We start from the raw sequence: 57,671 nt of genomic DNA, 5'->3' as shown, positions 1-57,671 counted from the left end.
ACAGGGTCGACTTGCCTGCGCCGCTGCGCCCGAGGATGCCGTAGATCGCGCCGTCGGGAATACTCAGTGACACCTGATCCAGTGCCGGTGCCGGCGCTGACGGGTAGGTCTTGCTCAAACGCTCGACGACGATCATGGCTTGGCATCCTCCACCGGAATCACCGAACCCTTGAAGTTATCAGTGATGTATTTCGCCACTTGCGGCGAGGTCAGGTCTTTGGCCAGTTGTGCGATGCGCGGATCGTTTTGCAGTGTCGGCGTAGTCACCAGGATGTTGGCGTACGGATTGTGCTCGGCCTTTTCCAGCCCCAGCGCATCCTGGGCCGGCACCAGTCCGGCTTCCAGTGCGTAATTGCCGTTGATCACCGCGAGGTCGACATCGTCCAGCGCCCGAGGGATTTGCGGCGATTCGATTTCGAGGATCTTCAGCTGTTTCGGGTTCTCGGCGATGTCCTTGGGGGTGGCCTGATCGGCCGCCGGATCCTTGAAGCCGGGCTTGAGTTTGATCAACCCGTTGTCCTGCAACAGGTACAGCGCACGGCTCAGGTTGGTGACGTTGTTGGGCACGGCGACGGTGCCTTTTTCCGGCACCTCGGCGAAGCTTTTGTGCCGGCGCGAATAGATGCCCAACGGCTCGATATGCACCGTGGCGGCCACCGCGAGTTTCTGCCCCAGCGCTTGTTCCTGGGATTTCAGGTACGGCAGATGCTGGAAGTAATTGGCATCGACATCGCCGTGCACCAACAGCTCGTTGGAGTTCACGCCGTTGGGAATCTCGATGACCTTGAGGTTGAGTTGCGGATCGATTGTCTGGATGTACGCGAGAATCTGCGCGTGGGGCACCGGATCAGCGGCCACCCGCAGCGGCTCCAGCGCCTGAGCACCGAACGAAGTCACCAGCGCGCCGAGCACGGCCAGGGTCAAACCTGTTTTTTTCAACATGTGCAGAGTCCTTGAGCGAGTGATGAATCAGGCGTTGGCGGTTTTACGAGCCGGTGCGGCGGGCATCAGCGCGTCGGCATAGAAGCGCCGGGCGACGTCGGGGTGCGAACGCAACCGACCCTTGAGGTAGTTCCAGCCGACATCGCGAAACAACGGATTGAGCGGATCACTCGCCGGGCCACGCGCTTCACGCAGCAGCACGGTGGGCAACGGGTACAGCGGCACCACGGCATCGAGTTGCGCGCCGAGGAAGAAGGCGATGGACAAACGCTCGCTGCCTGCGGGCGGCGACACCACCCGATGCACCGTGGCGCGCAGATAACCGTTGGTGGCCAGCTCCAGCAGTTCGCCGATGTTCACCACCAGCGTGTTGTCGCGGGGTAGCGCATCGATCCAGCGCCCCTCTTCAACCTCCACTTGCAGACCGGCCTGCTGGTCCTGCAGCAGAAAGCTCAGAAACCCCGAATCCTTGTGCGCGCCGACGCCCTGCTGGCTCGCGCTGGCAGCCTGACCTGGGTAGCGCATCAACTTGATGTGTTCGTTGGGCTTGTCGCCGTACAACTGATCGAACGCGTCCGCCCGCAGCGACAGCGCCTGGGCAAAGGCACGCAGCAGACGCAACGCCATGCGCGTCATCGCCTGTTGCCATTCGAGCAGCAGCGGTTTTAGTTCTGGCAGCGCCGCCGGCCATTGGTTGGGCCCCTGCAACCGAGTCCACAACGGACTGTCCGCGTCCAGCGGCAACGCTTCACGCTCGGCGCCGAGATCGAACTGTTCACGCCAGTCGGGTTGACCACGGGTGATCTCGGAAGCGGCACGGTTGTACCCGCGAAAGTGCGGCGAATTGATCATGCCGACGGCGGTTTTTTCGTGCTCGGACAAGGCGAAGAACTGCCGGGCGTGATCCTGCACCTGCTTGAGCAGGTGGCTGTCGATGCCATGGCCGGTGAGATAGAAAAAGCCGACGTCACGCGCGGCGTGACGCAGGTTTTCAAGAAATTCATAACGCTGTTGCGCGGTGCCTTCGAACAACGAAAGGTCGAGCGTCGGCAGCGTGGTGATATCGAGGGTATGCGGCATGATTCACTCCCGTGTGAACCAAACCTGAAGAGCCTTTGATCGATTCAGCGTGTGCCGTCATGGCAATCGGGGGTCTATCGGTTTGATGCGTTTGATTCGTCGTGAGACAAAACTAAACGATCTTAAAAACCACGAACAAATACCCTTTTTGCATTAGCTTAGGCCTGACGCTCAGGTTCGCTGTCATCGCACAACCGCTATCCCGCTTCAACCGATCAGCGTGCCGGGTCATAAAAAGGCTCGACTGCCACGCGGCTGCCGACAAAGAAACTGTCCGCCACCAGCCGCAGTGGCTGCAGATCGACGTCGCTGGCCCGATCGCCAATCAGTTGCCGGAAGTGTCGATACACCGCGGTGTACTCGCCCTCTTCCGACACCACTTGGCGCACGCCGTCGATGCTCAGCAGCGCCCCGCCGTTGTCCAGGCGCAGCACCCCTTCGGCGCAGCGAATCTCGATGCTCCAGAGTTCGTCGTGACCGTGGTCGAAATCGAACTCGGCCCGCACGTCGAGTCTGCTGGCATCGGACATCTTGATCGACGCGGCAATCGGCGACTGGCAGTTGTCCGGTACCCGCAGTTCGGCGGACTCGACAAACAGTGGCTGCGCGAGCAAACGGGTGACAATCGACAAGGCATTGATGCCCGGATCGAAAACGCCCAGACCACCGGGTTGCCAGATCCACGTCTGACCGGGATGCCATTTGCGCACGTCTTCCTTCCAGTCGATCCGCACGCTTTGCAGCGTGCGACTGGCGAGCCAGTCACGGGCAGCTTCAATACCGGGGGCGTAGCGCGAATGCCAGGCGAACAACGCACTGACGTCTTGCTGCCGGGCTTGATTGACCAAAGCCATCGCCTCGCCCAGCGTGGCGCACGGCGGTTTTTCCACCAACACATGTTTGCCGGCGGCCAGCGCCTGCTGCACCAGGGCGAATCGACCTTGCGGCGGCGTACAAAACGCAATCGCATCCACCTCCGGACCGTGTTCCAGCAACTCGCTCAACGAGTGAAAGTTCTCCACCCCGGCACAGGGTTTACCTTGCGTGGCGACCGCCACCAGACGAAATCCGGGATCGGCGTTGATCGCCGGTACATGTTGATCCTGGGCAATCTTGCCGTAGCCCACCAGACCGAGACGGATCGGTTGCATCAGTGACTCCTGTTGTTGTCTTGTTGTCGTCAGCGAGTGCGCAGATTAGCCGTAAACGACTGGGAATACCCGGTGGTGGTGATCAAAAAACTGCTGGTGTGCGCGTTCGGTCAGCGCAACGGGTAGCAACGCTGATGCAGCGGCGCAAACAAAGAAAGCCTGCTTTTCAGGGCAGGCTTTCATATTCACAACGCTGCAGTCACTTCTGCTGCGCGGTCAACGCCGAGTAACTGTTCATCAGGTTCCGGTAGTTCGGAATCCGCTGCGACAGCAGATTGCCCAGCCCTTCGATGTCGTTGCGCCAGTCGCGGTGCAGCTCACAGGCGACCGAGAACCAGTTCATCATTTGTGCGCCGGCCTGGGTCATGCGGCTCCACGCGGCTTGCTGGACGGTGGTGTTGAAGGTGCCGGAGGCGTCGGTGACGACGAATACGTCGAAGCCTTCGGCCAGTGCCGACAGGGTCGGGAATGCGACGCAGACGTCGGTCACGACACCGGCAATGATGATCTGCTTGCGGCCGGTGGCCTTGATCGCCTTGACGAAGTCTTCGTTGTCCCAGGCGTTGATCTGGCCTGGGCGGGCGATGTACGGCGCGTCCGGGAACATTTCTTTCAGCTCCGGAACCAGCGGGCCGTTGGGGCCTTGTTCGAAACTGGTGGTGAGGATGGTCGGCAGGTTGAAGAATTTCGCCAGGTCGGCCAGCGCCAGCACGTTGTTCTTGAACTCGTTCGGCGAGAAATCCTGAACCAGAGAAATCAGACCGGTCTGGTGGTCGACCAGCAGGACTACGGCGTCGTCTTTGTTCAGGCGGTTGTAGGTTGCAGTGCTCATGTTTGATTCCCTTTTCTTGGTTGTGGTGGTTGGCGTTGCGTTGAACATGGGCACAGATTACTGACACCACCGAAACCGATAAATCGGTTGAAAAGCGTTTCACTGTCAACTCATAACGGACAATCCTGTGGTCAGGACCGGCCTCGCATGCTTCCGTCTCAATTCACCTCGGGTAGGGGCTTGGCGATCATCAAACTGCACGGCGCCCGGTTGAGGACACTCTCGACCGTCGCGCCGATGAAGCCGTCGAGGCCCTGCTGGTAAGCGGTACCGAGCACCAGCAGGTCAAACGCGTTCTGGCGAGCGAACTGTTCGATCACTTTGTGCGGGATCCCGCTCATCTGGTGCCGGCGTCGTGCTGCGATTGCGTAACGCTCGGCCAGCGCATCAAACGCCTCTTGCTGGGTGTCGTTGATCGCCTCGCACAGGCTGTGATCCAGACTCAGCGTCGGCACGCTCATCGCCGCATCGCCCAGCACCGACCAGTTGCTGACATTGAGCAGGTGCAACTCGGCGCCGCAAGCGCTTGCCAGCGTGGCGGCCAGATTGAGGATGCGGTCGTTGAGGCCTTGGGTCAGAGCCTCCAGATGCGACAGATCGACGGCGGCGAGCATTTTCAGCGGCAGAGGATGACGGGCTTCGGTGACCAGATGCACCGGGGCCGGACAGTCGCGCAGCAACAGCCAGTCCAGCGGTCGATGGAATGCCCGATTCAGCGCCGGGACATGATGGGTATCCTTGATCACCAGATCGGCCCGATAGTCATTGATGTACTCCAGCAGATGCGCCGGCGTGGCCCTGGCCCAGACCACTTCGCTGCTGACCTGCACGCCGCTGCCGGTGTGGAACCGGGCCTGTTGCTCCAGCCAGTGCCGGTGCACTTGCAAATAACCCTCGCGCGCCTGGGCCATCGCATCGTGGTCAAACAGACCGGCCACCGCCAGCGCCTGCACATAATCGAACGCCACGATGTGCAGCGCCGCACCGGTTGCCTGGGCCAGAGCCATCGCGCGATCGAAGGCCGGGGTGCGGACCATTTCGGCAGGCGCGATCAACAGCATTCGCTTGAATCTGAGCATACGAACCTCATCCTGGCAGTGCGGTACTGGCCTGAGGGCCAGCCTGACATCCCTGTCGATCGAGTAGTGACCACTTGCCCGGCCAGTATCCGACGGTACCTTGCGAGGGTTCTGATTTTTATCAAGCAATGGCGCAGCTGCGTTCCCCGCACTGCGCTTTCGTCCGTTCGTCAGCTGGCGCAGGCGGTTGTTAAATGAAATCGGTGTCCGTATGCGGGGCACCTATGCTTAACCCACCCCCAACCGCGTGAACCCTCCCATGTCCGAAAAACTTGCTCTGCCTGTGCACCACCTCAAAACCGCGTGCTCCAACTGCAGTGTGCTGGAGTTGTGTCTGCCGATCGGCATGAGCGGTGCAGAAGTCGAGCGCCTGGACACGCTCATCGTGCAACGGGTCAAGGTCAAAAAGGGGGCCGCGCTGTACCGCACGGGCGATCCGCTGCGCTCGTTGTATGCCGTGCGAATCGGCTCGTTCAAGACCAGCATGCTGTCGGTGGACGGCCGTGAGCAGGTCACCGGTTTTCACATCCCCGGCGAGATGCTCGGGCTGGATGCCATCAGCGCCGACGAGCATGCCTGCAATGCCTTTGCCCTGGAGGACAGCGAGGTCTGCCCGATCCACTTTGCGCAGCTGGAAAAACTGGCGCAGAACCTGCCGTCGCTGCAGCACAACCTCAATCGGTTGCTGAGCCGTGAAATCGTGCGCGACCACAGCATGTTGATGCTCATGGGCAACATGAACTCGGATGAGCGGCTAGCGGCGTTTCTGCTCAACCTGTCGCAACGCTTGAGCCTGCGCGGTTACTCGGCAAAGGATTTCGTGCTGAAAATGCGCCGCGAGGAAATCGGTTCCTTTCTCGGGCTGCGTCTGGAAACCATCTGCCGGGGCATCGCTCACCTGCGGGATCAGGGACTGGTGGAAATCAGCGGCCGCGACGTGCGAATCCAGAACATGGACGGCCTCAAGCAATTGGTTGCCGGCTGCCACCGCTCGCCACGCTGAGGCCGGCCCCGGCCGGTCAATCGCTGGGGCCCCGTTGCCTGACCGCCAGAATGCTGCCCGGCACCGAGTACAGTGCCCGCTCGGTGTTGCTGCCGATCAACCGGTCAACCCCGACCCGATGCACCGTACCCATCACCACCACGTCAGCCAGGTACTGCTCGACAAACTCGCTGATCACCGGCACCGGCAAGCCCATGGCGAAATGCCGACGTTCCGGGGGTACGCCATGACGATCGGCCAAGGTCACAAAAGCCTGATGCAGCGATTCACGCAGTTCTTCGACAAAGTTGCCGTTCCAGCCACCGGTCACCAGCGGTGCGTCACCGTTGAATGCCGCCGACAAGTCATAGGCGTACAACAAGTGCAACGGCGCGTCACATTGCAAGGCCAGGGCGTTGGCCGTCTGGATGATGGTGTCGTTCAAGCCGTTGATCTGCGTGGCCGGATCGAACGGATCCACCGCCGCGACCACTCGATGCGGTAATGCGTAGCGAATCTGATTGACCAGGTGCACCGGCACCGGGCATTCACGCAGCAAGTGACAATCGAGTGGCGTGATGAACACCCGTTTCAGCACTGGCTCCAGCGCCACATCCTTGATCAGCAGATCGGGCTTGAGCGCCTGCACGGTCCTGAGAATCTCCAGCAACGGGTGCGTGGTGAACACCACATCGACGGTGACCTTCAGGCCATGGCCGTTGAGTCGTTCGACCTCATCGGCGATCCAGCGGCGGTAGCGCCGCAAATAGCGCTGAGCGTCGACTTCGTCGATTCTTTCTTCCCACAGATGCGCAACCGGCACCGGTTCGACAAAGGCCCGTACGTCCAGCGCCGCGCCGCTCGCCTTGGCCAGCGCCATGGCGCGCAGCATGGCGGGTGACTGATGCAGGGTCTGGTCGGCGACCAGCAGCAAACGTTGATATTGCCCCATCACACACCTCCGCTCGGCACCGGCGTTGCACGACCGGCAAGGTTCCAGCCTGCGCTCGCGGCCCACTGCCCGACGTTGATTTACATCAACCAACAGCCATTGAGTGACGCGTTTGCGTGTGTCTGATCCAGATCAGATGCGGGCCTCGGCGACGGCGTAAAACCATCAAAAACAACCGTTGCTCAACCCGTGTCAGCCTTTTCAAACCGGATGGAGGATTACCCCATGCTTACAGTCAAAGACCACAACGATCGAGCCGTGGCGGCCTACGCCGCAGTCTCCGGGCAACACTGGATCGAGGCCGTCAAGGATGGGCGTCATGTGTTGATCCGTCCGTTGGCGGAAAAGGATCGCGAGCGTGAATACGCCTTCATCAAGCGCCTGTCGCCCGAGTCCCGGCACATGCGTTTTCTGGCGCAGATCAGCGAACCCGGCCCGGCAATGCTCGACCAACTGATGGACACCGATAACCGGCAGCGCACGGCGTTCATCGCGCTGGTGCATGAAAACGGCCAACTGATCGAAATCGGCATCAGCCGGTATGCCGCCACCGGCGAGCATGAATGCGAATGTGCCGTCACCGTTGCCGATGAATGGCAACACCTGGGCCTGGGGACACTGTTGATGGAGCATCTGATCAAGGCTGCACGCCAGAACGGCTTCCGCCAGATGTATTCGGTCGACGTTGCCAGCAACGAACCGATGCGCGAACTGGCCCGGGCGCTGAAGTTCGAAACCCACCACGATCCTGAAGACAGCCGTCAGGTCATACACCGTCTTCACCTGTAAAAAATCGCCCGGTGCCAAGTCTGCAAAACGACTCGGCACCGGGCGATTCTTCACGATTGCAAGGTATGTCCCGGTTTGATCGCCAGCACACTGCACGGCGCACGATGCAGGATCTGTTCGGCGGTGGTGCCCAACAACTTGTTCAAACCGTGGTGCTGCACCGTGCCCAACACGATCACCTCAATGTGATGTTCGGCGGCAAACTCGCAAATGCTCGGCACCGGTGGACCCTCGACAAAATGTCGGCAGGTCGGCGGCACACCGTGGCGTTCGGCCAGGGCGGCAAATGCCTCATGTTGCGCACTGCCCAGTGACTCATAGATGCCGGTGGCCAGCGGCAAGGCGCCGTAGCCCATGTCCGTGGCATACACCGCCGCCCAGTCGTAGACATGCAGCAACTCAAGCCTGGCATCACACTGCTCGGCCAGGCGCACCGCGGCGTCGACAATCTGATCATTGAACAGCAGGTCCTGATCTTCACTGCGCAGTACGTCAATGATCGCCAGCACACTGCGTGGCCTTGGATGCACGTCATCGGTGACCAGATGCACCGGCACCGGGCAGTCGCGCAGCAGCTGCCAATCCAGCGGGGTATAAAACACCCGCTTCAACGCCGACTCCTGCTGCGCATCCTTGATAATCAGCGCCAACGGCATTTCGTTGACGAACTGCAGGACTTCTTCGTAAGGATGTTGCACCCAGACCACCTCACTGGTGACCTGGATGCCATGCCGTTCGAGCAATTTGCCCTGCTCGGCAAGCCACTGGCGATGCGTGCGCAAGTAACCGTCCCGGGCCAGACGGATTTGCTCAGGAGCGAACAGGCCCGCCACCGCCAGCGCCTGCAGGTAATCGAAGGCGACGATGTGCAACGGCAACTGCATGGCGACCGCCAACGCGGCGGCACGCTCGAACGCCGGGGTGTGGCTCATGGTAGGGGGAGCAATCAACAACAAGCGTTGGGTCTGCGACATGGGGCACCTCGGCACGGCGGCCAACGGAATCAAGTGAACAGATCTCCAGATTGCCCGCTCCTGCTGCCGACGAGTTGATCTTGATCAGCTCTGCCTCAAACCCGCGCCGCCGCGTTTCAGTGCCACAAGGTGCCGGCCCACATCGCCAGTGTCAGCAGCACCTGCCCGGGGATGACAATCGCCGCGAAACGCCTGCCGCCGCTGACCCAGGCCACCACGCATTTGCTCAACGAGTTGCTGCTGATCGCGATCAGCGCCGGAGCGACAATCGCCTCCACCGGTAACAGACCGGCCTTGGCCAACCCGGCGATCGAGGCGCTTGACGCGTGCGCATCGGCGAACCCGCTGAAGGTGGCGGTGAGCATCACGCCCACCTGGCCGAATTGACTGAGCATGGCCGACGAGACCAGGGTGATCGCGGTCATGGTCAACGCAACGATCAAGGCCAGTTTCAGATTGAATGCACCGCCTGCCGGCAGCGTCTCTTCAGCTCCTCTGGCGGGTCGGGGCAACATCAGACAAGCACTGTAGATCAGCGCCGCCACGCTGCCGCAGACTAACGGCAGCCACATGTTGCGCAACAAGGCTGGATCGACGGTGGCGAGAATCAGCCCGGTCTGAACCATGGTCGCCAGATTGGACAGCAGCGCTGCCGCGCTGAGGATCCGCAGATTCGCCGGCTCCCGGGTGAGCCGATGGCCCATCGTCGCAATGGTCACGGTGCTGGAAGCGAAGCCGGAGGCGATGGCACTGATGACATAGCCGTAACGAATGCCCAGCGTACGAACGGCAATGTGCCCGCCGGCGCCCACCAGCATCAGCAATACCGTCAAGGTGCAAATGGTGCGCAGATTGAGCGCGGCGTACGGCCCGATGTAGCGATCCGGTGTCAACGGCAACACCACCAGCGCGGTTATCAGCAAGACCAGGCCATCGCGCATTTCGGTTTCGCTCAACTGCGTGATCGCGAAGTCATGCAGCTTTTCCCGATACGTCAGCAAACCCGCCACCACCACGCCAATCGCCACCGCCAGTTCGGGTGAGCGTGTGCACAACGCGCCCAATATGAGCACGATGATCAGTGCCACTTCGCTGGTCACGCCGGGATCGTCATCGCGCCCGCGCCAATAGGCGACGGTGATCAGCAAGGTCAAACCGATTGCGACAATCCCCACCAACAACGCCGCCCCGACCACCATCGCGGCGTAGCCCAGCAACGCGCTGATCGCGAAGGTGCGCAAACCTGCGCTGCCTCGACGCTCACCCGTGCCCTTGTGCCGTTCGCGCTCAAGACCGATGAGCATGCCGATGCCCAAGGCAGCCGCCGCCCCCGTCATGCCCAGGGATTCATTCATCGTCGATTTGCCCTGCCTTACCCCTGCACGGATCGAATTCAGCCCGCAACAGCCTTCACGGTTCTGACCGGCGCGGATGGAGTAAATATTTGACGCTCAGTAGCGTGTGGCCAGGGATGCGGCGCGTCGATACGGGTCTGGAGCCGGCTGACAAAAGCCTGCGCCTCCTGCAACTGATTGAAGTACACGCGACAATCATCCAGCGACACCACCCAGCCATGCGGCGCCGCCGTTGCACTGATATCAATGTTCATCGAAAAGCCTCCGTCGAATCGGAAAAGGCCCTTGTTCAAGGGGTAATCGCCACCTTCATGACCCCGTCGCGCTGATGCGCAAACAGCTCATACGCCGCCTCGATGTCATCGAGTTTGAAGCGATGGGTCACCAGCGGCGACAGGTCCACCGCGCCGCTTTGCACCACCGCCATCAAGCGGCGCATGCGCTCCTTGCCACCGGGGCACAGGGTCGAAACGATGCTGTAATCACCCAGCCCGGCGGCAAAGGCATTGAGCGGAATGTGCAGGTCGCTGGAGTACACTCCCAGGCTCGACAAGCGTCCACCGGGACGCAGCACCCGCAAGGCCGCTTCGAACGTACCTTGGGTGCCCAGCGCTTCGATGGACACGTCGACGCCACGGCCATCGGTCAACGCCATGATCTGCTCGACCACGTCGCCATCCTTGAAGTTGACCACATGGGTCGCGCCCAGTCGGCGGGCGACGCTCATGCGTTCGGGCACGGCATCGACGCCGATGATCGTGGTGGCGCCCTTGAGGCGCGCCCCCGCTACCGCACACAGGCCGATCGGCCCGAGGGCAAAGACCGCGACGCTGTCGCCGATGTTGATCTCCCCGCGCTCCGCCCCGGAAAAACCGGTGGACATGATGTCCGGGCACATCAGCACCTGTTCGTCGCTCAAGCCGTCGGGGATCGGGCACAGATTGGCCAGGGCGTCCGGCACCAGCACGTATTCGGCCTGGCAGCCGTCAATGGTGTTGCCGAACTTCCAGCCGCCAATCGCCTTGAAGCCGTGGCGGGTGTCCGGGCCGTCCTGCGAGCCGCAACCGCACAGGCAGGCGTAACTTTGGCCGCTGGGCGTGATAGCCCCGGCGATCACCCGTTGACCTTCGACGAAACCGCGCACCTGCGAACCCAGTCGCTCGATGACGCCCACCGGCTCATGACCGATGGTCAGCCCTTTGGCCACCGGGTATTCGCCGCGCAGGATATGCACGTCGGTGCCGCAAATAGTCGTGGTGGTGACGCGCACCAGCGCATCCAGTGGCCCAACTTGCGGAATCGGCTTGTCTTCAAGCACGATGCGGTTCTTTTCGACGAAGATCGCCGCTTTCATCATGGCCATGATCAAATCCTCTGAGCGAGTCGCAGCTTGAGATGTCCTCAAGACTGCGCCGTCGTCACAGCACCAACGTTGATAATGGTCAAACAAACTGCGGATCAGCCCACCGCTTTCGCCGAGCACGTCCGCTCCCACCCGGGACCTCGGACAGCCTCCCCCTACCGCACGTCCGATGGACGGTGTAGGTGAATCGCCCCGTTGACAAATATCAATCCCGCCCGCCACGCCCAGGCCACGATGGACTCAAGGCTCACGGCCCGAACACAACGCCGCCCTTTCGCGTCGTGTGTGCGATCAACCACGGGAGATTTGTCATGTCTGAGCAATCGCGTTTCATGCTGGTGGTTTCGCCCCTGATGAAAAACAGCCCGGCTTTCGAGCGCGCCGCCGCGCTGGCCAAGGCCTCCGACGCGGCGTTGCACATCGTTGCGTTCGATTATCTGGAAGGCCTGGCAACCGCCGGACTGGTCAACGAACAGGCGCTGGAACAGATGCGCCTGGGCTACATCGAACGCCATCATCAATGGCTTGAGGACCAGGCCCGGCCATTGCGCAAACTCGGGGTGCACGTCACCACCGAGGTGGTCTGGGTCGAAAGGCCGCTGCAGGAAATCCTCATTCACCTGCGCGAACAACCGATGGCGGCGCTGATCAAGGCACTGGAACACGAATCACTGCTGTCGCGCCTGATGTTCACCCCGCTGGATGTGCACCTGCTGCGCGAATGCCCGGTGCCGCTGCATTTCGTCAGCCATGTGCAACACGCCCTGCCACGGCGGATTGTCGCGGCGGTCGACCCGTTCCATCGCGATGGTCAGTACCAAGGTCTGAACGACCGGATCCTGTACGAGGCCGATAAACTGGCGACGCTGTGTAACGCGCAGCTCGACGTGATTTACGCCCATGACCTGACCTCGCTCAGCGCCGCCGAATTCGGTTTCGATCACGCCTCCGCGTTCTTTTCTTCCAGTGCCGCCAAGGCGCTGTTCGATGCCCAGGGCGAAACGTTCCGTGAGCTGGCCGAACGCAACGATATTCCGGCAGAAAACCAGCACATGATTTTGGGTGACCCGGCCAAGGTACTGGCCAGCTACGCCGATGCTTATGACATCGACATGATCGTCATGGGCCGCATTGCCCACCGGGGCGTGGGCCGTCTGATCGGCAGCACCGTCGAACACCTGCTGTACAAGATGCCGTGCAGCGTGTGGGTGGTGGCGCCGGAAAAAATCGAGTGAAGTTATAAGCTGATAACGCCTTCATTAAACCGTCTTTCAAACGTTGTACTAGGATAGGATCCACATCCTGACATTGCGTCGACCAGGGAACATGCTCGACGCAGGTCAGGAATGGGACTGTTTCACCTGCAACTCATGGATGATGTTTATGAACTCACACCTGTTTCCCCATATCGGCAAAGTCATTGCGAGCACCGGTAGCCGGCACTTTCCGCGAATGCTGCATGACCTGATCCAGACGCAACTGGCGGTGGACGCCACGCACATTCGGCAAATGCGCGTTGAGCCGGTCGGCCGCCCCGCCCATCGCAATCCGCCGGAAACCGGCAAAGACTCGGCCCAGCAGGCTGAAACGGTATTCTGCGAACACATTGCCGCACGCTCGAGTGCGCCAATAGACGCGCCCGCCTCCGCCAGCGCCGACGCCTCACAATTGCACCTGACCCGACGCAAGGACGGCTACCGCTACGTGATTTCGGTGTATCGCAACGACCAGTCGCAACGGTTCTCGGCCCAGGAGCAGAGTTTGTTGCAGGACATCTCTCCGGTGCTGTTGCCGATGCTGGAAAAACACATTCACGCCCTGCAACCCTTGCAAACCGGCACTGAAGAGCCGTCGCCCGGCACTGACGGCGTGCAACCGGGCCTGGACAACCTGCGACTGCGCTTCAACGAACGTTTGCAGCAACTGGGCCTGAGCCTGTCCAATCGCGAAACCGAAGTGTGCATTGGCCTGCTCGCCGGGCGTACCGCGCCGGAGCTGGCCGAGCAATTGCAGTTGAAGGTCAACACGGTGGAAAGCTATCTCAAGCGCGCCGCGATCAAACTGGGGATCAGCGGCCGGCATTCGTTGATGCGCTGGATGTACTCGCCGGAGGACACGTCCACCGCCACCAGCGCGGCCTGAGTCCGCCACTGAAGAAAAAAACCGCCGCCCTCCCCGGGTGGCGGTTTTTTACATTGGAGGCTTAATCCTTCGGCACGACTCTATCCAGCGCCTGATTCACTGCCAACTCCCCCAGCATCACCACCTGCGCAATGCCCAGCGCGGTATTGCGGCTCGGCCCTTCCAGCGTGCCGGCGAAATCACCGAGCATCACCGTGGCCGAGGCCAGGGATTCGCAGGCGTTGGCCAGCAGGGATTCGGTGTCGGTTTGCGGGTTGACCAGGAACATGCTACTGGGGCTGTACGGCGTTGCCATGATTTGCGCGGGCGCGAGGTAATGGTCGAGGGCGCGTTCGGCGGCTTCGTGGAGTTTTCTGGAGTTGAGGGATTCGTAGGGTGACACCGGGTCTGTGATCGGCGGATTGGGTGGGGTTTCGGACATCAGCTGGAACTCCGATCGAGGCACTTTGGAAGATTGATGACCTGTAGGAGCTGCCGCAGGCTGCGATCTTTTGATCTTGATCTTGAAAAACAAAATCAAAAGATCGCAGCCTTCGGCAGCTCCTACAGGGGACCGGGTGANGACATCAGCTGGAACTCCGATCGAGGCACTTTGGAAGATTGATGACCTGTAGGAGCTGCCGCAGGCTGCGATCTTTTGATCTTGATCTTGAAAAACAAAATCAAAAGATCGCAGCCTTCGGCAGCTCCTACAGGGGACCGGGTGATTAGTTCGGCACGCGGCGGCCGTCCAGTACTCGGTTGACCATCAGTTCACTGAGCATGATCACCTGATGCAGCATCAGCATGGCCCGGCGCTGTGGGTGGTCGATGACGTCGCCAATATCACGGGCCATATCGCTGGCGGCGGCTAACGATTCGCAGGCTTCGACGAGCAAGGTTTCCTCGTCCACGGTGGGGTCGATGAGGAAGATTCTGTTGGATTTGCTTGAGGGTGTTGAAGGGATCGAGATCTTCAGGGCGCCGGGGTTGAGGTAGAAGTTGATGGCGCGGTCGGTGGCCGCTTTTATCTTCTGCGGGTCGAGGGCTGGGTCGTACGGGATTGAGGTGTCTGGGGGGTTGGGTGTGGCTTTGAACATGGATGAAGCTCCTGCTTAGCAAAAGTAAGGAGCCATCACTCTCGCTACCAAACGAGGGTGGCGGCCATACGCGGGTTGGTAGACCGGTCTAAGCAGGAAAACCCGGCGCTCACGAATGAGCCCCACGCATGGCCACCATAAAATCGAGTCCCTGAAAAGGTACTGAATATGGCGTCGCCATCACACTTAGAAACGGGCTACCAAACCCGATCACTGATTTTCAGTGACAGGGAAACGATATAGCCCGCCCCATAGCCGTGTAAGCCGGCGGATTCTGGCGTACGCGTAGGTAACGGCGCAAGGCGTTGTAGCCGGTATGGCGTAACGGTTCGTGTATTTTAAACGTGGTTGCGGGGTTATGTTTATGTGCGGGGTTTGCTCTGTTGTTTTGATGTTGTCTGGCAAGCCGCTTTCGCGAGCAAGCTCGCTCCCACAGTTGGAATGAGTGCATTCAGTGGGAGGTTGGTCGGCTTGTAGGCCGTCATCGCTGGCAAGCCAGCTCCCACCATTTGACCGAGTGCATTCAGGTGGGAGGTTGGTCGGCTGGTAGGCCGTCATCGCTGGCAAGCCAGCTCCCACAGTTGGATTGAGGGCGAAAAACAGGGACGGGGTCATGACCCGTCCCTTTCGATTTGTGCGCTTAAGGCACGAGCCCGGCCAATCAGCTCCGGCAATCAGTCCCGCGCCAGCGCCTCGATCGGGTCCAGGCGCGAAGCATTACGCGCAGGGACGAAGCCGAAGACGATGCCGATCAGCGTCGAGCAGATCACCGCCGTCAACACCGAGGCCATGGAGAACACCATTTCCCATTCCTTGATGAACAGCGAAAACAGGTGGCCGATGGCGTACGACAGGGAAATGCCGATGGCCCCGCCGAGCAGGCAGACCATCACCGCCTCCACCAGAAACTGCTGACGAATGTCCGACTGCCGTGCGCCGACCGCCATGCGAATGCCAATCTCGCGGGTACGCTCGGTGACCGACACCAGCATGATGTTCATCACCCCGATGCCGCCGACCACCAGCGAAATCACCGCGATCAGCGACAGCAGCAAGGCCAGCGAGCGGCTGGTTTTCTGCACGGTCTGCATCACGCTGTCGAGGTTGTTGGTGTAGAAGTCCTTGATGCCGTGGCGTTGCAGCAGCAATTGGGTGACATGATTTTCCACGACTTTGCTCGACTGGCCGTCCTTGATCCGTACGCTGATGCTGTCGAGAAAACGTTGGCCCAGGATACGCCCGGCGGCGGTTTCGTAGGGCACCCAGACGTTGAGGGTTTTGCCTGAGGCAAACAGGTTTTTGTTCTCGGCCGCCACGCCGATCACCGTGCACGGCAGGTTGCCGATCAGGATCACCTGCCCCAGCGGATCGACGCCCTCGGCGAACAGCCGATGCCGAGTGTTGTAATCGATCACCACCACCTGCGCCTGGCGCCGCGCATCGCTTTCGCTGAAGGTAATGCCCGCCTCCAGTTTGATCCCACGCACCTGAAAGTACTGGTCGCTGACGCCGTTGATCTGCGCGTCGAGGTCGATGTTGCGGTAACGCAGAAGCATGCTGCGACCGACCACCGGGGTGGCGCTGTCGACGTAATACAGCTGATTCAGCGCGGTGACGTCGGCCGGCACCAGTGTCTCGATCGAGGCGGCGCGCTTGTCGCCGAAACTGCTGCCGGAATAGATATCGATGGTGTTGCTGCCGATTGCCGAAATGTCCTTGAGCACGTAATTTTTCGCGCCCTCACCGATCGCCGAAATCGACACCACCGAGGTGATACCGATGACGATGCCAAGCATGGTCAGCAAGGTGCGCATGCGGTGCGAAATCAGCGCCACCCAGGCCATGTTGAAGGCCTCCTTGAACAGCCCGAGGCTGGCCACCAGGCGGCGGGTCGCCGGTGGTTTGGCCGGCACCTGCTCTTCGTCCGACAGTTGCCCGGTGTCGCGCTGGTTGCGCCGGTCGCTGAGAATTTCGCCGTCGCTGACTTCGATGATGCGCTCGGCGTTGGCCGCGACTTTCGGGTCGTGGGTCACCAGAATCACCGTGTGCCCGGCTGCGTGCAGCTCCAGCAGAATGCGCATCACCTCCTTGCCGCTGGCGGTGTCGAGGGCGCCGGTGGGTTCGTCGGCGAGAATCACTTCACCGCCATTCATCAAGGCCCGGGCGATACTCACCCGTTGCTGCTGACCACCGGAGAGCTGGCTCGGCCGGTGGGTCAGGTGCCCGTCGAGACCCAGTCGCGCCAACAACTCGCGGGCGCGGGCGTGGCGTTGCGGCGCGGGAATGCCAGCGTAGATGGCCGGCATCTCGACGTTGTGCATCGCGCTCAGGTGCGGCAGCAAGTGATAGCGCTGGAAGATGAAGCCGAAGTAATCGCGGCGCAGTTCGGCCAGCGCCTGATCGTCGAGGTCGCGGGTCTCCTGACCGTTGATCCTGTAGCTGCCGGCGGTGGCGTAATCGAGGCAGCCGAGGATGTTCATCAGGGTTGATTTGCCGGAGCCGGAGGCGCCGATGATCGCCACCATTTCTCCGGCATTGATCGTCAGGTTGATGTCCTTCAGCGCGAGAAACTCGCGGTCGCCGGCAGTGAAACTGCGGGTGATGCCGGTCAGTTGCAGTAACGGCTGCGTCATGCTCAAGCCCCCGCCACGGCGGGCAGCGGATCGCCGATCACCACCCGCTCGCCTTCATTCAGGCCCTGATTGATCTGCACTTTGACGTTGTTGTTGATCCCGGTCTGCACGTTGCGCGACTGCGCCTGGCCCTTGGCGTCCAGCACCCGCACCGGAAAGCTGCCATCGGCATTGCGTGGCCCGAGCGCGGCCACCGGCACGGTCAGCACCGATTGCGCGGTATCAAGGACGATACGCACCTGCGCGGTCATCGAGATACGCAAGCGATGGTCGGGATTGGGCACCTCGAACAGCGCGTTGTAGAACACTGCGGTGTTTTGTTTCGGGGTGCCGGCCGGCGGCGTTTCGAGGAAGTTCTGCGGCGCTGGTTCAGTACCGCGCAGCTTGCCGTAATAGCGTTTGTCCTCGCCGAGAATGGTGAAGTACACCTGCTGTCCCGGCGCGATATGGATCACGTCCGCTTCCGAGACCTGCGCCTTGATGGTCATGGTGTCCAGATCCGCCAGTTTCAGCAGGATCGGCGCCAACTGGTTAGCGATCACGGTCTGGCCTTCCTGGGTGACGATGCCGACCACGTCGCCATCGATGGGTGCGACGATCCGCGTATACGCGAGGTTGACCTTGGCGGTGTCGATCTGGATGTGCGCACTCTTGATCTGCGCGTCCAGCGACAACAGATTGGCCTGCTGCACCTCGTAGTTCGATTGCGCGGTTTCAAAATCCTGACGCGAGATCGACGCGTCTTCCTGCAGGTTCTGATAGCGCTGGTAAATCGCTTTGGTCTGCTTGAGCTGCGCCTGCGTCGCGCGCTTCTGCGCCTGCAGGTTCTCCTCATCGACCTGCGCCTGCCGCAGGGTGTTCTGCAGCACCAGCGGATCGATTTCCGCCAACCACTGGCCCTTCTTCACCTTGTCGCCAACCTTGACCTTGAGCGACTTCAACTGCCCCGACACCTGGGCGCCGACATCCACTTGCTTGACGCCTTCCAGCAAACCGGTGGCGAGCACGGTGTTTTCGATGTCCGTGCGTTCGACCGGCGCCGTCTGGTATTTCGGCGCTTCGGCCGGGGCCTGCACCGTGTACAGCACCAACCCGGCCACCGCCGCCAACGCCAACCCCATACCGACTTTGCGCAACTTCGACTTTTCCATAAATAACCACAAGTCCGTTCAGGGATGGACCCGGCCAGCGGCCGGGTCTTGATAGAAAAACCACACTCAGGACAGCGCTTCGCCGACCGCCAGCGCCAGGCCGTCATGCCACCACGCGGCGAAACTGAAGACGTTGGGCGCCTTGAGAATCGTGAAGTGGTTGCCCGGCCCGTACCACACCGCCAGATCACTGACCTGCCGCTGCCAGCCTTCGAGCATCGCCGCCTGTTCGCGCTGATTGCCCCACTCGTCCAGCGTCGGGTCATCGACCAGCACCAGCCGCACCGGCCCGCTGTAGGCCAGACACGGCTGATAGACAGTGCGCAAGGCGCTGGCGAACGTGCGGACCGGGCCGTGCATCGCGTCCGGTGCCGCGCGCTCCGACAACACCCCGGCGCGCACCATGCCGGCGTGCAGCAGGCGCAGTTGTGTGCTGTCATCGGCGTTGGCGAAGGTCGCCGGATCGATGCCCAGCGATTTGCCACAGGACAATTGCAGGGTGTCGATCAGCCGTTGCAGCGCGGCAGTGGCCGTATACGGCTTGCCCGCCGTGCCGTCACCGCCCGGTGCTTCGCTGTCGATCAAGGTCAACGACGCCACCTCGCGCCCGGCCGCCTGCAATTGCGCGGCCATGGCATGCGCGACCCAGCCGCCGAACGAATGCCCGATCAGGTGCAGCGGCCCTTGCGGGTGGATCTGCTCGATGGCCTGCAGGTAGAACGCGGCAGCGGCTTCGACCGCGCTGTGGGGCACACTGACGCCGTCCAGCCCGCGCGGTTGTAGACCGATGATCGGCCATTCCGGGCCGATGGCCTCGGTCAGGTGAATGAACCCGGTGACACTGTCACCCGCCCCCGGCACGCAGAAAATCGGCGCATGCCCCGGCTGCCCGGTCTGAATCGTCAGCAGCGGTTGATACAGTGTCGGCTGCGGCGTCACCAGGGTTTCCAGCGCCCCGGTAATGGCCTGACCGAGTGCCTGAATGTGCGGATGCTTCATCATGGTCCGGTGATCGCCGGGGATGTCGATGCAACGCAGCAAGCCGATATCGAAGCGCTCTTCCCAGCCGCGAGTCGGGCTCGGCAATGACTGGCCGTCCATCAGTTCCTGGGCACGGAACAAGTGGATCGGCTGGCTCGCCGGGCTGACCCGGTAATGCGCCAGCGCCAGACGATGCGCCGCTTCGCGATCAAAGTAATGCCAGGCGTCCGCCGCGCTGACCGTGGCCAGTTCCGGGTCGGTCAGTTGTTGCGCCTGACAGCGCTGGAACAGCTCGGGGAAGTCCAGTTGTTCGACTTGCGCTTCCAGCGTTTGCACCGCCGCCAGCGCTGCCTCGCTTTCAGCACCGAGCATCAGCGAACGGCCACGGCAATGGCCGAGTAACTGGCGCTTGTCGAGGCCCTCGCCGCTCCACATGGCCTTGTCCTGAGCCAGCGGGTTCGGTGCGTAGCTGTCGAGCATGCCGATAAACTCCACCGGTTCATCGAGGCCAAGCAATTGCTGCGCGACCTCATGCGTCAGCACCCCGCCGAACGACCAGCCCGCCAGCCGATACGGGCCGTGTGGCTGTACCGCGCGGATGATCCCGACCATGCGCTGCGCCATGCACTCAAGCGTGCGTAATTGCGCTTGCCCCAACGGCACGCCGGGCAGGCCGTAAATCGGGAACTCGCCACCGATGTGCTGGGCCAGAGTCGGGAAGTACACGTCCCTGCCGCTGAATTCATGCAGCAGGAACAGCGGCGTACCGTGCGCCCCGCCGCGCACTACGACCAGCCCGTCAGGCTGACTGAGTGCCTCGTCCTGACTGAGCAGCGCGGCGGCAGACTCAATGCTCGGGTGCTGGAACAGCTCGGCCAGCGACAGTTGCAGCCCGGCCCGTTGCAGCAGATTGACCAGTTTCACCGCCAGCAACGAATGCCCGCCGAGTTCGAAGAAATTGTCGTGCCGTCCGACCTGCTCGACGCCAAGCACCTCGCCCCAGATCTGCGCCAGCGCGGTTTCGACTTCACCCTCGGGCGCCACGTAAGGCCGGTTGATGACGGCATCGGCCCCCGGTTCCGGCAGGGCCTTGCGGTCGATCTTGTCGTTCGGTGTCAGTGGCAAAGCGTCGAGCAGCACAAACGCGCCGGGCACCATGTACTCGGGCAAACGCTCCAGCACATGCCCGCGCAAGGTTTCCAACGATGGCGCGTCGATGCCGGCGCGCACGGTGTACCAGGCCACCAGACGCTCATCACGCACCATCACCACCGCTTGCCGAATCGCTGGATGCTCGATCAACCGTGCCTCGATTTCTCCCGGCTCCAGACGCAAGCCACGCAGCTTGATCTGGAAGTCGTTGCGACCGAGGAATTCCAGCTCGCCAGCGTGGTTGTAGCGCGCGAGATCCCCGGTGCGGTACAGCCGATCCCCCGGCACAAACGGGCTGTCGATGAAGCGCTCGGCCTGCATCTCCGGCAAACCGTGATAACCGCGCGCCACGCCGACGCCACCGATGTGTAACTCACCGCTGACGCCTTGCGGTACCGGTTGACCGTAGGCATCGAGCACATACAGACGGGTGTTGCTCAATGCCTTACCGATGGGCACCACGTTGTCCGGCACCGGCATGTCCGGCTCCAGCGTCCAGCCGGTGCTGTCCACGGTGGTTTCGGTCGGGCCGTAAACGTTGTGCAAACGCACCCACGGCAGGCGATCGCGCACTTGGCGGGCCAGCGCTGCACTGAGTTCGCCACCACCGTTGAGCACATCGGTCAGGCTGGTGCATTGCTCGACACCGTCCTGCTCGATGAACTGCTGCAACAGCGCCGGAACGAATTTGACTACGGTGACCTGCTGCTCACGAATGGTCTGCACCACATACGCCGAATCGCGGTTGCCATCCGGTCGCGCCAGTACCAGGCGCATCCCGGAACACAGCGGCCAGAAGATCTCCCACACCGAACTGTCGAAACTGAACGGCGCCTTTTGCAGCAGCGCGCCGTGCTCGGTTGGCGGACTGAGCTGCGAGCCCCAATGCACCATGTTGCAGGCGCTGCGATGCTCGATCATCACGCCTTTCGGCAATCCGGTAGAGCCCGAGGTGTAGATCATGTACGCAAGGTTCGAGGCGCTGAGACGCGGCACTGGCGAATCATGATCCGGCAGGTGCTGCCAGGTACTGCGGTCAAGGTCGATTACCGTGGCGGTCGCTTCATTGAACAACTCGCGAGTAGCGGTCTGCACCAGCACCGCGGTCGGCGCGCTGTCCTTGAGCATGTACGCCAGACGCTCCACCGGATACCCCGGATCCAGCGGCACATAGGCGCCACCCGCCTTGAGAATCCCCAGCAGACCGATCACCAGATCCAGCCCGCGCTCGACACAGATCGCCACCCGCGCATCCGGTTGCACACCGAGTTCACGCAAATGCCGGGCCAAGCGGTTGGCGCGCTGATTGAGCTCGCGGTAGGTCAGGTTGCCTTGCGCGGATTGCAGCGCGACAGCGTCCGGTTTGCGCCGCACTTGCGCTTCGAACAAGCCGTGCAACGGCTGCTCCAGCGGGCAATCAACCTCGGTGGCGTTGAAATCCACCAGCAAGCGCTGACGCTCATCCGTCGCCAGCAACGGCACCTGCGTCAACAGCACCTGATCATCATTGACCAACGCCGCCAGCAGTTGCTGGAAGTAGCCGACGAAGCGGCGAATGGTCGCCTCGTCGAACAACGCCGTGGCGTAGCGCAACGAACCGCGAATCCCGTCGGGCGAATCGCCAAGACTCAGTGACAGGTCGAATTTCACAAAATGGCTCTCGCCGGCCACGCCTTCCAGGGTCAGGTCGCCGAGGGTCAGGCTCGGATCGTCGTTGTTGTCCCAACTGAGCATGGTCTGGAACAACGCGCTGTGCGACAGACTGCGGACTGGCTTGCTGATGTCCACCACTTGCTCGAACGGCAGATCCTGATGCGCCTGAGCGTCCAGAGTCTGCGCCTTGACCCGCGCCAGCAGCGCCTCGCCGCTCGGCTCGCCCGAGGTGTCGATGCGCAGCGCCAGGGTGTTGACGAACATGCCGATCAGCCCTTCGATCTCCGCGCGGGTGCGGTTGGCCACCGGCGAGCCGATCACCACGTCGTCCTGCCCGGACAAACGACTGAGCAACATCGCCCAGGCGCTCATGATCACCATGTAGGGCGTCACCGCACGACGCTGACACAAGGCTTTCAAACCGGTGCTCAAGTGTTGATCGAGCAGTATGTCGACGCGGCTGCCGGAATAGTCCTGCTGCGGCGGACGCGGACGGTCGGTGGGCAGGGTCAGTAAGGCCGGCGCGCCGGTCAGCGTCTGCTGCCAGTAATCGCTCTGGCGCTGCAGCACCTCGCCACTGAGCCAGCGCCGTTGCCACACCGCGTAGTCGGTGTATTGCAGGGCCAGCGGCGGCAGCGGATCGTCCTCGCCACGGCTGAACGCCTGATACAACGCCGCCAGCTCACGGGTCAGCACGCCCATCGACCAGCCATCGGCGATGATGTGGTGCAGCGTCAGCAACAGCACATGATGGTCGTCGGCCATACGCACCAGACGTCCGCGCAGCAGCGCATCGTGCTGCAGATTGAAGGAGGCGCAGGCCTGTTCCTCGATCAGGCCACGCAAGGCATTCTCAGCCTGTGGGTGCTGACGCAGGTCTTCTACCGCCAGCAGCAAACTGCTCTCGGCCGGCAGAATCAGCACCTGCGGCTGATCGTCGATCTGGCTGAAGCGGCTGCGCAGGGTTTCGTGACGCGCAACGATGCGTGCCAGTGCCCGTTGCAGCGCGTCTTCATCCAGCCGACCACGCAGGCGCAGACCGACCGGGATGTTGTAGGCGCTGTGGCCGCCATCCATCTGCGCCAGGAACCACAGACGTTGCTGGGCGAAGGACAGTGGCAATAGCTGATCACGCGGTGCCGGCAAAATCTCCGGCAAGGTGCTGCGCCCCGCCCGGCTCAACACCTCGGCGACAGCGGCCAGCTCGGGGTTGGCGAACAACTCGGCCAGTGTCAGCTCGACGCCCAACTGCTGGCGCACCTGCGACAGCATGCGCATCGCCAGCAACGAATGCCCGCCCAGTTCGAAGAAGCTGTCGTGACGACCGACCTGTTCGAGCTGCAGCAAGCCAGCCCAGATCCGCGCCAAATGGTGTTCCAGCGCCGAGATCGGCGCGACATACACCCGGCTGAGCATCGCTGCCTGTGTCGGCGCCGGCAGCGCCTTGCGGTCGACCTTGCCGTTGTTGTTCAACGGCAGTACATCCAGTTGTACCCACGCGCTCGGCACCATGTATTCCGGCAGTCGCGCCAGCAACTGCGCGTGCAGGTCGGCGCTGTCCAGGCGCCCGGCGTGCGCGGTGTAGTAGGCCACCAGACGCGTGATGTCCTGACCATCGCGGCGCGCCAGCACCACCGCTTCCTTAATCCCCTGGCAGTTGAGCAGGCGGTTTTCGATTTCGCCCAGTTCGATACGGAAACCGCGAATCTTCACCTGATCGTCATTGCGCCCGATGCAATCGAGCTGCCCCGGTGCCAGCCAGCGTGCGAGGTCGCCGGTGCGATACAGCAGCGCGCCCGGCTGCTCGCTGAACGGATCACACAGAAACTTCTCGGCGGTCAGATCGGCGCGGTTCAGGTAACCCAACGCCACGCCCTGCCCGCCGATGTACAACTCGCCGGTCACGCCCATCGGCACCGGTTGCTGATGCGCGTCGAGCACGTACACCTGAGTGTTGGAGATCGGCGCGCCAATCGGCACGCTCTCGGCGTTTTCCGCCACTTCACGCACTTCAAACGTCGTGGCGTAAGTGGTGGTTTCGGTCGGGCCGTAGCAATGCACGATGCGCAGCGCCGGCGCCTCAGCCAGCAGTCGACGGAACGCCGCCGGGTCACCGCGCTCACCGCCACACAGCAGAATGCGCAAGCCTTTCAGCGCCTGCGGAATCAGCTGCACGTATTGGTTGAACAGCGCCGTGGTGACGAACAGCACGGTCGCCCCGGTTGCGCTCAACTCGCGGCCAAAGGCGTTCGGATCAAGCAAGGTCTGGTGATCGATCACCAGCACGCGCCCGCCATTGAGCAGCGGCCCCCAGATGTCCATGGTGCTGGCGTCGAACGCCGGATTGGAGGCGAACACCACGCGGTCCTGCGGGTTGAAATCGGCATAACCGTTGTTCAGCACCAGGCGGCCGATGGCGCGGTGCGGCACCATCACGCCTTTCGGGGTGCCGGTGGAGCCGGAGGTGTACATGATGTACGCCAGCGATTCCGAGGACTGCGCCAGGTTCGGGTTGTGCGTGGGTTGGCCGCTGAGGGTCAAGCGGTCAAGGTCGATGCGCGGCGCAGCGTAGTCGATGACTTCACGGCTGAGGGTCAGCAACGCCGCTGCCTGACAGTCCTCGACCATGAACGCCTGCCGCTCGCTCGGGGCATTGATGTCCAGCGGCACATAGGCCGCCGCGCACTTGGCAATCGCCAGTTGCGCCACCAGCAGTTCCAGCGAACGCGGCAGCAGGATCGCCACGTGATCGCCCGGCTGTACGCCTTGGCTGATCAAATGATGCGCCAGACGGTTGGCCTGGGCGTTCAGCTCAAAGTAGCTCAGCGAATGCTCGCCATGCACCGCCGCCACCGCCTTCGGATGCGCCGCTGCCTGCTGCTGGAAAATCCCGTGCACGGTCAGCGCTTGCGGGTATTCGCGCGCCGTGGCGTTGAAGTCGTGGAGCAAACACTGACGCTCAGACTCGGTGAGTAACGGCACATGCTCCAGCACTGTCTGCTCATTGTTGACCATCGCCGCCAGCAGGCGCTGCAAGTAGCCGACATAGCGCTCGACGGTCGCTTGATCGAACAACGCCGTGGCGTATTCCAGCGAACCGCGAATCACCCCGTTGACCTCACCCAGGGTCAGGGTCAGGTCGAACTTGGCCACCTGGCCCAGCGCGGCGATTCCTTCAAGGCGCAGATCGCCCAGCGCCAGGTTCGGCCCCACGTTGCTGTCCCAGCTCAGCGTGGTCTGGAACAACGGGCTGTGCGCCAGACTGCGCGCCGGCCGGGCGATTTCCACCACTTGCTCGAACGGCAGGTCCTGATGCGCCTGCGCCTCCAGCGTGCGCGCCTTGACCCGTGCCAGCAGCGTGGCCACGTTCGGTTCACCCGAGGTGTCGATACGCAGCGCCAGGGTGTTGACGAACATGCCGATCAGGCCTTCGATCTCGGCCCGGGTGCGGTTGGCCACCGGCGAACCGATCACCACGTCGGACTGCCCGGACAGACGACTCAGCAACAGCGACCAGGCACTCATCAGGGTCATGAACAGGGTCACGCCGTGCCGCTGACTCAGGGCTATTAGCCCGGCGCTCAGGCGCTCGTCCAGGCGTACTACGACGCTGCTGCCGGCAAAGTCCTGCTGTGGCGGACGCGGACGGTCGGTGGGCAGGGTCAGCAGCGCCGGCGCGCCGTCGAGGGTCTGCTGCCAGTAATCGCTTTGCCGCTGCAGCACGTCACCGCTGAGCCAGCGCCGCTGCCACACGGCGTAGTCGCCATATTGCAGCGCCAGTGGTGGCAATGGATCCGGCTGACCGTGACTGAAGGCCTGATACAGCGCCATCAGCTCACGGGTCAGCACGCCCATCGACCAACCGTCAGCGACGATGTGATGCACGGTCAGCAACAGCACATGCTGCTCGTCGGCCAGACGCAGCAGGCGTCCGCGAATCAGTGGATCGTGCTGCAGATCGAAGGCAGTCGCGGCTTCCTGCGCGAGCAGTGCCTGCACCGTGGCTTCGGCCTGTGGATCCTGGCGCAGGTCCTCCACCTGCAACAGCAGACCGCTGTCGACCGGTGCAATCATCACCTGCGCCTGATCGTCGACGCTGACGAAACGGCTGCGCAGGGTGTCGTGGCGCGCAACGATCTGCGTCAGCGCGCGCTGCAAGGCTTCGCCATCGAGTTGCCCGCGCAGGCGCAAGCCAAGCGGAATGTTGTACGCCGAGTTGCCGCCGTCCATTTGCGCGAGAAACCACAGGCGCTGCTGGGCGAAGGACAGCGTGCCGTCACACGGCACCGCTACGATCTGCGGTTGGCTACTGACCTGCGCTACGCACAGGCACTCGGCGACCGCCGCCAGTTCAGGGTTGGCGAACAGATCGGCCAGCACCAGCTCCAGCCCCAGTTGCTGACGCACCTGCGCGACCATGCGCATGGCCAGCAGCGAATGGCCGCCGAGTTCGAAGAAGTGATCATGCCGACCGACCCGCTCGACCTGCAGCACCTCGGCCCAGATCTGCGCCAGCGCGGTTTCCAGCGCGTCTTGCGGTTCGACGTATGCGCGGCTGAACAGCGCAGTCAGCTGCGGCTTCGGCAGCGCCTTGCGGTCGACCTTGCCGTTGGCGGTCAGCGGTAATGCGTCGAGCCTGACGAATGCCGCCGGCACCATGTATTCCGGCAGTTGCGCCAACAGCCGGGCGCGCAGATCGCCAATGCTCAGCGCGTCGCCCTGTTCGGTGAAATACGCCACCAGACGTGGCTGGCCGGGTTCATCCTCTCGGGCCAGCAGCACCGCGTCTTGAACGCCGTCGAGCTGATTGAGCCGGGTTTCGATCTCGCCCAACTCGATACGCACGCCACGGATTTTCACCTGATCGTCGTTGCGCCCGAGGTATTCGAGGGTGCCGTCCTCGCGCCAGCGCGCCAGGTCGCCGGTGCGGTACAGGCGTGCATTCGGCACGCTGCTGAACGGATCGCGCAGAAAGCGTTCGGCGGTCATCTGCGGATGGTTCAGGTACCCACGGGCCACGCCGGCACCGCCGACATACAACTCGCCCATCACGCCCAGCGGCACCGGGCGTTGCTGCGCGTCGAGCAGATACACCGTGGCATTGCTCACCGGTTTACCGATGTGCAAGACGTCGCCCGCCTCGATCAGGCCGGAGGTCGCCACCACCGTGGCTTCGGTCGGGCCATAGTTATTGATCACCCGGAACGGCTGGTTGCGGTTGAACTGGCGCAGACGATCGCCGCCGATCAACAGGGTTTTCAGGGTCGGATGCGCCGGCTCCTGACTGAAGGCGTACTCGGCCACCGGGGTCGGCAGGAAGCTCACGTCCAGCGGCTGCGCACGCCACCAGGTCAGCAGCGCGTCGATGTCTTCGTTGCCGTCATGGTTTGGCGCCAGATGCACGGTCGCGCCAACGCACAAGGCCGGCCAGACTTCCCAGGCCATGGCGTCGAAACCGAACCCGGCCAGGCTTGAAGTATGGCTGCCAGCGTGCAGATCGAAGGCCGCGCAGTGCCAGTCCACGAGGTTGCTCAGGGTCTGATGCTCGACCATCACGCCCTTCGGCAGGCCAGTGGAGCCGGAGGTGTAGATCACGTAGGCCAGGTGTTGCGGGGTCAGGGCCGGCAGCGACGGGTTGTCGATTGGCTCGTTTGGCCACTGGCGCAGATCAAGGTCGATCAGCGGCACCGACAATGCCGGCAGGCGTTCACGCAGAGCGCTTTGGCTCAGCACCGCGACAGGCGCACTGTCTTGCAGCAGATAGCTCAGGCGCTCCGCCGGGTGCGCCGGATCCACCGGCACATAACCGGCGCCCGCCTTGAGAATCGCCACCAGCCCGACCAGCGTATCGAGACCGCGCCGGGCGACGATGGCCACGCGGTCGTCAGGCTGTACACCCGATGCAATCAAATGATGCGCCAGCATGTTGGCCTGGCGGTTCAACTCGGCATAGCTCAGCGAGGCACCGGCAAACACCGCTGCCAGCGCCTGCGGCCGTTCAATGGCTTGCTGCTCGAAACGCTGGGCAATCGTCAACCCCTGCGGGTAATCGGCGCGGGTCGTGTTGAAGCTGTGCAACACCTGCTCGCGCTCCGCGCCCGGCAGGATCGACAGCGGTTCAAAGCCTTGATGCGGCGAGTGCTCCAGCGCCTCCACCAGCGCGTGCAAGGCGCATTGCAGATAGTCGCAAATGCGCCGCGCATCGATACCGGCACCGGCCAGTGCGGTCAGGCTGAAGCCTTCGCCGAGGTCGTCGACGCTAAGGGTCAGGCGGTAGTTGCTGTGCTCCTCGGCCTCGAGCAATTGCATGCCCTGCCAGGCCGCCCGGGCCTCGGCAGAACCGCCACCCGCCGAGGCACCATGACGGTAATTGAACAACGTGCTGAACAGCGGCGTGCTCGGCGCCATGGCGCTGCAATGCTGAATGCGCGCCAGTTGTGCGTGTTCGTGCTGGAGCAACTGGCTGAGTAATTGATGCGTCGCCAGTGCTGCGCCCTTGACGCTGTGCGCGCGCAGATCGATACGCAGCGGCAAGGTATTGATGAACACCCCGAGCGCCCGTTCGGCGCCCTCGCCGCCCTGCAAGCGACCGAGCAATACCGTACCGAACACCACGTCGTCACGACCGGACAATGGCCCCAGTACCTGCGCCCATGCCAGGTGCATCAGACTTGCAGCGCTGACACCCAGGCGCCGCGCCTGACTGCGCAGGTTGCGGCTCAGCATGGCGTCGAGGCTCAACCGAGCCTGCGTGGCCAGCCCTTCCTGCGCCGGGTTCTGCCCGTAAGGCAAGGTGGGTTCGTCGACGTCACCGAGCATCTCGCGGAAGAACGCTTCGTGCTGCTGGTCGCTCATCCCCGACAGGGTGTGCGCCACGTAATTGCGATACGGCACCGGCTCGGCCAGACGTTGCGGCTGACCGATCAGGAACGCCTGCATCTCGTGTTGCAGCACCTCCAGCGCCACGTGGTCCATGATCAGGTGATGGAACAGCAACAACGCCACCACCCGCTGATTGGCTGAATCCCAGGCGTGTACCACGCGCATCAGCGGCGCCTGATTGACGGCCAGGCGGTACTGCGTGGCGTCGAAGCGACGGCGCAATTGCTCGAGTACATCGCCGTTCGCGCCATCCAGTTCCAGCGCTTCGCACGCCAGCGGTGCCTCACGCCAGACCACTTGCACCGGGTCTTGCAGGCCGTCCCAGAACAGCGAAGTGCGCAGGATGTCGTGGCGCTGGATTACGTTCTGCAGGGCTTGGGTGAAGGTGTTCAGGCGCTGCTCGTCGGCAAATGCAAACTGCGCCTGCAACACATACGGATCGCCCTGTGCGGCGGACAAGTGATGAAAGAGGATGCCAGTCTGCAACGGCGCCAGCGGATAGATGTCCTGCACATTGGCCACGCCGCCGGGGATGCTGGCGACGATGCGGTCAATGCTCGGCTGGTCGAGCGCTACCAGTGGCAGCAGCTCGGGAGTGATGCGTGTGCAGTCCGTGGTGATGAAGTTGGCCGCGACTTCGGCCTCCGGTTCACCGCCCACCGCAGCGGCCAGTGCGGCGAGGGTCGGCTGGTTGAACAGCACGCGGATGTCGGCCGTCAGACCGGCGCGACGCATGCGCGCCACCAGATTTACTGCCAACAGCGAGTGGCCACCCAGTTCGAAGAAATGGTCGTGGCGCCCTACCCGCTCAACCTTGAGCAGGTCAGCCCAGAGCTGCGCGAGGGCGATTTCCACTTCGCCGACCGGCGCTTCATATTCACGGGCGGTCAGCGCCGCCAGATCCGGCGCCGGCAACGCCTTGCGGTCGAGTTTGCCGTTGGGGCTCAGCGGCAGTGCATCGAGATGCACGAATACGGCAGGCACCATGTAGTCCGGCAGGTTTTCCAGCAGATGGCTGCGCAGCACGTCGGTTTCCAGCCGTGCGCCGGTGTAGTACGCCACCAGACGCTTGTCCCCCGGCACGTCCTCGCGGGCCAATACGGCGGCTTCCTGAATGCCGTCAATCTGGGTCAAACGCGCCTGGATTTCACCGAGTTCAATACGCAAACCACGGATCTTCACCTGATCGTCGTTGCGACCGAGGTACTCGATATTGCCGTCCGCCAGATGGCGGGCGACGTCGCCGGTGCGGTACATCCGCCCATTGGCCTGGAACGGATCGTCGAGGAAGCGTTCGGCGTTCAGTTCCGGGCGATTCAGATAACCGCGCGCCACCTGCACGCCACCGATGTACAGCTCGCCGACCACGCCGTGCGGCACCGGTTGTTGCTGGGCATCGAGGATGTACATGCGGGTGTTGGCGATTGGTTTGCCGATTGGCGTGTTGTCCGGGGTGCTTTCGAGCGGCCCTGCGCAGTTCCACGCGGTCACGTCCACTGCCGCTTCGGTCGGGCCGTAGAGGTTGTGCAGTTCGCTGCCCGGCAGTTGCTGTTTGAAGCGCCGTACCACGCTGCCCGGCAACGCTTCGCCGCTGCACATGACTTGCCGCAGGCTGCTGCAACGTGCGCTGTCACCGTGAGCGAGAAACACATCGAGCATCGACGGTACGAAGTGCAACGTGGTGATGTGTTCACGTTCGATGATTTCGCTGAGGTATTGCGGATCCTTGTGCCCCTCGGGCCGCGCCATGACCAGTCGTGCGCCAGTCATCAACGGCCAGAAGAACTCCCAGACCGAGACGTCGAAGCTGAACGGGGTTTTCTGCAACACCGTGTCGCTGGCGGTCAGTTGATAGGCGTCCTGCATCCACAGCAGGCGGTTGACCACCCCGCGATGTTCGTTGATCACGCCTTTCGGTTGGCCAGTGGAACCGGAGGTGTAGATCACGTACGCGGTGTGCTGCGGGGTCAAGTCAGCGAACGACAAATTGTCCGATGGCAGCGACTGCCAGTGCGGCTGATCCAGATCGATCAGCGGCACCGCTACATCGCCGAGCAACGAACGCGTCGAACCCTGCACCAGCACCGCCAGCGGCGCGCTGTCCTCCAGCATGTAGGCCAGACGCTCCAGCGGATACGCCGGGTCCAGCGGTACGTAACCGCCGCCAGCCTTGAGGATCGCCAGCAGCCCGACCACCATGTCCAGACCACGTTCGACGCAGATCGCCACCCGTGAGTCCGGCCCTACGCCCAATTCACGCAGATGCCGCGCCAGTTGATTGGACCGGGCATTGAGTTCGGTAAAGCTCAGACGCTGCTCGTCACTTTGCAGCGCAATAGCCTGCGGCGTGCGCGCCACTTGCGCTTCGAACAGACCATGAATGGTCTGCTCAAGGTCGTAATCGACCTCGGTGGCATTGAACTCGACCAACAAACGCTGCTGTTCCTCCTCCGCCAGCAACGGCGCCTGTTCCAGCAGCGCCTGATCATTGCCGACCATCGCCTGCAACAGGCGCTGGAAGTAACCGACGAAGCGCTCGACCGTGCTCTGGTCAAACAACGCCGTGGCGTATTCCAGCGATCCGCGAATGATGCCGTTGGACTCACTCAGGCTCAGCGACAGGTCGAACTTGGCGAAGTGGCTCGGCTCGGCCACGCCTTCCAGCATCAGTTCGCCGAGGGCCAGCGCCGGGCTTTCGAGACCATCCCAACTGAGCAAGGTCTGGAACAACGGGCTGTGCGCCAGGCTGCGCACCGGCCGGGTGATTTCCACCACTTGCTCGAACGGCAGATCCTGATGCGCCTGCGCTTGCAGAGTTTGCGCCTTGACCCGCGCCAGCAGCGCTTCGACGCTCAGCTCGCCCGAGGTGTCGATGCGCAGCGCCAGGGTGTTGACGAACATGCCGATCAGGCCTTCGATCTCGGCGCGGGTGCGGTTGGCCACTGGCGAACCGATCACCACGTCCGCCTGCCCGGACAAGCGACTGAGCAGCATCGCCCAGGCACTCATCAGCGTCATGTACAGGGTCACGCCGTGGCGCTGGCCCAAGGCTTTGAGCCCGGCGCTCAAGCGTTCGTCGAGCACGACGGCGACGCTGCTGCCGGCATAATCCTGCTGCGCCGGGCGCGGCCGATCGGTCGGCAGCATCAACAGCGCCGGGGCGCCGGCGAGGGTCTGTTGCCAGTACTCGCTCTGGCGTTGCAGCACCTCGCCGCTGAGCCAGCGCCGCTGCCACACCGCGTAGTCGGTGTATTGCAGCGCCAGAGGCGGCAGTGGATCCGGCTGGCCGTGACTGAACGCCTGATACAGCGCCATCAGTTCACGGGTCAAAACCCCCATCGACCAACCGTCAGAGATGATGTGGTGCAGGGTCAGCAACAACACATGGTGATCGTCGGCCAGGCGTACCAGTCGCCCGCGAATCAACGGATCGTCCTGCAAGTCGAACGGCCCGGAGGCTTCGCCCTGAATCAGCGCCTGCAGGGTTTCCTCGGGTTGCGGGTGCTGACGCAGGTCTTCGACCCGCAGCAGAAGACCGGTATCCACCGGGGCAATCAGCACCTGCGCCTCGTCGTTGAATTGGGCGAAGCGGCTGCGCAGGGTTTCGTGGCGGGCGACGATCCGCGCCAGTGCGCGTTGCAGCGCCGCGTCGTCGAGACGACCACGCAGACGCAGGGCCACGGGAATGTTGTAGGCGGTGTTGGCGCCTTCCATTTGCGCGAGGAACCACAGGCGTTGTTGGGCGAACGACAGCGGCAACGCGCCGTCACGCGGTACCGGCACGATCTGCGGTTGCGCACAGCGTCCGGCCTCGCTGAGCACTGACGCGACCGCCGCCAGTTCGGCGTTGGCGAACAGATCGCTCAGCGCCAGCTCGACACCCAGACGCTGGCGCACTTGCGAGACCATGCGCATCGCCAGCAACGAATGCCCGCCGAGTTCGAAAAAGTGATCCTGCCGCCCGACCCGCTCGACCTGCAGCACGTCGGCCCAGATCTGCGCCAGCGCGGTTTCCACCTCGCCTTCGGGCGCTGCGTACTCGCGGGTGAACAGCGCTGCCAGATCCGGCGCCGGCAAGGCTTTTCGGTCGACCTTGCCGTTGGCGGTCAGCGGCAGCGCGGCGAGTTTGACGAACGCGGTCGGCACCATGTATTCGGGCAAACGGCTGAGCAATTGCGCGCGCAACTCGCCCACCGGCAGCGCTTCGACCTGCGCCTGCTCGGTGAAGTACGCCACCAGTCGCGGCTGGCCGGGTTGATCTTCACGGGCGAGCAGCACCGCTTCCTGAATCCCCGGCAACTGGTTGAGGCAGGTTTCGATCTCGCCCAATTCGATGCGCACGCCACGGATTTTCACCTGATCGTCGTTGCGCCCCAGGTACTCGATGTTGCCGTCCTCGCGCCAGCGTGCAAGGTCGCCGGTGCGGTACATCCGCGCGTTCGGCGCGCGGCTGAACGGGTCACGCAGAAAGCGTTCGGCAGTCATGTCCAGGCGATTCAGGTAGCCACGGGCGACCCCGGCACCGCCAACGTACAGCTCACCGGCAACGCCAAGCGGCACCGGGCGCTGCTGTTCGTCGAGCAGGTACACCGTGGCATTGCTCAGCGGTTTACCGATGTGCAGCGCGTCGCCGCATGCTACCCGCCCTGAGGTCGCGACCACTGTGGCCTCGGTCGGGCCGTAGTTGTTGATCACGTCGAAATGCTGGTTGCGATTGAACTGACGCAAGCGGTCGCCGCCGATCAGCAGCGTGCGCAGGGTCGGGTGTTCGAGGTTCTGGCTGAAGGCGTATTCGGCCACCGGGGTCGGCAGGAAGCTCACGTCCAGCGGCTGCGCGCACCACCACGCGAGCAAGGCATCGATGTCTTCGCCGCCCTCGTGAGTCGGCGCCAGATGCAGGGTCGCGCCTGCGCACAACGCCGGCCAGACTTCCCAGGCCATCGCATCGAAACCGAAACCGGCGAGGCTTGAGGTGTGGCGACCGGCACAGAGGTCGAACGCGGTGCAGTGCCAGTCGACCAGGTTGCTCAAGGTGTGATGCTCGACCATCACGCCTTTGGGCAGACCGGTGGAGCCGGAGGTGTAGATCACGTAGGCCAGGTTTTCGGTACTCAGGCCGGGAACGCGCGGATTATGGGTCACGTCCTGCGGCCAGTTGCAGCGGTCGAGTTCGAGTACCGGCACGGTCAGCGTCGGTAAGCGCTCGCGCAGATCGTTTTGGGTCAGCACCGCCACTGGCGCGCTGTCGTCGAGCAGGTAGTTCAAGCGCTCCGCCGGGTGCGCCGGATCAATCGGCACGTAACCGGCGCCCGCCTTGAGGATCGCCACCAGCCCGACCAGGGTGTCCAGCCCACGGCGGGCAACGATCGCCACGCGATCATCCGGCTTCACGCCCAAGCCGATCAGGTGCTGCGCCAAGGCGTTGGCTTGCTGATTGAGTTCGGCGTAGGTCAGTTGCACGTCGGCAAACACTGCTGCCAACGCGTCCGGCCGCTCGGCCACCTGCGCCTCGAAACGTTGCTGGAGGGTCTGTGGTGCAGGGAAATCCACTTGAGTGGCATTGAAGCCGCGCAACACCTGTTCAAACTCTGCCGCCGGCAGGATCGGCAATTGATTGACCGGTGTCTGCGGCGCCTGTTCCAGGGCAAGCAGCAGGTTCTGCAGTGCGCAGAGCAGGTAATCGCAGATGCGCTGCGGATCGGTCTCGGTGCTGGCCAGCAGCGTCAGGCTGAAGGCGTCACCGAGGTCATCGACACTCATCGTCAGCGGATAGTTGCTGCGCTCTTCGGAGTGCAACGTGGAGATACCGTCCCACGCCGCGAGGGTTTCGGCGCTGGCGGTGGCGACGTTGTGGCTGTGACGATAATTGAGCAGCGTGCTGAACAGCGGCGTCGGCGCCACCACGTGGCTGCAGCGCTGAGCCAGGGCCAGCGGTGCGTGTTCGTGACGCATCAGCGTGGTCAACCGGGCGTGGGTGGCGTTGACCGCCGCGCGCACATCCTGCCCGTCGATGTTCACCCGCAACGGCAAGGTGTTGATGAAAATCCCCAGCGCCCGGTCAATCGCTTCGGCGCCCTGCATGCGGCCCATCAGCACGGTACCGAATACCACTTGCTGCTTGCCGGTCAGCGCGGCCAGCACCTGCGCCCAGCCGAGGTGGAACAGGCTCGCGACACTCACGCCAAGGATCCGCGCCTGCGCCCGCAGACGCTGGCCCAATAACGTTGGCACCGGCACGCTGAGTTCGACGATTTCACTGCCGTCACCCTGCACATCCTGAAGGCCGTAAGGCAGCGTCGGTTCGTCGATGTCGCCGAGCATCTCGCGGAAAAACGCCTCGTGCTCGGCCTCACTGACGCCCAGACGCGCCTGCGCCACGTAGTTGCGAAACGGCACCGGGCGCCCGAGCCGTTCACGCTGCCCGGTGAGGCAGGCGCGCATTTCGTGGCGCACCACGTCGAGTGCCGAGTGGTCGAGCGCCATGTGATGGAACAACAACGTGGCGATCACCCGCTGCCCCGCTTCATCCCACGCGTGGGCCAGACGCATCAGCGGCGCCTGGGTCACGTCGAGGCGGAAGTGCCGGGCGTCGAAACGCTCATGCAGATACGCCAGAACGTCGTTGGCGGCATCTGGCAGCGTCACGTCTTCCACCGGCAGTTCGGCCCGGCGCCAGACCACCTGCACCGGCGCGTCCAGCCCTGCCCAATGCACAGCGGTGCGCAGAATGTCATGGCGATCGATCACCGCTTGCAGCGCTTGAGCGAACGCTTGAAAACGCTCGCGGCTGGCAAAGGCGAAATGCGATTGCATGACATACGGATCACCGTCACCGCCACTGACGTGGTGATACAGGATGCCTTCCTGCAGCGGCGCCAGCGGGTAGATGTCCTGCACGTTGGCTGCGCCGCCGGGGACTTGTGCGACGAGGTGGTCGATGGTCGGCTGGTCGAGCTCGACCAGCGTCAGCATCGCCGGGGTGATGCGCGTGGTGCCGGCAACGATGCCGTTGGCCGGCACCTCGACCTGGCCGTGCTTGCTGGCCGAGTACTGCCCGGCCTTGATCAGCTCGATCAGCGCCGGTTTGTGCTCGCGCAACAGCGCCAGCAACGCCGGGTCGTTCAAGGCCTGCTTGTTGCCGTTGACCCGCAATTGGTCGTCCGCGACCGCCAGCTGAATATCCTTGGCCTTCAATGTGGCCAACAGTTCGATCACGTTCACAGGACGATCTCCATTCGTTCGGTAATTGCGGCGTAGCCGGCCAGGGTCGGATGTTCGAACAGCGACCTGACATCGGCTTCCATGCCTTCCTGACGCAAGCGGCCGATCAGACTGACCGCCAGCAGCGAGTGACCACCCAGTTCAAAGAAATGGTCGTGGCGCCCTACCCGCTCGACGTTGAGCAACTCGGCCCAGAGCCGTGCGAGGGTGATTTCCACTTCGCCGACCGGCGCTTCGTATTCGCGCACCGGCAATGCGGCCAGATCCGGCGCCGGCAGCGCCTTGCGGTCGAGTTTGCCGTTGGGGCTCAGCGGCAGTGCATCGAGATGCACGAACAGCGCGGGCACCATGTAGTCCGGCAGGTGCTCCAGCAGATGACTGCGCAGCACGTCGGTTTCCAGGCGTACGCCGGTGTAGTACGCCACCAGACGCTTGTCCCCCGGCACGTCCTCGCGGGCCAATACGGCGGCTTCCTGAATGCCGTCAATCTGGGTCAAACGCGCCTGGATTTCACCGAGTTCAATACGCAAACCACGAATCTTCACCTGATCGTCGTTGCGGCCCAGGTACTCAATGTTGCCGTCCGGCAGGTAACGCGCGATGTCGCCGGTGCGGTACATGCGCCCATTGCTCTGGAATGGATCGTTGAGGAAGCGTTCGGCGTTCAGTTCCGGGCGATTCAGATAACCGCGCGCCACTTGCACGCCGCCGATGTACAGCTCACCCACCACGCCGTGCGGAACCGGTTGTTGCTGGGCATCGAGGATGTACATGCGGGTGTTGGCGATCGGTTTGCCGATCGGTGTGTTGTCCGGGGTTTGCTCCAGCGGCCCGGCGCAATTCCACGCGGTCACGTCGACAGCTGCTTCGGTCGGGCCGTAAAGGTTATGCAGTTCGCTGCCCGGCAGTTGCTGTTTGAAGCGCCGCACCACGCTGCCCGGCAACGCTTCGCCGCTGCACATGACCTGACGCAGACTGCTGCAACGTGCGGTGTCAGCGTGAGCGAGAAAGACGTCGAGCATCGACGGGACAAAGTGCAGCGTGGTGATGTGTTCGCGTTCGATGATTTCGCTGAGGTACTGCGGATCCTTGTGCCCCTCGGGCCGGGCCATGACCAATCGAGCGCCAGTCATCAGCGGCCAGAAGAACTCCCAGACCGAGACGTCGAAGCTGAACGGGGTCTTTTGCAGAACCGTGTCAATGGAACTCAGTTGGTAAGCGTCCTGCATCCACAGCAGGCGGTTGACTACCCCGCTGTGTTCGTTGATCACGCCTTTCGGTTGGCCAGTGGAACCGGAGGTGTAGATCACGTACGCGGTGTGCTGCGGGGCCAGTTCGGCTATCTCAAGATTGTCTGTCGGCAGCGCTTGCCAATGCGGCTGATCCAGGTCGATCACCGGCACGCCAACGTCACCGAGCAACGAGCGCGTCGTTCCCTGCACCAGCACCGCCAGCGGCGCGCTGTCCTCCAGCATGTAGGTCAGACGCTCCAGCGGATACGCCGGGTCCAGCGGCAAATAACCGCCGCCAGCCTCGAGGATCGCCAGCAGCCCGACCACCATGTCTAGACCACGCTCGACGCAGATCGCCACCCGCGCATCCGGCCCTACGCCCAATTCACGCAGATGCCGCGCCAGTTGATTGGCCCGGGCGTTAAGTTCGGCGTAGCTCAGTGGCTGCTCACCCGCGACCACGGCGGGTGCCTGCGGCGTACGCGCCACTTGCGCTTCGAACAGCCCGTGAATGGTCTGCTTAAGGTCGTAATCGACGTCCGTGGCATTGAGGCCGAACAGCAACTGCTGGCGCTCGGCATCCGCCAGCACCGGCAGGCGATTCAGGGCCTGCTGCGGTGTCTGCTCCAGCGCTTCGACCAGCCCCGCCAACGCCTGCTGCATGTAGCCACACACCCGCGCCGCGCCGATCTGTGAAGGGGTCATTGCCGTAAGGTCAAAGCCCTGGCCCAGGTCATCGACGTTGAAGCTCAGCGGATAGTTGGTGCGCTCCTCGCTGGACAGGTTTTCGATGCCTTGCCAGGCCAGACGATTGGCCTGCAACTGTTCCTCGCTGACGCTGTGCCGGTAGTTGAGCATGGCGCTGAACAGCGGCGACGGCGCCGCCACCCCGCTGCAACGCTGGGCCAATGCCAGTGACGCATGTTCATGGCCGAGCAATGCGGTCAGTTGTGCATGGGCGGCGCGCACCCCGGCACGCACCGAAACATCACCCAGATCCACCCGCAGCGGCAGCGTATTGATGAACATCCCCAGACCGCGATCAGCGCCGGTACCGCCCTGCATCCGCCCCAGCAGCACGGTGCCAAACACCACGCGCTCATGTCCGGAAGTCGCCGCCAATACCTGAGCAAACGCCAGATGGAACAGGCTCGCGACGCTCACGCCCAGCTGCCGCGCCTGGCTGCGCAGGCGCCGCGCCAAGGCTTCGGGCACGCGCTGACGGACTTCTTCGATGTCATGGCCGTCACCGTGCACGTCCAGCAGACCGAACGGCAGCGTCGGCTCATCGATCTCGCCGAGCATCGCGCGGAAGAACGCTTCGTGTTCCTGCTCGCTGACACCCAGCCGGGTCTGCGCCACGTAATTGCGATACGGCACGGCGGGTATCAGGGCTTCGCCGTGACCGAAGAGCAGCGCCTGCAGTTCCTGCTGCACCACTTCCAGCGCCGTGTGATCCATGGCGATGTGATGGAACAGCAGCATGGCGACCACTCGATCATTGGCCGGGTCTTGTGCATAGACCAGGCGAATCAACGGCGCCTGACTGAGGTCGATGCGGTAATGCCGCGCGTCGAAACGCTCATACAACTGCGCCAGAACATCACCGGCGGCCGGGTCGAGTGCGACTTCCTGCACCGGCAGTTGAGCCTCGCGCCAGACCACTTGCACCGGCGTCGCCAGCCCTTCCCAGACCACCCCGGTGCGCAGGATGTCATGGCGAGTCATGACCTGACGCAGCGCGGCGGCAAAGGCCTGCAGGCGTTCAAGGCTGTCGAATGCCAGGCGTGATTGCAGCAGGTACGGATCGCCCTGCGCGGCGCTCAAGTGGTGATAAAGAATGCCTTCCTGCAACGGCGCCAGCGGATAAATATCCTGCACATTGGCGGCACCGCCCGGCACCGTGGCCACGATACGCTCGATGCTGGCCTGATCCAGTTGCAGCAGGGTCAGCATGTCTGGAGTGATATGTGTGCAACCAAACGGAATCAGGTTGTCCGGCACCGCGACTTCGCGACCGCTGCCGACGGCGGCCGCCAGCGCGGCGAGGGTTGGCTGGCTGAACAGCACGCGCACGTCAGTGCTCAGGCCGAGCTGACGCATGCGCTCGATCAGGGTCACCGCCAGCAACGAATGGCCGCCCAGTTCGAAGAAGTTGTCGTGACGTCCGACCTGTTCGACCTGCAGCACCTCGGCCCAGACCTGCGCCAGCGCGGTTTCCACCGGCCCTTGCGGCACTGCGTATTCGCGGCTGAGCCAGGCGTCCTGATCCGGTTCGGGCAAGGCCTTGCGGTCGAGTTTGCCGTTGGCGGTCAGTGGCAGCGCCTCCAGCCGCACGTAAGCTGCCGGCACCAGTGCCTGTGGCAGACGCGCTTGCAGATGCGCACGCAGCTCTTCGATATCGACCGCTGCGCGGGCAGTGAACCAGGCGATCAACCGCGCCTCACGCACCAGCACCACCGCGTCCTGCACCGCCGCATGGCTGGACAGCGCGGCTTCGATTTCACCCAGTTCCACCCGCACGCCGCGCAGTTTGACCTGATCGTCGTTACGCCCCAGGTACTCGATATTGCCGTCGGCCAGCCAGCGCGCGAGGTCACCGGTGCGGTACATGCGCGCCTGCGGTTCATCACTGAACGGGTCTTCGAGGAAGCGTTCGGCGGTCAGCTCGGGACGGTTCAGATAACCACGGGCGACACCCGCGCCACCGACGTACAGTTCACCGGCAACACCCACCGGCACCGGTCGCTGCTGTTCATCGAGCAAGTAAACCCTGGCGTTGCTGATTGGCCGGCCGATGTGCAGCAGCGTGCCGGCGGCAACCGGCCCGGAGGTCGCGACCACCGTAGCCTCGGTCGGGCCGTAGTTGTTGATGACGTCGAACGTCTGCCCACGCGAGAACTGCCGCAACTTGTCGCCCCCGATCAACAGCGTACGCAAAGTCGGATGCCCCAGCTCACGACTGAAGGCGTATTCGGCAATCGGCGTCGGCAGGAAGCTCACTTGCAACGGCTGCGCGCGCCACCAGTCGAGCAGGTCATCGAGGTGTTCGTTGCTGATCGACGGCGGCGGCAGGTGCAGGGTCGCGCCGACACACAGCGCCGGCCAGACCTCCCAGGCCATCGCGTCGAAACCGCAACCGGCGACGCTGGCGGTGTGGCTGCCGGCGCGCAGGTCGAACGCCTCACAGTGCCAGTGCACAAGGTTTTCCAGGGTTGCGTGTTCGACCATCACGCCTTTCGGCTGACCGGTCGAACCCGAGGTGTAGATCACGTAGGCCAGATGCGCCGGGGTCAGCGTCGGCAGTTGCGGATTGGTAGCCGGCAGGTGTTGCCAGAGGGCGTTGTCCAGATCGATCATCGGCACTCGACCCAGCAGCTCGCGGGTCGAGCCCTGCGCCAGCACCGCCACCGGATCGCTGTCCTGTAACAGGTAGGCGATGCGCTCCGCCGGGTACGCAGGGTCGACCGGCACATAACCGGCGCCAGCCTTGAGAATCGCCAGCAGCGCCACCAGCATCTGCGTGCTGCGTGGCAGGCACACGGCAATCCGGTCGTCCGGCTGCACGCCGAGGCCGAGCAAGTGATGGGCCAGGCGATTGGCCTGCTGATTGAGCTGCGCGTAGGTCAGTTGCTGCGTGCCCTGCACCACCGCCAGCGCCTGTGGCTGCAGCTCGGCCTGCGCTTGCACCAGCGCCTGAATCGTTGCACCGCGCGGGTAGGCTGCCGCAGTCGGGTTGAAACCGACCAGCAAGCGCTCGTATTCCTCGACCGAGAGAATCGGCAAACGGTTGAGCGGACGCTGTGGCGCCTGCTCCAGTGCGTGCAGCAGATGCTCCAGCGCGGTGTGCATGTAGCTGCAGATGCGTTGCGCGCCGATGTGCGCCAGTGCCAGTACGGACAGGGAAAAGTCTTCGCCGAGATCGTCGACGCTGAGGGTCAGCGGATAGTTGCTGCGCTCTTCGCCGCCAAGCAATTGCACGCCTTCCCAGATGCCCTGACCGTCACGCGGCTGCGCTTCGGCAGCGGTATGCCGGTAGTTGAGCAGTGCGCTGAACAGCGGCGCCCCGGACACCGCGCTGCAACGCTGGGCCAGCGCCAGTGGCGCGTGTTCATGGGCCAGCAACGCGGTCAGCCGTGCGTGGGTAGTCTTGACCGCAGCGCGCACGCCTTCGCTGACATCCACCCGCAGCGGCAAGGTGTTGATGAACACGCCCAGGGTGCGATCCGCGCCCTCGCCGCCCTGCAAACGACCCAACAGCACCGTGCCGAACACCACGTCGCGGCGGTTGGCAAGCACGCCCAGCACCTGCGCCCAGGCCAGATGCATCAGGCTCGCCGGGCTGACACCCAACTGCCGCGCCTGTTCCCGCAGGCGCAGAGTCAACCCGGCATCGACGGCTTGCTGCGCCTCCTCGATGTCGCCTCCATCGCCTTGCACGTCGTGCAGACCAAACGGCAGGGTCGGTTCGTCGATATCGCCGAGCATGTCGCGGAAGAACGTTTCGTGTTCCTGGTCGCTGGCACCCAGACGCGCCTGCGCCACGTAGTTGCGGTACGGCATCGGCGTGCCGAGGCGGTCGGCCTGATCGAACATGAAAGCACGCATTTCCTGGCCGACCACCTCCATGGCGGTGTGGTCGAGAATCAGGTGCTGGAACAATATGATCGCCACCACCCGTTGCTGCGCCGGGTCTTCGGCGTAGACGATGCGCATCAGCGGCGCCTGGCTCAGGTCGAGGCGGTTGTGGCGGGCATCGAAGCGCGCGTGCAACTGTTCGAGGACGTCGCCCTGAGCCGGATCCAGCGGCACCGCTTGCACCACCAGCGGCGCCTCGCGCCACACCACCTGATGCGGACTCGGCAAGCCTTCCCAGACCACGCTGGTGCGCAGAATGTCGTGACGGGCGACGACCTGCTGCAAGGCTTGGCTGAAGGTGCGCAGGCGCTCGACGCTGTCGAAGATCAGCCGCGATTGCAGCAGGTACGGATCACCCTGTTCGGCGCTCAGGTGGTGATAAAGGATGCCTTCCTGCAACGGCGCCAGCGGATAGATGTCCTGCACATTGGCCGCGCCACCGGGCACGGTGGCGACGATGCGCTCGATGCTCGCCTGATCGAGCTCGGTCAGGCTGAGCAGGTCCGGGGTGATGTGCGTGCAACCCGGCGGAATGCGGTTGGCTGGCACCTCGATTTCGCGACCGCTGCCGACCGCGGCGGCCAATGCGGCCAGGGTCGGCTGATTGAACAACACGCGAACGTCGGCCGCGAGGTCGATCTGACGCATGCGTTCGATCAGGCTCACTGCCAACAGCGAATGCCCGCCCAGTTCGAAGAAGTTGTCGTGACGCCCGACCCGCTCGACGTTCAGCACGTCGATCCAGATCTGCGCCAGCGCGGTTTCCACCGCACCTTGTGGCGCTTCATATTCGCGGCTGAGCCACGCGCCCTGCTCCGGTTGCGGCAAGGCCTTGCGGTCGATCTTGCCGTTGGCGGTCAGCGGCAATGTGTCCAATCGCACGTAAGCGGCCGGCAGCAGCGCATCCGGCAAGCGCGCCTGTAAATGCGTGTGCAACAGTTGAATATCGACCGCCGTGCGCTCGGTGAACCACGCAATCAGCCGTCCATCGCGAACCAGCACCACCGCTTCCTGCAGCGCAGCGTGGCTGCCGAGCGCGGCTTCGATTTCACCGAGTTCGATACGCACGCCACGCAATTTGACCTGATCGTCGTTGCGCCCCAGATACTCAATGTTGCCGTCGGCCAGCCAGCGCGCCTGATCGCCGGTGCGGTACATGCGCGCCTGCGGCTCATCGCTGAATGGGTCGAAGAGGAACTGCGCAGCGCTCAGCTCGGGGCGATTCAGATAACCGCGCGCCACGCCCGCGCCGCCGACATACAACTCGCCCGCCACACCCACCGGCACCGGGCGCTGCTCGGCGTCCAGCACATAGATTTTGGCATTGGCAATCGGCCGGCCGATATGCAGCGGCTGATCCAGCTCGACCCGACCCGAGGTGGCGACCACCGTGGCTTCGGTCGGGCCATAGTTGTTGATCACTTCAAAGGTTTGCTGGCGATTGAACTGACGCAGCCGGTCGCCGCCGATCAGCAGCGTGCGCAAGGTCGGGTGCTGCAATTGCCGGCTGAACGCGTATTCGGCCACCGGCGTCGGCAGGAAGCTGACCTGCAACGGCTGCGCGCACCACCAGTCGAGCAACTCGTCCAGATGTTCATTGCGGATCGACGGCGGCGGCAGGTGCAAGGTCGCGCCGACACACAGTGCCGGCCAGACTTCCCAGGCCATCGCATCGAAACCGAAGCCGGCGACGCTCGCGGTCTGGCTGCCGGCCTGCAAGTCGAAGGCTTCAGCGTGCCAGTGCACGAGGTTTTCCAGGGTCGCGTGCTCGACCATCACCCCTTTCGGCTGGCCGGTGGAGCCGGAGGTGTAGATCACGTACGCCAGATGCTTCGGCGTCAATGCTGGCAGCTGCGGATTGGCATCCGACAGGTGCTGCCAGAGGTCGCGGTCCAGATCGATGACCGGCACGCCACCGAGCAGATCGCGAGTCGATGCCTGCGCCACGACCGCCACCGGGGCGCAGTCCTGCAACAGGTAGGCGATGCGTTCCGGCGGATACGCCGGATCGACCGGCACATAACCGGCGCCGGCCTTGAGGATCGCCAGCAGCGCGACCAGCATGTCCGGGCTGCGCCGGGCACACAGGGCGACCCGGTCATCGGGCTGCACGCCAAGGCCGATCAGGTGATGCGCCAGACGATTGGCCCGCTGATTGAGTTCGCCATAGCTCACCTGCTGCGCACCTTGCACCGTCGCCAATGCCTCGGGGTGCGCGGCCGCCTGGGCCTCGACCAAATGCTGCACGGATTGCGCCGGCGGGTATTGGCGACCGGTGATGTTAAACCCGACCACGACCCGCTGGCGTTCACTCGGCGACAGCACCGAGATCTGCCGCAGCGGCGTGGCCGGATTGTGCTCCAGCGCCGTCAGCAGATTGTGCAACGCGGTCTGCAGGTAATCGCAGACCCGCGCGCCATCCACTTGCGGCACCGCTTGGACACTTAGACGGAAACCTGCGCCTAGGTCATCGACGCTGACCACCAGCGGATAGTTGCTGCGCTCGCGCGAGCTGAGAATCTCGATCCCGTCCCAAGTCACGCCTGCCGGTTCGGCCGCGCTGTGGCGATAGTTGAGCAAGCTGCTGAACAGCGGCAGCGACGCCGCCACACCGCTGCAACGCTGGGCCAGCGACAGCGAGGCCTGCTCATGCGCCAGCAGTTGCGCCAGACGTTCATGGGTAGCGCGCACGCCTTGCTGCACGTCGGTCGCGCCAACACTGACCCGCAACGGCAGGGTGTTGATGAACATGCCGAGTGCGCGATCGGCGCCCTCGCCACCCTGCATGCGCCCGAGCAGCACGGTGCCGAACACCACCTCTTCGCGCCCCGAAACCTGCGCCAGCACCTGGCCCCAGGCCTGGTGCACCAGACTGGCGGCGCTGATGCCGAGGCGGCGCGCCTGCTCGCGCAAGCGCTCGGCCACGCCGGCATCCAGCGCCTGCTCGCTGTCGACGATGCTGCTGCCATCGCCATGCACGTCCTGCACACCGAAGGCCACGGTCGGCTCGTCGATGTCGCCGAGCATGTCGCGGAAAAACGCTTCGTGCGCTTGGGTATCGGCCTGCTGTTGCGCCTGCGCCACGTAGTTGCGGTACTGCACCGGCATCGGCAAATCGGCGCCGCTCGGGTACAGGCTGTCGTTCATTTCCGCGAGCAGCACTTCCAGTGCGGTGTGGTCGAGGACGATGTGGTGCAGCAACAGGATGCCGACCCAGCGCTGTTGTTCACGGTCTTCGGTGTAGGCCAGACGCATCAGCGGCGCGCGGCGCAGGTCGAGGCGGTAGTGCCGTGGATCGAACCGCGCCTGCATCTGCTCCAGCACATCGCCTTCCAGCAGGTCGGCATCGACCCGTTCCAGCGCCAGCGGCGCTTCACGCCAGACCACTTGCACCGGCTCTTCAAGCCCTTCCCAGACCACGCTGGTGCGCAGAATGTCGTGGCGCTCGATCACCGCATTCAACGCACGGACGAAGGCCTTGATCTGCGCCAGACCGGCGAAGGCGAATTGCGCCTGCAACACGTAGGGGTCACCGGCGCTGGTCGCCAGATGGTGGTAGAGAATCCCCGCCTGCAACGGTGCCAGGCCGTAAATGTCCTGCACATTGCCGACGCCGCCAGGCACGCTGGCGACCACGCGGTCGATGGCGGCCTGATCCAGCGTGGCCAGCGGCAACATGTCCGGGGTGATCCGCGTGCAATCGGCAGCAATCAGATTGTCCGGCACCTGCCAGGCGTGACGGTGGCTCAAGGTCGCCGCCAGCGCCGCAACGCTCGGCTGGCCGAACAGCACGCGCACGTCGCACTGCAAGTCGTGCTGGCGCATGCGCTCGATCAGTTTCACCGCCAGCAGCGAATGGCCGCCGAGCTCGAAGAAATTGTCGTGTCGCCCGACCAGTTCAATCCCGAGCAAGGTCTGCCAGATGCCGGCGATCAGGGTTTCAACTTCCCCCACTGGGGCTTCGAAACCCCGACGGGCGAAGGCATCGCTGTCCGGTTGTGGCAAGGCTTTGCGATCAAGCTTGCCATTGGTGGTCAGTGGTATGGCGTCGAGGCGCACAAACGCGCTTGGCACCATGTAGTCGGCCAGCGATTGCAGCAACGCGTCGCGCAATTGCGCGGCGCTCGGTTCAGTGCCTGCGGCGGCCAGCCAGTAGGCGACCAGACGCTTGTCACCGGGGCTGTCTTCGCGAGCGATCACCAGCGCTTCGCGCACACCGGCGCAGGCTGCCAGGCGAGCTTCGATTTCACCGAGTTCGATGCGGAAACCACGGATCTTCACTTGATCGTCGTTGCGCCCGAGGTATTCGAGGCTGCCATCCGCTGACCAGCGCGCCAGGTCACCGGTCTTGTACAGTCGCGCCTCGGCACGGCCGCTGAACGGGTCGGCGATAAAGCGTTCAGCAGTCAGCGCGTCACGATTGAGATAACCCCGGGCAACCCCGGCGCCGCCGACGTACAACTCGCCGATCACGCCGGCCGGCACCGGCTCGCGCTGCGCGTCGAGCACGTACAGTTGCAGGTCGGGAATGCCCACACCGATCGGGCTGCGCCCGACCAGCAGCGCGTCCGCTGCCTCCAGTGGCCGATAGGTCACGTGCACCGTGGTTTCGGTGATGCCGTACATGTTCACCAGCCGCGTACCGGCATTGCCGACCCGCGCGTACCACGGTTTGAGCAGGCCCGGTTCCAGCGCTTCGCCGCCGAAGATCACTTCGCGCAACGAGTGCTGCAGCGGGCTGCGGCCCTGCGCGGTGATCAACTGGCGGAAGGCGCTCGGCGTTTGATTGAGCACGGTGACGCCAGTGCGGCACAGCAGCGCGTAGCAGTCGTCCGGTGAGCGGCTGACGGCCTGCGGCACCAGCAGCAACTGGCCGCCGAACGCCAGCGCGCCCCAGATTTCCCACACCGAGAAATCGAAGGCGAAGGAATGGAACAGCGCCCACACATCTTGCGGGTTGAAGTTGAACCAGTCGTGGGTCGCGGAAAACAGGCGCGTGACGTTGCGGTGTTCGACCATCACGCCTTTGGGCAGCCCAGTGGAGCCCGAGGTGTAGATCACGTAGGCGAGATGACTCGGACTCAGCTCGGGAATCTGCGGATTGCTGCTGAGTTCAGCCTGCAACTGCACGCTGTCCAGATCGATGCTCGGCACGTTGAGCGCGCCAACCCGGTCCAGCGTATCGGCCTGGGTCAGCACCGCCACCGGGGCGCTGTCCTGCAGGGTGTAGGCGATGCGCTCCAGCGGATACGCCGGGTCGATTGGCACATAACCGGCGCCCGCCTTGAGGATACCGAGCAGGCCGATGAGCATTTGCGGGCCGCGCTCGACACAGATCGCCACGCGCTGATCCGGGCGAATCCCCAGCGCCAGCAGGTGGTGCGCAAGCTGGTTGGCGCGGCGGTTGAGCTCGCCGTAGCTCAGCGTCTGCTCCTCGAACAGCAGCGCTGTGGCCTCCGGGCGTGCCGCCGCATGCGCTTCGAACTGCTGATGGATCAACGGCGTTTCCGGGAATTGCGGCAACGGCGAGTTGACCCCGTGCACCAAGAATTCGCGCTCGGCGGCCGGCAGGATATTCAGCTGATGCAGCGGCGCATCCGGGGTCGCTTGCAAGGCCTGCAGCAGACTGTGCAACGCGGTGTGCAGGTAAGCGGCAATGCGTTGCGCGCCCAGCGCCGTATCCGCCAGCGCAGTGATGCGCAAGTCTTCGCCGAGGTCGTCGATGTTGATCGTCAGCGGGTAGTTCGTGCGTTCGCGCGCGCCCAGCACTTGCACGCCGGGGGCCAGTTCGCTGACCTCGGCGATCTCTTCACTGCTGCTGTGGCGATAGTTGAGGATCGCGCTGAACAACGGCGTCGGCACCGCCACCGCACTGCAACGCTGGGCCAGGGCCAGCGAGGTCTGTTCATGGCCGAGCAACGCGGTCAGGCGTCGATGGGTGGCCAGCACCCCGGCACGCACGCCGTCCGCCCCGACATCCACCCGCAGCGGCAAGGTGTTGATGAACATCCCCAGCGCCTGTTCGCCGCCCTCGCCCGCCTCCATCCGCCCCAGCAACACGGTGCCGAACACCACGGCGGTGCGGCCCGACAACTGGCCGAGCACCCGCGCCAGCGCCAGGTGCATCAGGCTCGCCACACTGACGCCGAGCTGACGCGCCTGGCCGCGCAGTTGCCGGCTGAAATCGGTGTCGAGCATCAGCAAGGCTTCTTCGATGCCTTGGCCATCGCCCTGCACATCCTGCAGACCACAGGGCAAGGTCGGCTCGTCGATGTCGGCGAGCATCTCGCGGAAAAACGCTTCGTGAACCTGCTCGTCCAGACGCAGACGGGCTTTGGCCAGATGATCACGGTACGGCACCGGCGGCCCGACCCGCGCGGTCTGGCCGAGCAGGTGCGCGCGGGTTTCGCGGCGCACCACATCGAGCGCGACGTGATCCATGATCAGGTGATGGAACAACAACAGCGCGACCACGCGCCCATTGGCCGGATCCATGGCGTACACCAGACGCAGCAGCGGCGCCTGCCGGATGTCGAGGCGGAAGAACCGCGGGTCGTGGCGCTCCAGCAGTTGCGCCAGTACATCCGCGCCCGGGTCGAGGGCGATTTCCTCGCAGTGCAGACGAGCCTGCCGCTGCACCACTTGCAACGGTTCGTCCAGACGCTCCCAGACGAAGGAAGTGCGCAGAATGTCGTGGCGTTCGATCATCCACTGCAACGCTTCAGCGAAGGCCTCCAGCCGTTCGCGGCTGTCGAAGGCGAACCGTGCTTGTGACACGTAAGGATCGCCGGCGGGTGCCGACAGGTGCAGGTAGAGCATGCCTTCCTGCAGCGGCGCCAGCGGGTAAATGTCCTGCAGGTTGGCGGCACCGCCGGGCACATTGGCCACCAGCCGGTCGATGGTCGGCTGATCCAGCGTCACCAGCGGCAGCATGTCCGGGGTGATGCGAAACGCCGGGCTCAACCAGTCGCCACCGTGCTGCGCGACCAGTTCCAGCAGTTGCGCCTTGTGTTCGCTGAGGCTGTCCCACAACGCATCGTCCAGGGCGTCGTCGCTGCCCAGAATGACCAGGTCTTCATCTTCCTGTTGAAGGCGGATCGCATGGGTGGAAAGAACAGCCATCAGTTCGCTGAAATGCATGGGATAACCTGCTGTAAATACGAGAAAAAGGAGCGCGCAGCCGCGAGTCCGTGCCTGCTGCGCGCAGCCTGGAAAAACTAAAACATCGGGGCTTGCGGGGCTGACATGGGAAGCGGGGACAAGCCGGCCTCCCTGCGGCTGAGCAACCGCATACCTGTGGCGAGGGAGCTTGCTCCCGCTGGACTGCGTAGCAGGCCCCGATGGTTTGCATCAGGAGCCGGGGGACGCGTTGCGCCCCAGCGGGAGCAAGCTCCCTCGCCACAGGTTCGGTGTCAGACGCAGAGTTCAGAGCCGCCGTTTGCGGGTGAGGCTCGGGATGGTGGTTTGCGGGATCACCACTTGCTGCGCCTCGGGTGTGGTGCTCAGCGCCAGCGCCGCCAGGGTCGGCTGGCTGAACAGCGCCCGGGCGTCGGTGTGCAAACCGCTCTGGCGCATGCGCGCCACCAGACTCACCGCCAGCAACGAATGCCCACCGAGTTCAAAGAAGTTGTCGTGCCGTCCGACCTGTTCGACGCCAAGCACCTCGCCCCAGATCTGCGCCAGCGCGGTTTCGACTTCACCCTGTGGCGCCACGTATGGGCGATTGATGACTGCATCTGCCCCCGGCTCCGGCAGGGCTTTGCGGTCGATCTTGTCGTTCGGCGTCAGCGGCAAAGCGTCGAGCACTACGAACGCACCGGGCACCATGTACTCGGGCAAACGCTCCAGCACATGGCCGCGCAAGGTTTCCAACGATGGCGCGTCGATGCCGGCGCGCACGGTGTACCAGGCCACCAGACGCTCATCACGGACCATCACCACCGCCTCGCGAATTGCCGGATGCTCGATCAACCGCGCCTCGATTTCCCCCGGCTCCAGACGCAAGCCACGCAGCTTGATCTGGAAGTCGTTGCGACCAAGGAATTCCAGCTCGCCAGCGTGGTTGTAGCGCGCCAGATCCCCGGTGCGGTACAGCCGATCCCCCGGCACAAACGGGCTGTCGATGAAGCGCTCGGCCTGCATCTCCGGCAGCCCGTGATAACCGCGCGCCACACCGACGCCTCCGATATGCAACTCACCGCTGACGCCTTGCGGCACGGGTTGACCGTACCCATCGAGCACGTACAGCCGGGTATTGCTCAGTGCTGTGCCGATCGGCACCACGTTGTCCGGCACCGGCATGTCAGGTTCCAGCGTCCAGCCCGTGCTGTCCACGGTGGTTTCAGTCGGGCCATAAACGTTATGCAACCGCACCCACGGCAGGCGATCGCGCACCTGACGCGCCAGCGCGGCACTGAGTTCGCCGCCACCGTTAAGCACATCGGTCAGGCTGGTGCATTGCTCGACACCGTCCTGTTCAATGAACTGCTGCAACAGCGCCGGGACGAACTTGACCACCGTCACCTGCTGCTCACGAATGGTCTGCACCACATACGCCGAATCGCGGTTGCCGTCCGGTCGCGCCAATACCAGGCGCATGCCGGAACACAGCGGCCAGAAGATCTCCCACACCGAACTGTCGAAGCTGAACGGCGCTTTTTGCAGCAGCGCGCCGTGCTCGGTCGGCGGCGAAATCTGCGAACCCCAATGCACCATGTTGCAGGCACTGCGGTGCTCGATCATCACGCCCTTCGGCAGCCCGGTAGAACCCGAGGTGTAGATCATGTAAGCGAGGTTCGAAGCATTCAGACCCGGCAGTTGAGGGTTGTCTGACGGCTGCTGCTCCCAACTGCCGTGATCCAGATTGATCATCGTCACACCCGGCTCACCCAGCAATTGCCGTGTGGGGCCATGCACCAACAGTGCGACAGGCGCGCTGTCCTGCAACATGTAGTTCAGGCGCTCCAGCGGATAGTCCGGATCCAGCGGCACATAAGCGCCGCCGGCCTTGAGAATCCCCAGCAGACCGACCACCAGATCCAGCCCGCGCTCGACACAGATTGCCACCCGCGCATCCGGTTGCACACCGAGTTCGCGCAGGTGATGGGCCAGACGATTGGCGCGCTGATTGAGCTCGAGGTAAGTCAGGGTTCCCTGCGCGGATTGCAGCGCGATGGCGTCTGGCTTACGCCGCACCTTTGCTTCGAACAACACGTGCAACGGCTGATCCAGCGGACAATCGACCTCAGTGGCATTGAACGTGATCAGCACGCGTTGCAGCTCTTCGGCTTGCAGGATCGGCAAGCGGTTCAACGGCTGCTGCGGTGTCTGTTCCAGGGCCTGCAGCAAACCGTGCAACGCGGTTTGCATGTAGCCGCAAATCCGTTGCGCGCCAATCTGCGCCACGGCCCTGCCGGTGAGGCGCAAGCCGTTGCCGTAATCATCCACGCTCATGGTCAGCGGATAGTTGGTGCGCTCTTCGTTGGCCAGGGTTTCAATGCCTTGCCAGGCTTGCCGCGACGGCTCCAGCAGTTCGGTTTCGTCACTGTGCCGGTAGTTGAGCAGCGCGCTGAACAACGGCGACGGCGAAGCGACGCCACTGCAGCGCTGGGCCAGTGCCAGCGACGCGTGCTCATGCCCGAGCAGCGCGGTCAGTCGCGCGTGGGTGGCGCGCACGGCGTCCAGCACCCCGGCATCGACATCGATGCGCAACGGCAAACTGTTGATGAACACGCCCAAAGCGCGGTCAGCGCCCTCGCCGCCTTGCATGCGCCCCATCAGTACCGTGCCGAACACCACACGCTGCTGGCCGGACGTCGCCGCCAGCACCCGCGCCCACGCCAGATGGACCAGGCTCGCCACGCTGACCCCCGCCTGGCGCGCCTGGGTGCGCAAGCGTTGATAGACGTCAGCCGGCAGGGTCTGCTGCGCTTCGTCAATGCCGCGTCCGTCGCCCTGCACTTCCATCAGCCCGAATGGCAGGGTCGGCTCGTCTATGTCCGCCAGTTGCGCTCGGAAAAACGCCTCGTGTTCCTGCTCGCTGACGCCCAGCCGCGCCTGCGCCACGTAATTGCGATACGGCACTGGCGGCGCCAGCGCCACAGTGTGTCCGCACAGGCTGGCCTGCAGCTCGCCGCGCATCACTTCAAGGGCGATGTGGTCCATGGCCAGATGATGGAACAGCAGAATCCCCACCACTCGCTCCATAGCCGGATCACGGGCATACACCAGACGCAGCAACGGCGCCTGACTGACGTCGAGGCGATAACGCCGGGCGTTGAAACGCGCGTGCAACTGTTCAAGGACCGGCCCGTCACGCGGATCAAGCTCGACCTCCTGCAACGGCACAATCGCTTCACGCCACACCACTTGCACCGGGGTGGTCAGGCCTTCCCAGAGCACCGAAGTACGCAGAATGTCGTGGCGCGCCATGACCTCGCGCAGCGCCGCAGCAAAGGCCTCGACGCGCTCAAGACTGTCGAACGCCAGTTGCGACTGCAGCAGGTACGGATCGCCCTGCTCAGCGGTGATGTGGTGGTAGAGAATCCCCTCCTGCAACGGTGCCAGCGGGTAGATGTCCTGCACATTGGCGGCGCCCCCCGGAACGCTGGCGACGATCCGCTCGATGTCCATCTGCTGCAGTTGTACCAGCGGCAACATCGCCGGCGTGATGTGCGTGCAATCGGCGGCGATGCGGTTGGCCGGCACTTCGATTTCCCGACCGCTGCCGACCGAAGCGGCCAGTGCAGCGAGCGTCGGCTGGCTGAACAGCACGCGCACGTCGCTGCTCAGATCGAGCTGACGCATGCGTTCGATCAGCATCACCGCCAGCAACGAGTGCCCGCCCAGTTCGAAGAAGTGATCGTGACGCCCGACCCGCTCCACTTGCAGGACTTCGGCCCAGATCTGCGCCAGGGCGATTTCGACCTCGCCTTGCGGTGCCTCGTATTCGCGGCGGATCAAATCTCCTGCCTCGGGCGCGGGCAGCGCCTTGCGATCGACCTTGCCGTTGGCGGTCAGCGGCAGCGCCGGCAGACGCACGTAGGCGTTCGGCAGCATGGCGCTGCTCAGGCGGGTTTTCAGGTGTGCGTGCAGTTCATTGATGTTCAACGGCGCCCGCTCGGTGAACCACGCCAACAATTGTCCGTCGCGCACCAGCACCACCGCTTCGCGCACCGCTGGATGGCTGGTGAGTGCGCTCTCGATTTCCCCCGGTTCGATGCGCACGCCACGGATTTTCACCTGATCGTCATTGCGCCCCAGGTATTCCAGATTGCCATCGGCGCGCCAGCGTGCGAGATCGCCAGTGCGATACATGCGCGCCCCCGGTTCAGCGCTGAACGGATCGCGCAGGAAGCGCTCGGCGCTCAGGTCGGCGCGGTTCAAATAACCGCGAGCCACGCCGGCCCCGCCGATGTACAACTCGCCGCTCACGCCCAGCGGCACCGGTTGCTGCTGTTCATCCAGCAGATACACCGTGGCATTGCTCACCGGTTTGCCGATGTGCAGCGACTGCCCGGCGTCGATGCGACCCGAGGTCGCCACCACGGTGGCTTCGGTCGGCCCGTAGTTGTTGATCACTTCGAAGGATTGTTGACGCGGGAACTGGCGCAGGCGATCGCCACCGATCAGCAGCGTGCGCAACGTCGGGTGAGCGAGTTGGCGGCTGAACGCGTATTCGGCGATGGGGGTCGGCAAAAAGCTCACCTCCAGCGGCTGCGCACACCACCAGTCGAGCAGCGCATCGATGTCTTCGCCACCCTCGCTGACCGGCGCCAGGTGCAGGGTCGCGCCCACGCACAGCGCCGGCCAGACTTCCCAGGCCATCGCGTCGAAACCGAAGCCGGCCAGGCTTGAGGTATGGCTGCCGGCGCGCAGGTCGAAAACGTCAGCGTGCCAATCGACCAGATTGCACAGGGTGCGATGCTCGACCATCACCCCCTTGGGCAGGCCGGTGGAACCAGAGGTGTAAATCACATAAGCGAGGTTGGCCGGGGTCAGCCCCGGCATCTTCGGCGCGCCGACATGTTCGACGGGCCAGGTCGGCTGATCCAGCTCGATCACCGGCACCGACAGCGCCGGCAAATGCTCGCGCAGCACACGCTGGGTCAGCACCGCGATGGGCGCGCTGTCCTCCAGCAGATAGCTCAGGCGCTCGGCCGGATGCGCCGGATCCAGCGGAACATAAGCGGCGCCAGCCTTGAGAATCGCCAACAACCCGACCAGTGTGTCGAGCCCGCGACGGGCGATGATCGCCACCCGGTCATCCGGGCGCACACCGAGGTCGAGCAGATGATGAGCGAGCGCATTGGCACGTTGATTGAGTTCGATATAGCTCAGGCATTGCCCTTGAGCAATCGCCGCCAGTGCCTGCGGCCGCAGCATTGCCTGCGCTTCGATACGCTGCGCAAGGGGGGTCGGAGCCGGGTAGTCCACCCGCGTGGCATTCCACTGTTGCAGCAGCGCGGTTTCCTCGGGCGTGCTCAGGTCGAAATCCGCCACCGGCAGGTTCACCGCCTCCAGCCCCTGCTCCAGAATCAACAACCAGCGTTCCGCCAGGGCCTTGACTTGATCGGCGCTGAAATATGCCTCGCTGTAGATCAGGTACAGGCGCGCATCGTCGTTGGCAAGACTGCTCAGCAGGTGCACCGCCAGCGGCGTGGCCTCCTCGACGTTCGAGGCCTTGATGATCCGTCCCGATGCCTCGCCGTAGCGATAATCATGAGTGCCCTGTTCGTAGGAAACCGTGACCTCGAACAGCTGCGAGCGCTCTTCGCGCAGCAAACCCAGGGCGCGGTTCATTTCACTCACGGGGAAGCGCTGATGGCGGAAATCCTTGCGCAGCTCATCACGGATCGCGCGCACCAGTTCAGCGAAGGTAGATTCGCGACCGAAACCCATGCGCACCGCGCTGACCTGGGCGAACAGCCCGAGGGTGGATTTGAAGCGCGCACCCGAGCGGTTGAGAATCGGCAATCCAACTACCCATTCGTCACGCTGCGCGGTACGGCTGAAGTAAACATGCAGCGCCGCCAGCAACACATGGAACGCCGACGCGCCGAACGCTCGGGCCACCTGCTGCATGCGCTCATGCAGCAACGCCGGCAAGGGCTGCGCGTAGACCTGCGTCTGCGCGGTCTGACCGGCCAGACTCTGCTGATGCCGTGGCAGCAACAGCGGCTCGGGCAATTGTCGGTACTTGTCCAGCCAGTAGGCGCGATCCTGCGCATAACGCGGCGACGCTTGGTAGCGCGCATTGTCTTCGATGAAGTCGATGTACGACGGCGCCGCGACTGGTGCCGGTTGGCCGTGCGCCAGCGCGTTATAGATCTCGTCCAGCGACTTGAACATTTCGCCAAAGCTCCAGCCATCGAAGATCAAGTGATGAGCCTGCACGGCTAACCAATGTCGCTGGTCATCGAGGTGGATCAACTGAAAGCGGAACAGGCAGCCGCCGTCCAGCACGAAGGGTTGATCGATGCGCGCCTGAACCAATCGCCGCGCCGCCGATTCAGGCTCGCCGTGCGTCGACACATCGTGGATCGGCATCGGCACCGCGACTGACCGGGCAAACTGCTGCAGCGGCAAGCCTGTTGCACCGGCGCCGGGCAACAGCACCGTGCGCATTGCGTCATGCCGGGCCACCAGCGTTTCCAGCGCGGCCTGCATCCGGGCCGGCTCCAGCGGGCCACTGAGGTCCATGTAGCCGCCGATGTTGTACAGCGGCGAATCACCGCGACTCAGCTGATCCAGCCAGATATCCAGCTGCGCAGCGGTCAGCGGATACGTCTGGAGCGATGCGGACGGCGTGGCCACCGCAGGGGCGGAAATAGGCGGCATAAGATCCTTCTCAGGTGATTTTGCGCCTATTCAAGCATCGGCCCCGAGGCCGACATGACACCTGAAACCCGGACAACCTCGTCCCACGCGCCGGCCAGTCCGCGCTTGAACAGCCTTATTGGGTGGGAACACACTAAAAGTTCGGAGAGGAAATACTGAAATTCTTGTAGGAAAAATGCCACACGCTGACGCCGCCATCGACCAGCGCAGTCAGCATATGAAAAGGTAACTGCCCCGGTTTTCAAGCCTTTGCCGTGACCGAACAGTCACGCAAAGCGCGACCGCTGTACCAGGAACCGTCAGAAGGCCGGCGCCAATTTTCAGAAATGATGGCACTTTGTGTCCCTGTTTTCCCCTACAGACGTAGGACAAATCCATAGGCTTAAATCCCGCCCCAGATCAGTTTCAAGGAGAGACGATTGCGTGGGCGGCTTTTGCATCAACAGCGGACGACTCGGTGATGACTCGGAACCAGGGATGACAAGGATATGAATCTGACCGGCAGCATTCGCAACATGGAAAACCCGCACTTTTACTGGCAACTGGGGGAACTGATTGCCAGCACCGGCGATGATCATTTCGCCAATAACCTGTTCCAGTTGGTCGACACCCTGGTGCCGGTCAATCGCGTCGATCTCAGCGAGTGGACGCTGGACGAACGCCAGGCCAGCGTGGTCGAGATCAAGGCGCTGGGCAGCGCTGGCCTGCCGCAGACCTTTCCGCCGCCAGACCCGTTGACGAGTCCGGACGATCATCCGCTATTGCAGAAGATGATCGAGATGAATGATTCCCTGCTGATTCAACTCAAAGCCTCACTCCAGCCCCGCCATCCGCAGCACAGCGTGCACCAGTGCAATCTGGTGTCGCGCACCTCCAACCGCCGTTGTGTCATCTCGTTCTACCGACCGCATACGCAACGGGTGTTTTCCCTGCCGGAGCTGTCGTTTCTCAAAAGCCTGTCCGACACCCTGTTGCCGCTGATTGAACGGCACGCGCAACTCAGTCGACAGATCGTCGCCAAACAACCGCGCCTGCCCCTGGCCGATCTGGAGCAGGCGCCGTTGCAGCAGGTGTTCGACGAGCGCCTGGCGCTGGGCGCCATTGTCCTCTCGGCCCGGGAAAAGGAAGTCTGCCTCGGGCTGCTGACCGGCGGCACTGTGCCGCAACTGGCCGAGCAGCTGCGGGTCAAGAGCAGTTCGGTCGAGACCTACCTCAAGCGTGCCACCGCCAAACTGGGCGTCAGCGGACGGCATGGCCTGGCGCGCTGGATGGCGGGGGCGTAACGGCGAAGTCAGGCTTCAACGGTGTTCGCGAGGGTGTATGGAGACTGAGTCCCCGGCACGTATTTTTTCTGCATGAGAGCGTTCGATGTTGCGCATGTCCCTGCTGTCCCTCGCCGTCCTGTTGGCCGGTTGTTCGTTGATTCCCGAGTACCAGCGTCCGGCCTCACCGAGCGCGGCGCAGTACCCGCAAGGCGCGATTTACCCGACACAGACAACCGCCGCAGCGCGCTCTGAAGACTGGCGCACGCTGTTCAACGACCCGGCGCTGCAACAGCTGATTGAAAGC

The 57,671-nt window shown here is 63.5% G+C and carries 24 protein-coding genes (2 of these 24 cut by a window edge); 6 read left to right on the top strand and 18 right to left on the bottom strand.

The window, feature by feature from the left end:
• The 6 genes from B1722_RS12900 to B1722_RS12875 all read right to left on the bottom strand — a co-directional run.
• A protein-coding gene (locus B1722_RS12900) for a methionine ABC transporter ATP-binding protein (protein WP_086792814.1) crosses the window boundary here: on the bottom strand, positions 1-136 show its 5' end (the start). 665 nt of this gene lie to the left of the window's left edge; 136 of the gene's 801 nt are visible here — the first part of the coding sequence; it begins with the start codon at positions 134-136; its stop codon lies beyond the left edge, outside the window.
• A complete protein-coding gene (locus B1722_RS12895; protein ID WP_086792812.1) occupies positions 133-942 on the bottom strand; it encodes a MetQ/NlpA family ABC transporter substrate-binding protein in 810 nt (269 codons plus the stop codon). Before B1722_RS12895 ends, B1722_RS12900 begins: the two co-directional genes overlap by 4 nt.
• Positions 943-969: 27 nt before the next feature.
• Positions 970-2,022: an isopenicillin N synthase family oxygenase gene (locus tag B1722_RS12890; RefSeq protein WP_086792810.1), complete on the bottom strand. Its 1,053-nt coding sequence runs from the start codon at positions 2,020-2,022 to the stop codon at positions 970-972.
• A 215-nt stretch (positions 2,023-2,237) separates the two neighbouring features.
• Positions 2,238-3,173 carry a Gfo/Idh/MocA family protein gene (locus B1722_RS12885; RefSeq protein ID WP_086792807.1) on the bottom strand — a complete coding sequence of 312 codons (936 nt, stop codon included), beginning with the start codon at positions 3,171-3,173 and terminating at the stop codon, positions 2,238-2,240.
• A 199-nt stretch (positions 3,174-3,372) separates the two neighbouring features.
• Positions 3,373-4,005, bottom strand: coding sequence for an isochorismate family cysteine hydrolase YcaC (gene ycaC, locus B1722_RS12880; RefSeq protein ID WP_007966399.1), 633 nt, complete (start codon positions 4,003-4,005; stop codon positions 3,373-3,375).
• A gap of 158 nt (positions 4,006-4,163) precedes the next feature.
• On the bottom strand, positions 4,164-5,084 hold the full coding sequence (locus B1722_RS12875; RefSeq protein ID WP_086792806.1) for a universal stress protein: 921 nt from the start codon (positions 5,082-5,084) through the stop codon (positions 4,164-4,166).
• A gap of 259 nt (positions 5,085-5,343) precedes the next feature.
• Between B1722_RS12875 and fnr the strand changes: the two genes are divergently transcribed.
• Complete coding sequence (gene fnr / locus B1722_RS12870; protein ID WP_041074991.1) at positions 5,344-6,087, top strand: fumarate/nitrate reduction transcriptional regulator Fnr; 744 nt, start codon at positions 5,344-5,346, stop codon at positions 6,085-6,087.
• A 16-nt stretch (positions 6,088-6,103) separates the two neighbouring features.
• Here the strand turns inward: fnr and B1722_RS12865 are convergent, their stop codons facing one another.
• Positions 6,104-7,018: a universal stress protein gene (locus B1722_RS12865; RefSeq protein ID WP_086792804.1), complete on the bottom strand. Its 915-nt coding sequence runs from the start codon at positions 7,016-7,018 to the stop codon at positions 6,104-6,106.
• Between the two features lie 225 nt (positions 7,019-7,243).
• Here B1722_RS12865 and B1722_RS12860 point away from each other — a divergent pair, with 225 nt between their 5' ends.
• Positions 7,244-7,807, top strand: coding sequence for a GNAT family N-acetyltransferase (locus B1722_RS12860; protein WP_041074987.1), 564 nt, complete (start codon positions 7,244-7,246; stop codon positions 7,805-7,807).
• Positions 7,808-7,857: 50 nt separating this feature from the next.
• Here B1722_RS12860 and B1722_RS12855 read toward each other — a convergent pair whose 3' ends face one another.
• The 4 genes from B1722_RS12855 to B1722_RS12840 all read right to left on the bottom strand — a co-directional run bounded on the left by B1722_RS12855 (position 7,858) and on the right by B1722_RS12840 (position 11,499).
• Entirely contained in the window at positions 7,858-8,781 is a 924-nt protein-coding gene (locus B1722_RS12855) for a universal stress protein (RefSeq protein WP_041074985.1), read from the bottom strand.
• A gap of 116 nt (positions 8,782-8,897) precedes the next feature.
• Positions 8,898-10,136, bottom strand: coding sequence for a DUF4010 domain-containing protein (locus B1722_RS12850; protein WP_086792802.1), 1,239 nt, complete (start codon positions 10,134-10,136; stop codon positions 8,898-8,900).
• A 38-nt stretch (positions 10,137-10,174) separates the two neighbouring features.
• Positions 10,175-10,390, bottom strand: a complete 216-nt coding sequence (locus B1722_RS12845) for a hypothetical protein (RefSeq protein ID WP_041074980.1) — start codon at positions 10,388-10,390, stop codon at positions 10,175-10,177.
• 35 nt (positions 10,391-10,425) lie between these two features.
• Complete coding sequence (locus tag B1722_RS12840; RefSeq protein ID WP_086792800.1) at positions 10,426-11,499, bottom strand: NAD(P)-dependent alcohol dehydrogenase; 1,074 nt, start codon at positions 11,497-11,499, stop codon at positions 10,426-10,428.
• Between the two features lie 311 nt (positions 11,500-11,810).
• Here B1722_RS12840 and B1722_RS12835 point away from each other — a divergent pair, with 311 nt between their 5' ends.
• On the top strand, positions 11,811-12,734 hold the full coding sequence (locus tag B1722_RS12835) for a universal stress protein (RefSeq protein WP_086792795.1): 924 nt from the start codon (positions 11,811-11,813) through the stop codon (positions 12,732-12,734).
• Positions 12,735-12,882: 148 nt separating this feature from the next.
• The gene (locus tag B1722_RS12830) at positions 12,883-13,641 is read left to right on the top strand and encodes a helix-turn-helix transcriptional regulator (RefSeq protein ID WP_086792791.1); all 759 of its coding nucleotides are present in this window, start codon (positions 12,883-12,885) and stop codon (positions 13,639-13,641) included.
• A 61-nt stretch (positions 13,642-13,702) separates the two neighbouring features.
• Here B1722_RS12830 and B1722_RS12825 read toward each other — a convergent pair whose 3' ends face one another.
• The 7 genes from B1722_RS12825 to B1722_RS12795 form a co-directional block, all read right to left on the bottom strand.
• Positions 13,703-14,062, bottom strand: coding sequence for a DUF6124 family protein (locus tag B1722_RS12825; protein WP_086792789.1), 360 nt, complete (start codon positions 14,060-14,062; stop codon positions 13,703-13,705).
• 286 nt (positions 14,063-14,348) lie between these two features.
• A complete protein-coding gene (locus B1722_RS12820) occupies positions 14,349-14,720 on the bottom strand; it encodes a DUF6124 family protein (RefSeq protein ID WP_086792787.1) in 372 nt (123 codons plus the stop codon).
• Between the two features lie 674 nt (positions 14,721-15,394).
• Positions 15,395-17,353 carry a MacB family efflux pump subunit gene (locus tag B1722_RS12815; protein ID WP_041067192.1) on the bottom strand — a complete coding sequence of 653 codons (1,959 nt, stop codon included), beginning with the start codon at positions 17,351-17,353 and terminating at the stop codon, positions 15,395-15,397.
• A gap of 2 nt (positions 17,354-17,355) precedes the next feature.
• A complete protein-coding gene (gene macA / locus B1722_RS12810) occupies positions 17,356-18,504 on the bottom strand; it encodes a macrolide transporter subunit MacA (protein ID WP_041067195.1) in 1,149 nt (382 codons plus the stop codon).
• Positions 18,505-18,570: 66 nt separating this feature from the next.
• Positions 18,571-36,393, bottom strand: coding sequence for a non-ribosomal peptide synthase/polyketide synthase (locus B1722_RS12805; protein ID WP_086792785.1), 17,823 nt, complete (start codon positions 36,391-36,393; stop codon positions 18,571-18,573).
• Entirely contained in the window at positions 36,390-49,403 is a 13,014-nt protein-coding gene (locus B1722_RS12800) for a non-ribosomal peptide synthetase (RefSeq protein WP_086792783.1), read from the bottom strand. Before B1722_RS12800 ends, B1722_RS12805 begins: the two co-directional genes overlap by 4 nt.
• 285 nt (positions 49,404-49,688) lie before the next feature.
• Complete coding sequence (locus B1722_RS12795) at positions 49,689-56,102, bottom strand: non-ribosomal peptide synthetase (protein ID WP_041067203.1); 6,414 nt, start codon at positions 56,100-56,102, stop codon at positions 49,689-49,691.
• A 488-nt stretch (positions 56,103-56,590) separates the two neighbouring features.
• On the opposite strand from B1722_RS12795, the gene B1722_RS12790 reads away from it, so the two are divergent.
• Complete coding sequence (locus B1722_RS12790) at positions 56,591-57,385, top strand: helix-turn-helix transcriptional regulator (RefSeq protein ID WP_041067206.1); 795 nt, start codon at positions 56,591-56,593, stop codon at positions 57,383-57,385.
• 85 nt (positions 57,386-57,470) lie between these two features.
• Positions 57,471-57,671, top strand: partial view of an efflux transporter outer membrane subunit gene (locus B1722_RS12785; RefSeq protein ID WP_041067209.1) — the beginning only. Its footprint extends 1,206 nt past the window's final position; the window shows 201 of its 1,407 coding nt (coding positions 1-201); the start codon lies at positions 57,471-57,473; its stop codon lies off the right edge, out of view.

Source organism: Pseudomonas sp. SCPG-7, assembly GCF_002156405.1.
GTDB lineage: Bacteria > Pseudomonadota > Gammaproteobacteria > Pseudomonadales > Pseudomonadaceae > Aquipseudomonas > Aquipseudomonas parakoreensis.
The sequence above is the reverse complement of the archived record's forward strand: the minus strand, read 5'-3'. Positions and strand labels throughout refer to the sequence as shown.

Bases quoted from the DNA above. Each gene is read 5' to 3' on its own strand.
- B1722_RS12855 (WP_041074985.1), bottom strand. From the start codon at position 8,781: ATGTCGCAGACCCAACGCTTGTTGTTGATTGCTCCCCCTACCATGAGC.
- B1722_RS12865 (WP_086792804.1), bottom strand. From the start codon at position 7,018: ATGGGGCAATATCAACGTTTGCTGCTGGTCGCCGACCAGACCCTGCAT.
- B1722_RS12890 (WP_086792810.1), bottom strand. From the start codon at position 2,022: ATGCCGCATACCCTCGATATCACCACGCTGCCGACGCTCGACCTTTCG.
- B1722_RS12885 (WP_086792807.1), bottom strand. From the start codon at position 3,173: ATGCAACCGATCCGTCTCGGTCTGGTGGGCTACGGCAAGATTGCCCAG.
- B1722_RS12895 (WP_086792812.1), bottom strand. From the start codon at position 942: ATGTTGAAAAAAACAGGTTTGACCCTGGCCGTGCTCGGCGCGCTGGTG.
- B1722_RS12850 (WP_086792802.1), bottom strand. From the start codon at position 10,136: ATGAATGAATCCCTGGGCATGACGGGGGCGGCGGCTGCCTTGGGCATC.
- B1722_RS12845 (WP_041074980.1), bottom strand. From the start codon at position 10,390: ATGAACATTGATATCAGTGCAACGGCGGCGCCGCATGGCTGGGTGGTG.
- B1722_RS12825 (WP_086792789.1), bottom strand. From the start codon at position 14,062: ATGTCCGAAACCCCACCCAATCCGCCGATCACAGACCCGGTGTCACCC.
- B1722_RS12820 (WP_086792787.1), bottom strand. From the start codon at position 14,720: ATGTTCAAAGCCACACCCAACCCCCCAGACACCTCAATCCCGTACGAC.
- B1722_RS12860 (WP_041074987.1), top strand. From the start codon at position 7,244: ATGCTTACAGTCAAAGACCACAACGATCGAGCCGTGGCGGCCTACGCC.
- B1722_RS12815 (WP_041067192.1), bottom strand. From the start codon at position 17,353: ATGACGCAGCCGTTACTGCAACTGACCGGCATCACCCGCAGTTTCACT.
- B1722_RS12835 (WP_086792795.1), top strand. From the start codon at position 11,811: ATGTCTGAGCAATCGCGTTTCATGCTGGTGGTTTCGCCCCTGATGAAA.
- B1722_RS12795 (WP_041067203.1), bottom strand. From the start codon at position 56,102: ATGCCGCCTATTTCCGCCCCTGCGGTGGCCACGCCGTCCGCATCGCTC.
- B1722_RS12800 (WP_086792783.1), bottom strand. From the start codon at position 49,403: ATGCATTTCAGCGAACTGATGGCTGTTCTTTCCACCCATGCGATCCGC.
- macA (WP_041067195.1), bottom strand. From the start codon at position 18,504: ATGGAAAAGTCGAAGTTGCGCAAAGTCGGTATGGGGTTGGCGTTGGCG.
- B1722_RS12790 (WP_041067206.1), top strand. From the start codon at position 56,591: ATGAATCTGACCGGCAGCATTCGCAACATGGAAAACCCGCACTTTTAC.
- B1722_RS12830 (WP_086792791.1), top strand. From the start codon at position 12,883: ATGAACTCACACCTGTTTCCCCATATCGGCAAAGTCATTGCGAGCACC.
- B1722_RS12840 (WP_086792800.1), bottom strand. From the start codon at position 11,499: ATGGCCATGATGAAAGCGGCGATCTTCGTCGAAAAGAACCGCATCGTG.
- ycaC (WP_007966399.1), bottom strand. From the start codon at position 4,005: ATGAGCACTGCAACCTACAACCGCCTGAACAAAGACGACGCCGTAGTC.
- fnr (WP_041074991.1), top strand. From the start codon at position 5,344: ATGTCCGAAAAACTTGCTCTGCCTGTGCACCACCTCAAAACCGCGTGC.
- B1722_RS12875 (WP_086792806.1), bottom strand. From the start codon at position 5,084: ATGCTCAGATTCAAGCGAATGCTGTTGATCGCGCCTGCCGAAATGGTC.